This window comes from Sinomonas soli (assembly GCF_054782415.1).
In genome coordinates, this window is record NZ_BAAGSN010000026.1 from 1 (window position 1) to 52,214 (window position 52,214).

Consider the following 52,214-nt stretch of genomic DNA (forward strand, 5'->3'; position numbering starts at 1 on the left):
TTGGTCTGGTCGTTGGGCTTGAGCCGGTTCTCGATCGCCCCGGCCACGTCCCCGTAGTCCGCCTGCCCGCCCTCGGCCTGGACGATGCTGGCCACCGTGAGGACCTGGTACTGCTGGTTCGGGTCCGTGATCCCGTCCTGCTTCAGCTCGTCCACCGTGGTCGAGACCAGCTTGGCCAGGATGTCCTTGGCCGAGGTCCCCACCGGGAACCGGTACTCCCCCGGGGCCAGATAGCCCTCCAGGCTCTTGGCCTTGGCCGGCAGCCCGAAGTCCCCCGGCTTCGCATTGAGCGCATCGAGGTCCTTGCGGTCAACCGAGGCCGCCTTCGCGATCGCATCGAGCGAGTCCCCCACCCGCATCCCCGCACTCAGCGCGAAGTAGACCACCTTCGCGCTGTCCGTGCCGGCCAGGATCGCCGCAGCATCCGAGGCCTTCATCTCCTTCTTGAACGTGTAGTCCCCGGGATGGAGGTCGCCGCCTGCGGCGGCGAAGGCCTTGAGGAAGGTACCCGCGTCCGCGATCACGTCCTGCTGCTTCAGGGAGCTGGCCACGGCGGCCGGACCGGATCCGGGCTGGACGGTCACCATGACAGAGCCCGAGCCGGGGCCCGGATAGTCCGTAACCTGGTCGATGCCCAGGAGCGGCTTGAGGAACTGGACCCCGATCAGCGCCGCTCCGACGAAGAGCGCGAGCGCGAGGGTGAGCCCGATGAGGACGCGGAACCGGCGGGACCGCCGGGAGGGCCTGGGCGCGACGGGCTCGCCGAAGACCCCGTGGCCGGGATCGAGGGGAAGCGAGATGTCGAGCGGGTGGTCGTCCTCGGCGAGGGCATGGTGGCCGTGGTCGGCCGCCCCCAGGAAGTCGGCACCGTGGGAGTCGTCATGCAGTCCGAGGCCGGAATCGTCCCAGGGGGCGTCGCCGGCCGGTGCGTGGGCAGGGGCGGCCTCGGGCTCGAGGACGGCGGGACCGGCCGCGCCGCGGGTGAAGGCCTGCGCGGCAGCGGGGAACACGTTGCGGCGGATGGGCGCGTCCTCGGACGGCGCGGGGACCCGGTCCACGAGCCGGGTGGCGGGCTGGGCCTCGGGCACGGCGGGCAGGTAGGAGGTGGCCGCGGGGTCGGTCGTGCCCGTGGAGGGCGCCCTTCCGGCGGCGGTCGGCCGCCCCGGGGACGCGTCGGCCGCGGGGCGTGCAGCGGGCACGGGTGCGGGCAGGACTGAGGGTGCGCCTGATTCGGCGGAGGGGATGGCCGACGGCGGGGAGTACACGGGGGCCTGGGAGCCGGACGACGGCGGGTAGGCGCCCCAGCCCATCGTGGCGGAGGTCGGGGGGACGGCCGAGTCGGACGTCTCGAAGGAGCGGGCGCGGCGGCGCCCATGCGGGGTGCCGGCGCGGGAGGCCTCGGCGTCCGCGGTCGCGCCGTCCCGGGCTGGGGAGGCCGCGCTCGGTGTCGGGGCGCTGTTCTGCGGCGGGCGGACCTGGGATGGCACGGTGTCCCACCCCGTGCCATCCCCGGTCGTCGCGGCCGGCTCTGCCGCCTTCGCCGCTCCGCCGGACGCGGAGGCGGACCGTGGGAAGGCGGAGGGAGGAGGAGTGCCGGCACGCCGCTGGGGAGCGAGCAGCCGCTGCTGCTCCTCTTGACGGGCGCGCTCCCGCTCGCGGATCTCGCGGCGGGTCAAGGGCCGGTCAGGCACGGCCGGGGTCGTGTTGTCCTGGGGGTCCATTCTCGCTAGCCTCTCACATCCGAGTCGTCGCCGCGGGTCTCCCCATTCCGCGGATCCGGGACGCCCACAGGGTCGCCGGCCTCGCCGCGGCCACGGATCAGGTCCAGCGCGTGCTGGAGTATACCCACCGCCGCCATCTGGTCCACCACTCTACGTTGTTCGCGAGAGTCCATGCCCGCGGCCCGCAGGCTGCGCTGGGCCTCGACAGTGCTGAACCGCTCATCCACGAGCCGCACGCCGCATGGGGTGCCGGCCGCGTCGAGGACGACGGCGAGGCGTTCGGCGAACGCCCTCGCCAGTTCCGCCGAGTGGGTCTCCCGGCCGGCGAGCGTCCTCGGCAGGCCGACGAAGACCTCGACCGCGCCTCGGGAGGCTGCTTCCTTGGCCAGGACCGTGATGTCGCTGTTGCGCTTCGGGTCGCGGGCCAGGGTCTTCAGCGGCGTGGGGAGGATGCCGTCGGGGTCGCACACGGCGACGCCGACCCGCACGGTGCCCACGTCAGCGGCGAGCCTCACGCCGCGCGGGAAGGGCCGCTCTTCGTGATGGGGGGTAGTCATAGGCGGCGCCCGCTAGCGCTGGGCGACCGCTGCTGCGATCGCCCCCAGCGCGTCGACGATCTTCGACGGGTCGGTGCCGCCGCCCTGGGCCACATCGTCCTTGCCGCCGCCGCCGCCGCCGAGGATCCCGGCGGCCGTGCGCACGAGGGCACCGGCCCTGACGCCGGCGGAGCGGGCTTCCTCGTTGGTGGCGACGAGGACCGCGGGGCGGCCCTTGGCGATGCCGGCCACCGCGACCGCGGCCGCGCCCGAGCCGAGCCGGGCCCGGAGGTCCAGCGCGAGCGCCCGCAGCTCATCCGCGGAACCGAGCTCGCCGGCGTCGTGCGTGATGAGGCGGACCCCGGCGACGTCCTTGGCGGTGCCCACGAGGGCGGCCGCGGAGGCTGCCAGCTTCTCCTTGCGGAGCCGCTCGAGTTCCTTCTCGGCCGTCTTGAGCTTCTCGAGCGTCGCCGAGATGCGGTCGGTGAGCTGCGCCGAGGGCACCTTGAACATCTCGCTGAGCTCGGAGACGAGGGCCCGCTCGGCGGCCTGATGCCGGAACGCGTCCAGACCCACGTAGGCCTCGACACGGCGGTTGCCCGAACCGACGGACTGCTCGCCGAGCATGGTCAGGCTGCCGATGAGCGCGGTGGAGCCGACGTGCGTGCCGCCGCAGAGCTCCATCGACCACGGCCCGTTGATCTCCACGACGCGCACGCGCGAGCCGTAGTTCTCGCCGAACAGTGCCATGGCTCCGGCGGCCCGCGCCTCGGCCAAAGGCATCTCGGCGGTGTTGACCACGAAGTTGTCGCGGATCGCGAGGTTCGCGACCTCCTCGATCTCGCTCCTGGCCGCGCCGGAGAGCTGCTCGCCCCAGGCGAAGTCGAAGCGCAGGTAGCCGGCCTTGTTGAAGGAGCCGCGCTGGACGGCCTCCGGCCCGAGGATCTGGCGTAGAGCAGCGTGGACGAGGTGCGTGGCGGTGTGCGCCTGCTCGGCCCCGTGGCGCCGCTCGCGGTCGACGGCGGTGCGCACCAGGGCCTCGGCGCTCAGCTCGCCCTCGCGCACGATCCCCTTGTGGACGGAGAGGCCCTTGATCGGGCGCTGGACGTCGAGCACCTCGACGAGCACGCCGTCGGCGCTGATCAGCCCGCGGTCGGCGGCCTGTCCGCCGGCCTCGGCGTAGAACGGCGTCTCCTCGAGGACGATCTCCACCTCCTCGCCCGCGGAGGCGCGGTCGACGCGGGAGCCGGCGGAGACGAGGCCCCGGATCCGGGACTCGCCTGCGAGCTCGGTGTAGCCGGTGAAGACGGTGTCTCCGGCGGCGTGCAGCTCCTGGAAGAGGGTGAGGTCGGCATGGCCGGACTTCTTCTCCTTGGCATCCTTGCGGGCACGCTGGCGCTGGTCCTCCATGAGGGCCCGGAAGGCGGTCTCGTCGACGGAGACCCCGGCCTCCTCGGCCATCTCGAGGGTCAGGTCGATGGGGAAGCCGTAGGTGTCATGGAGCGTGAAGGCCTCCTCGCCGGACAGCGGCGAACCGGCCGCCTTCGAGGCCCGCACGGCGTCGTCGAGGCGCGCAGTGCCGGCGGCGATGGTGCGCAGGAAGGCCCTCTCCTCGCCGTAGGCGATGCGGCTGATCCGGTCGAAGTCCTTCTCGACCTGCGGGTAGACGCCCTTCATGGCGTCGCGCGAGGCCGGCAGCAGCTCGGGCAGCACGGGCTTGTCGACGCCGAGCAGCCGCATGGCCCGCACCGCGCGCCGGATGAGGCGCCGGAGCACGTAGCCGCGCCCCTCGTTGGAGGGGCTGACCCCGTCGGCGATGAGCATGAGGGCGCTGCGGACGTGGTCTGCGACGACGCGCATGCGGACGTCGTCGGTGTGGTGCGGGTCGTCGGCGGTCTCGGCGGAGGTGTACTCCTTGCCCGAGAGCTCGGCCGCCTTGTCGATCACGGGGCGGACCTGGTCGGTCTCGTACATGTTCTCGACGCCCTGGAGGATCATCGCGAGGCGCTCCATCCCGAGGCCGGTGTCGATATTCTTCTTGGGCAGCTCTCCGACGATGTCGAAGTCGACCTTCGAGCGCACGTTCTCGATCTGGTACTGCATGAACACGAGGTTCCAGATCTCGATGTAGCGGTTGTCGTCCGCCGCCGGACCGCCCTCGACGCCGTAGGCGGGGCCACGGTCGTAGTAGATCTCGGAGCAGGGGCCCGCGGGACCGGGCTGGCCGGTGGACCAGTAGTTGTCGCTCTTGCCCATGCGCTGGATGCGCTCGGCCGGGATGGAGGTGTGCGTGAGCCAGAGGCTGGCGGCCTCGTCGTCGTCCTCGTAGACGGTGACCCACAGCTTCTCGGCCGGCAGTCCGTAGCCCCCGTCGTCGACGCTCTTCGTCAGCAGGTCGAACGCGAAGCGGATCGCGTCCTCCTTGAAGTAGTCCCCGAAGGAGAAGTTGCCGCACATCTGGAAGAAGGTGCCGTGGCGGGCGGTCTTGCCGACCTCCTCGATGTCCCCCGTCCGGATGCACTTCTGCACACTCGTCGCGCGCGGGAAGGGGGGCTCCTCGCGGGCGGTGAGGTAGGGGATGAAGGGGACCATGCCGGCCACCGTGAACAGCAGGGAGGGGTCGCTCGAGACGAGCGACGCCGAGGGCACCGCCGTGTGCCCCTTGCTGACGAAGTAGTCGATCCAGCGTCGGGTGATCTCGTGCGACTTCATGGGCGTGTTCTTCAACCTTCTCTACGAGTGGACGCGGCGCGCCGCGGCGCCGGACGGCCAGCGACCCCGCGCACCGGTGGGCGCGGATGCCTTCATCAATTCTAGGCGCGGGAGCTAGTCCTGCAGGCCGAGGCCCTGGCGCAGCTCCCCTTCGCGCTCCGCCATCCCCGTGCGCACCTGGTCCGCGAAGTGCGCCACGCTGTCGGCGAGCGAGGCGACGGCCCGGTTGATGCCCCCGGGCGAGGCGAGCGAGCGGGCCGCGGCGATCTTCTGGTAGGCGACGGCGCCGAGCGCCACACCCACGGACAGCCACACGATGCGCTTCACGACGGTTTCCCTTCCTTGGTTGCTGCCGGGGGTGCCGGTCAGCGGCTGCGGCGGCCGGAGGCGCGGGGCGTCCTCTGCCGCTGGGCGAAGGCCGACCGGACGCCGTACGAGAACGCGGCAACCTTCACGAGCGGGGACCCGACCGTGGCCGCGACGAGCGAGGCCAGCGCCGAGACGTTCGCAGTGGTGTCCGAGACGTTGGAGGCGATCCCGTCGACCTTCTTGAGCTGCTCGTGGGTGGTGGTGACGGTCATGGTCACCTCGTCCATGAGGGGGGTGGCGCCGTCGGCGAGGGTGCGGATCGAGGCGCGGAGCTCGTCGAGCACGCGCCCGAGCTTCAGGATCGGCACGGCCAGCAGGGCCACGAGCACCGCGAAAACGCCTGCGGCGATGAGTCCTGCGATGTCCCCTCCGGACACGGTTCCTCCTCCCGGCGCACGGCTCGCCCGCGCACCCTCTGGCTACCTTACACACGCGAGGAGCCCGCGGCGCGCGCCGCGGGCTCCTCGAACTGGCCCGTCCGCCCGGGGGCGGGACAGATCAGCGGGCGTAGTACTCGACGACGAGCTGCTCTTCGCAGGTCACCGGGATCTCGGTCCGCTTGGGGCGGCGGACGAGGCGGGCCTGGAGGGACTCGAGCTTGACGTCGAGGTAGCCGGGGACGGCCGGCAGGACGTCGCGGTGGGCGCCGGCAGCGGCGACCTGGAACGGCGTCATGGTCTCGGAGCGCTGGTGCACGCCGATGAGCTGGCCCTCGGCGACGCGGAAGGACGGGCGGTCCACGCGGGCACCGTCGACGGTGATGTGGCGGTGCACGACCAGCTGGCGGGCCTGGGCGATGGTGCGGGCGAACCCGGCACGGAGCACGAGGGCGTCGAGGCGCATCTCGAGGAGCTCGATGAGGTTCTCACCGGTGAGGCCCTTGGTGCGCTTGGCCTCCTCGAAGGCGCGGGTCATCTGCGCCTCGCGGATGCCGTACTGTGCGCGGAGGCGCTGCTTCTCGCGGAGGCGGACCGCGTAGTCCGAGTCCTGCTTCTTGCGGGCGCGGCCGTGCTCACCGGGGCCGTACGGGCGGCGCTCCATGTACTTGGCGGCCTTGGGGGTGAGGGCGAGGCCGAGAGAGCGCGAGAGGCGCGTCTGACGGCGGGCACGAGTGCTAGACACGTGTGTCCTTTCATTGTGCCGCGGCGTGTGGATTCCTGGCCTCCCGAGATGGAGAGCATTGGCCCGCGACTGCCTTCTGCTACCGACGGGCGCACCCCACGCAGGGGGCAGCGGCCCGGACGTGCCAGACGGTCATCCAGCCTAGCACGGCTGCGGGGCGTCAGCTGCCGCGGACGATCCCGCGCAGGCGCTCGACCCGGGCCTGCAGCTCGCGCTCGGCGCCGTTGGCCGTGGGCACGTAGTAGTCCTTGCCCACCAGGTCGTCCGGCGGGTACTGCTGGCGGGCCACCGAGTGCGGGGCGTCGTGGGCGTACCGGTAGCCCTTGCCGTGCCCGATCCGCTCCGCTCCCGCGTAGTGCGCGTCGCGCAGGTGCGGCGGGATGCCGGTGCCGAGGCCGGCGCGGACGTCGGCGATGGCCGCGTTGATGCCCTGGTAGGCGGCGTTGGACTTCGGGGCGGTGGCGAGGTGGACCACGGCCTCCGCGAGCACGATCCGGCCCTCGGGCATGCCGATCAGCTGGACGGCCTGGGCCGCCGCGACCGCGGTCTGGAGTGCGGTGGGGTCCGCCATTCCGATGTCCTCCGCGGCCGAGATGACGATCCGGCGCGCGATGAAGCGCGGGTCCTCCCCCGCCTCGACCATCCGGGCCAGGTAGTGCAGGGCCGCGTCGACGTCGGAGCCGCGGATCGACTTGATGAACGCGCTCACCACGTCGTAGTGCATGTCCCCCGCGCGGTCGTACCGCACGGCGTGGGCGTCGACCGCCTTCTCGGTGTGGGCCACCTCGACGGTGACCGGTCCGGGCTCTGGCTCGTCGTCGCGCGCCTGGCCGAGCGCGACGGCGGCCGCCGCCTCGAGCGCGGTGAGCGCGCGCCGCGCATCGCCGCCCGCCAGGCGCACGAGGTGCTCCGCGGCGTCGTCCGAGAGCCTCACGGCGCCGCCGAGGCCGCGCGGATCCGTCGCCGCCCGCTCCACGAGGCCGCGGATGTCCTGGTCGGTGAGGGGCCGCAGCGTGAGCAGGAGGGAGCGGGAGAGCAGCGGCGAGATGACCGAGAACGAGGGGTTCTCCGTGGTCGCCGCGACGAGGACGACCCAGCGGTTCTCGACCCCGGGGAGGAGCGCGTCCTGCTGTGCCTTGGTGAAGCGGTGGATCTCGTCCAGGAACAGCACCGTGGTGGTGCGGTGCAGGTCGCGCGCGGTGAGGGCCTCGTCCATGACGCGGCGGACGTCCTTGACCCCGGCCGTGATCGCGGACAGCTCGACGAACTTCCGGCCCGGACCGCGGGCGATCACGTGGGCCAGCGTCGTCTTGCCGGTCCCAGGGGGGCCCCAGAGGATCACCGAGCTGGGTCCGGTCACGGACTGGGTGCCGCCCCCGGACGCGGCCCCCGCCGCCAGCTGGCGCAGCGGGGAGGCCGCGCCCAGCAGGTGCTGCTGGCCGACGACCTCGTCGAGCGTGCGCGGACGCATGCGGACAGCGAGCGGGCTTCGCTGGGCGTCGCGGGCCGCCTTCGCGGCGCGTCCGCCCGCGACGGACGACGGCGCGTCCTCGCCGCCGCTGTCGCCGTCACCGGAACCGAACAGATCTTCCATTGCCACTACGCTACCTCCGCGCGCCGACACTCAAGGACGGGCGCCCACGGCGAAGGCGCGGGTCCCAGTGGGAGCCGCGCCTTCGCCGTCGTGCGCTGCCGATCAGGCGGGGAGGCTGGCCTCGGAGCCCTTCTTCGGCTCCGGCTTGGCGTCCACCCCGGCCTCCTTGCGCTGCTCCGGGGTGATCGGGGCGGGCGCGGACGTGAGGGGGTCGAAGCCGCCACCGGTCTTCGGGAAGGCGATGACCTCCCGGATCGAGTCGACGCCTGCGAGGAGCGCGACGACCCGGTCCCAGCCGAACGCGATGCCGCCGTGCGGCGGGGCGCCGTACTTGAAGCCCTCGAGGAGGAAGCCGAACTTCTCCTGGGCCTCGTCGGCGCCGATGCCCATGACCTTGAACACGCGCTCCTGGATGTCGCGCCGGTGGATGCGGATGGAGCCGCCGCCGATCTCGTTGCCGTTGCACACGATGTCGTAGGCGTAGGCCAGCGCCTCGCCCGGGTCGGTGTCGAACGTGTCGAGGAACTCGGGCTTGGGCGAGGTGAAGGCGTGGTGCACGGCCGTCCAGGCGGAGTAGCCGAGCGCGACGTCGCCGGAGGCCTTGGCGTCGGCCGATGCCTCGAACAGCGGAGCGTCGACCACCCACACGAAGGCCCAGTCGGACGGGTCGATGAGCCCCGTGCGGTGCCCGATCTCCACCCGCGCGGCGCCCAGCAGCGCCCGCGAGGGGCCCTGCTCGCCGGCGGCGAAGAAGATGCAGTCCCCCGGCTCGGCGCCGACGGCGGCAGCGAGGCCCTCGCGCTCGGCGTCGGTGAGGTTCTTCGCCACGGGGCCCGCGAGCTCCCCGTCCTCCTTGTAGAGGACGTAGGCGAGGCCCTTCGCGCCCCGCTGCTTGGCCCACTCCTGCCAGGCGTCGAGGGTACGCCGGGGCTGGGAGGCGCCGCCGGGCATGACCACCGCGCCCACATACGGGGCCTTGAAGACGCCGAAGGTCGTGTCCTTGAAGTACTCGGTCAGGTCGGTCAGCTCGAGCCCGAACCGCAGGTCCGGCTTGTCCGAGCCGTACTTGGCCATGGCCTCCGCGTAGGTCATCCGGCGGATCGGGGACGGCACCTCGACGTCGATGAGCTGCCACAGGGCCGCGACGATCCGCTCGCCGAGGGCGATGATGTCGTCCTGCTCGACGAAGCTGGCCTCGATGTCCAGCTGGGTGAACTCGGGCTGGCGGTCCGCGCGGAAGTCCTCGTCGCGGTAGCAGCGGGCGATCTGGAAGTACTTCTCGATCCCGCCGACCTGGAGGAGCTGCTTGAACAGCTGCGGGGACTGCGGGAGGGCGTACCACGAGCCCGGCGCGAGGCGGGCGGGCACGAGGAAGTCGCGGGCGCCCTCGGGGGTCGAGCGGGTCAGGGTCGGGGTCTCGACCTCGACGAAGTCCTCGCCGTGGAGCAGCTCGCGGGCCACGCGGTTCGCCTCCGACCGCAGCCGCATGGCGCGGGCGGGGCCGGGGCGCCGCAGGTCGAGGTAGCGGTGGCGCAGGCGCGCCTCCTCGCCGACCTCGACGTGCTCGTCGACCTGGAACGGCAGCGGATCGGCCGTGTTGAGGACCACCACCTTCTCGGCGATGACCTCGATCTCGCCCGTGGCGAGCTGCGGGTTCTCGTTGCCGGCCGGGCGGCGTTCCACGGTGCCGACCACCTGGAGGACGAACTCGTTGCGCAGGCCGTGGAAGACCTCTTCCTCCCGGACCACGACCTGGGCGACGCCCGTCGAGTCCCGCAGGTCGACGAAGGCCACCCCGCCGTGGTCTCGGCGGCGGGCCACCCAGCCCGCGAGGGTGACGGTCTGTCCGATGTGCTCGGGACGCAGCGTTCCGAGGCCGTGTGTGCGCAGCACAGCTCTTCTTTCAGTAGGGACGAGTGGTTCGGATCGAGTTTACCCGCAGCCCTCAGGCCGACGGCGCGGCCGCGATGCGCGGCACGAGGTCCTCGGCCGGCGGCATCCAGGAGTCGGGGTCGGCCGCGACCTGCTCGCCGGAGCGGATGTCCTTGACCTCGTGGGTGCCGTCGCCGTGGGTGAACCACACGAACGGGATCCCGCGGCGGTCCGCGTACTTGATCTGCTTGCCGAACTTCTCCGCCTTCGCCGCGACCTCGACCGCGATCCCCCGGCCGCGCAGCCTGGCGGCGATGCCCTGGGCGGCAGCCCATGCCTCGTCGTCGGCGAGCGTCACGAGCACGGCCGTGGGCACGGAGCGGCTCGCGGTCGCCAGGCCCTGGCTGAGGATGCGCGAGACGAGGCGGGTGACACCGATGGACAGCCCGACGCCGGGGAACTTGCGGGAGCCCTTCGTGGCCAGCGCGTCGTAGCGGCCGCCGGAGCAGATCGAGCCCAGCTGCTCGTGGCCCACGAGGACGGTCTCGTAGACCGTGCCGGTGTAGTAGTCGAGTCCGCGGGCGATGCTCAGGTCGGCGACGACTTTGCCGGGGGCCGCGGCGGAGGCCGCGGCGATGACCTCCTCGAGCTCCGCGAGCCCCTCGGCGAGGAGCTCGTCCTCCACCCCGAGCGCACGCACCTGGTCGGCGAAGGAGGTGTCCTCGGTCCGGATGGAGGCCAGTTCGAGCGCGGCCTTGGCCTGGTCCGGCGTGGCGCCGAGCTCCTCCTGCAGCAGCTCGGCGACCCGCTCCGGGCCGACCTTCTCGAGCTTGTCGATGCTGCGCAGCACCCCGGCGGTGTCCGTCAGCCCGATGCCGCGGTAGAACCCCTCGGCCAGCTTTCGGTTGTTGATCCGCAGCCGGAACGGCGGGATCGGCAGCGCGGAGAGCGCCTCGGCGATCACCAGCGCCAGCTCCACGTCGTAGCGGAAGGGCAGCTCGCCGTCGCCCACCACGTCGATGTCCGCCTGGGTGAACTCCCGCGCCCGGCCCTCCTGCGGACGCTCCCCGCGCCAGACCTTCTGGATCTGGTACCGGCGGAACGGGAAGGCGAGGTAGCCGGCGTTCTCCACGACATAGCGGGCGAACGGCACGGTCAGGTCGAAGTGGAGGGCGAGGGCGTTCGCGTCGTCCCGGCTCGCCGAGTCCTCATCGTCCTGCAGCCGCGACAGGCCGTAGACCTCCTTGTCGATCTCGCCCTTGCGCAGCAGCTGGCCGACGGTCTCCACCGCGCGGGTCTCGATCGACGCGAAGCCGTGCAGCTCGAAGATGCGCCGGAGCGTGTCGAGCACATGGAGTTCCACGAGCCTCTCCTGCGGAAGCCACTCGGGGAATCCGGACAGCGAGGCGGTACGTGCCATGGGGGACAAACTCCTTGTGCGTAGACTGATTGCTGCACAAGTTTATGCGCCTGTTCAGGCACCCCGAGATGAGCGTGCGGATGGAGGACTGCCCGGTGGCCAAGCGGAACGTGCGTGAGGACCGCCGTCGCATCCAGCTCATGGACGCGAAGGCCGAGCTGCGCAGGAGCAAGGAGAAGCGGCGCCGGCGCGACAACACCGTCGCTGCCACGGCCGCCGCAGCGGCCGTCGTGCTCGCGGCCGTGCTGCAGGCAACGGTCTTCGCCTCCAACCCCACCGCTTCCGAGTACGCCGCCGCCCAGGCCGGGCTCGAGGCGCCGACCCCGAGCGCTGCCCCGAGCGCAGCCCAGACCAACGGGCCGCAGATCCCCAAGCCGGACACTGCCGCCGGCAAGACCTTCAGCGGCAGCCTCGTGCTCAACGGCAAGGACGTGGGCGTCGAGCTCGACGGCACGAAGGCGCCCCAGGCCGCCGCCGTCTTCTCCTCGCTGGGCCAGTCCGGTGCGCTCAACGGCCGGCAGTGCGGCAGGCTCACGACCGGCGCGGCCTTCGCCCTCCTGCAGTGCGGGCAGAAGGCCGACGGGTCCTCCGACCCCGCCTACACCTGGGGACCGCTGGAGAACACTCCCGCTGACGGCAAGTACCCGGCGGGCACGATCGCGGTCGCCCGGACGGCAGGCAACGCCTACGGGAACGGCCAGGAGTTCTTCATCGTGTACAAGGACACGACCATTCCTGCGGACAGCGCCGGCGGCTACACGATCGTGGGCCGCGTGACCTCCGGCCTCGACGTGGTCCAGGCGATCGCCGCCAAGGGCGTCAAGACGGGCAATGACGGGGCTCCCGTGACGCCAGTCACGATAGACTCGTTCACGGTGAAGTGACGTGGGCTGCCGGTACCCCGGCAGCCCCATCCGAAGGACAAACCACAATCGAAAGAGTTCTAGCGGTGACCGAAAGTCAGAAATCCGACGACACCGCGGCCGCAACGGCCGCATCCGTTCCGTCCCCCGCCGCGCTCGCGGCCAAGCTCAAGCCGGCTGCGCCGGCCGCGCCCTCCCCTGCCCCCGCCGTCGCCACCGTTACGGCTGCGGCGCCGGTCTCGCTCGCCGAGGCGTCCAAGTGGGGCCGCGTCGAGGGCGACGGGCACGTCTTCCTCACGATCGACGGCGAGGAGCACCCCGTCGGGCAGTACCCGGGAGTCTCCGCAGACGAGGCGCTGGCCTACTTCGCCCGCAAGTACGAGGACGTCCTCGCCCAGATCGTGCTCCTCGAGCAGCGCGTGGCCTCCCACGCCGCCGTGGCCGACGTCCGCAAGGCCGCGTCCCATCTTCGCGCCCAGCTCGCCGAGCGGTCGATGGTCGGCGACGTGCGGGCAGCCGAGGGCCGCCTCGACGCCCTCGAGCAGTCGCTCGTCCAGGCGGAGGCCGCCGAGAAGGCCCAGCATGAGGCAGCGCGGGCCGAGGAGCTCGCACGGCGCGAGGCCATCGTGTCCGAGGCCGAGCAGATCAGCGGCCAGGACCCCGAGCGGACGCAGTGGAAGTCGAGCGGGGCCCGGATGAACGAGCTCTTCGAGGAGTGGAAGGCGTCCCAGAAGTCCGGGCTTCGGCTCGGGCGCGCCGCCGAGGACGCGCTGTGGAAGCGCTTCCGGGCAGCCCGGACCCAGTTCGACCGGCACCGCCGCGCGTACTTCTCCCAGCTGGACAGCATCAATGCCCAGGCGAAGTCCGTGAAGGAGCGGCTCATCGCCGAGGCCGAGACGCTCCAGACCTCCACCGACTGGGGCTGGGCGGCCGGCGAGTACCGCCGCCTCATGGAGGAGTGGAAGGGTGCTCCGCGCGCGAGCCGCAAGGAGGATGACGCCCTCTGGGTCCGCTTCCGCGCCGCCCAGAACGTGTTCTTCGAGGCGCGCCAGGCCGCCAACGACGCCGTGGACAGGGAGTACTCGTCCAACCTGAAGGTCAAGGAGGCGCTCCTCGCGGAGGCCCAGCAGATCCTTCCGGTGCAGGACCTGAACGCGGCCAAGAAGGCGCTCCAGTCCGTCCGCGACCGGTGGGAAGAGGCTGGCCGCGTGCCGCGGGCCGACATGGGCCGCATGGAATCGGGGCTCCGCCGGATCGAGGATGCTGTGGCGCAGGCCGAGCACGAGAACTGGCGCCGGACCGATCCCGAGACGAAGGCCCGCACCGACTCCGCCCTGAGCCAGCTCGAGGCGTCGATCACGACCCTCGAGGAGGAGCTGGCCGCGGCCCAGTCGAAGGGGGACGCCCGCGCCACCGCGAAGGCCCAGGAGGCGCTCGACGCACGGCGCCTCTGGCTCACGACCCTGCAGAAGTCCGCCGGCGAGCTCGGCTGAGCCCGCTCCGCTCCCTGTCGAGGGCCCGGGCCGCCACGCGGTTCCGGGCCCTCGGCGCATCCGCGGGACGGCCGGTTGTCCACAGGTCTCGGCCGGGGCGCGCGCCCACGGGACTCCGGCGGGCATGATGGCCGTATGCCTGATTCCCTCCTCCCCCGCGGCACGGGCCTCGGCGGTCCGCCCGTGCTCACGGCCGGCCGGCCGTTCAGCGCGGTCGAGCTGCAGGCGATGGAATCCGACGGGGTGGTCCGCCGGATCCTCGCCCAGGTGTATGTGCCCGCGGCGGTGCGGACGACGTCCCAGCTCAGGGCGCGGGCCCTGGCACAGACGCTGACGCCGCGGGTCCGCGAACGGACCGTCGCGGGGCGGATGACGGCGGCGTGGATCCTCGGGTGCGCGCCGGCCCCGGAGCGGCCGGTCATGCTCGTCGAGAGCACCCGGCGGCTCGCCCGGCTGGGCACCGGGGACCGGCTCCTGGTGCACGAGGTGCGTTTCGGGGAACTCGACGTCGTCGACATCGCCGGGCTGAAGGTGACGAGCGGGCTCCGCACCGCGATCGACCTCGCCCTCCACTGCGAGGAGCGCGCGGCACTGCCCGTCCTGCGGCGCCTGCTCGGCCATCCTGGGCTGGGGCTCACGGCAGCCCTCGTGTCCGCGGGACTGGAAGAGATGCCCCGGCAGCCGCACAAGGACAGGGCGCGCGGCGTGCTCGGCCGGCTCGGCTAGGTGCGGCGCCGGTTGCCGGTGGTGCGGTAGACGTCGAAGACGCCGTCGATGCGGCGCACGGCCCCCAGCACGTGGCTGAGGTACTTGGGATCGCCCATCTCGAACGCGAAGCGCGAGACGGCCAGCCGGTCGGTGGAGGTGTGCACGTGCGCGGAGAGGATGTTCACGTGGTTCTCGGAGAGCACGCGGGTGACGTCCGAGAGCAGGCTCTTGCGGTCGAGCGCCTCGACCTGGATCTCGACGAGGAACACGCTGGACTGCGTGGGTGCCCATTCGACGTCCACCATCCGGTCCGGCTCGGCGCGCAGGGTGGCGATGTTCGTGCAGTCGGTCCGGTGCACCGAGACCCCGGAACCGCGCGTGACGAACCCGATGATCGGGTCCGGCGGCACCGGCGTGCAGCAGCGGGCCAGCTTGACCCAGACGTCGCCGACGCCCTTCACGATCACGCCCGAGTTCGAGTACTTGGGCGGGATGCTGCCCTTGGTGGGCGCGATGGTCTCGGCGATGTCCTCGGCCGCGCCCGCCGCACCCCCGAGGCTGTCCACCAGCTTCTCCACGACCGACTGTGCCGACGCGTGGCCGTCGCCGATCCCGGCGTAGAGCCCGGCGATGTCCTGGTAGCGGAACTCCTGGGCCACGGCGAGCAGCGCGTCGTGGCTGAGCAGCCGCTGGAGCGGCAGGTTCTGCTTGCGCATCGCGCGGGTGAGCAGCTCCTTGCCCTTGTCGATGGCCTCCTCGCGGCGCTCCTTCGAGAACCACTGCCTGATCTTGTTGCGGGCACGGGCGCTCTTGACGAAGTGCTGCCAGTCCTGGCTGGGGCCGGCGCCCTCGGCCTTGGACGTGAAGATCTCGACCCAGTCGCCGTGGTTGAGCTCGCTGTTGAGCGGGACGAGCTTGCCGTTGACCCTGGCGCCGATGGTCCTGTGGCCCACCTCGGTGTGCACCGCGTAGGCGAAGTCGACCGGCGTCGACCCTGCGGGCAGGGCCATGACCTCGCCCTTGGGCGTGAAGACGAAGACTTCCTTCGCGTTGATCTCGAACCGCAGCGAGTCGAGGAACTCCCCCGGGTCGGAGGTCTCCTGCTGCCAGTCCACGAGCGAGCGGAGCCAGCCCATCTCGGAGGCCTTGCCGTCGGGCGTGTGGCTCTGGGCGCGCGGCTGGTCCTTGTACTTCCAGTGCGCAGCGACGCCGTACTCGGCGCGCCGGTGCATCTCGTGCGTGCGGATCTGGATCTCGACCGGCTTCCCGCTGGGCCCGATCACGGTCGTGTGGAGCGACTGGTACATGTTGAACTTCGGCATCGCGATGTAGTCCTTGAACCGGCCCGGGAGCGGGTTCCACCGCGCATGCAGGGTGCCCAGCACCGCATAGCAGTCGCGCACCGAGTCGACCAGAACGCGCACGCCCATGAGGTCGTTGATGTCGTCGAATTCCTTCTGGCGGACGATCATCTTCTGGTAGATCGAGTAGTAGTGCTTGGGACGTCCGGTGATCTCGGCCTTGATCTTGGCAGCGCGCAGGTCGTCGGCGATCTGGGCGCGGATCACCGAGAGCTGCTTCTCACGCTCGGGTGTGCGCGCCCCCACCATGCGCACGATCTCCTCGTACACCTTGGGGTAGAGCGCGGCGAAGGAGAGGTCCTCGAGTTCCCACTTGATGGTGTTCATGCCGAGCCGGTGCGCGAGCGGCGCGAAGATCTCGAGCGTCTCGCGGGCCTTGCGGGCCGAGGACTCGGGCGAGACGAAGCGCCACGTGCGGGCGTTGTGCAGCCGGTCCGCGAGCTTGATGACGAGCACGCGGATGTCCTTGGCCATCGCCACGACCATCTTCCGCACGGTCTCGGACTGGGCGGCCTCGCCGAACTGGACCTTGTCGAGCTTCGTGACCCCGTCCACGAGCATCGCGACCTCGGGCCCGAAGTCCTTCTTCAGCTGCTCGAGCGTGTACGAGGTGTCCTCGACCGTGTCGTGCAGGAGTGCCGCCGCGAGCGTCGTCCCGGTCATGCCGAGCTCGGCGAGGATGGTGGCGACCGCGACGGGATGGGTGATGTAGGGGTCGCCGCTCTTGCGCTTCTGGCCCTGGTGGCTGCGTTCGGCCACCTCGTACGCGCGCTGGATGAGGTCGAAGTCCTCCCGCGGATTGTTGGCACGCACGGTGCGCAGCAGCGGCTCGAGGATCGGCGAGTGGGCGCTCGGCCCGCGTCCGGTCAGCCGCGCCAGGCGGGCGAAGGACCAGTCCCGGCGTCCGAGTGTGGGGCGCTCGAGCAGGCTGTTCCCGCCGACGCCGGCGGGCGCAGGGGCGGCCTGCGGTGCGGGGGACGCCGTGCGCGCGGGCGACGACGGGCCCCCGGTGCCGCTTCCCGCGGCACCGGGCGCCCCTGCCGGGGCCTGGGACGACGTCGGACGCTCCACCACCGAGGGGACCTCCATTCGTTGACGGGATTCCCTCAGTGTATGCCCCGCGCGGCTGCTCAGACGGCCGCGTTCGCCGAGGACCGACGCGCCTCGACGCGCTCCGCCTGCTTGCGGAGGCCGGGCTCCCGCTCGCGTAGCCCGGCGTACATCGGGGCGGCGATGAAGATCGTCGCCGCGGTGCCGATGAGGATGCCGACGAACAGCGCGAGCGAGAGGTCCCGCAGCGTGCCGGCGCCGAGCAGGCCGGCGCCGATGAAGAGGATCGCGGCGACGGGCAGCACGGCCACCATCATCGTGTTGATCGAGCGCACGAGGGTCTGGTTGACGGCGAGGTTGACCTCCTCGGCGAAGGTCCGGCGGGTCGAGGCCGTGATGTCGGCGGTGTTCTCGCGGATCTTGTCGAAGACCACCACGGTGTCGTAGAGCGAGTAGCTCAGGATCGTCAGGAACCCGATGATGGCCGAGGGCGTGACCTCGAACCCGCTGGCCGCGTAGACCCCGGCGGTGATGATCATCGTGACGAACATGCCGGTGAGCGCGGACAGCGACATCTTCCACGTGCGGAAGTACAGCGCCATGAGCACGGCGGCGAGGACCACGAAGATCACGAAGCCGAGCAGGGCCTGCTTGGACACGTCCGCTCCCCACGTCGGCCCGACGAACGAGGAGGTGACATGGTCGGCGGCGACCCCGTACGAGGCCGCGAGCTTGCCCTTCACCTCGAGGGTCTGGGTGTCGCTGAGCCGCTCCGTCTGGACCCGCATCGTCCCGGGCGCGATGTTGCTCACCCGGGGCTGGTTGCCGGGGGCCACGGAGTCCACGGCCTGCTCGCCGCGGTGGACATCGGTGGAGGCCGTGTCGGAGATCCGGAACTCGCTGCCGCCCCGGAACTCGATGCCGAGGTTGAACCCGCCGGTGAATACCGGGATGAGGATCGAGATCAGCACGAGCACCGCGGCCGTGCCGAGCCAGACCTTCTTGCGCTCCACGAAGGGGTAGGAGCGCTTGCCGGTGTAGAGCTCGTTGCCGAAGCGTGCGAAGAAGTTGGACATCAGTTCTCCTCCCCCGCGCCCTTGGACGCGCGGCCGCTCCGCCCGGAGGCCGCGGTCATCTCGGACTGCTTCTGAGCCTCAGCGGCGCGGCGCTCGGCGATGGTCATGCGCCGGCCGGCCTCGCGCGCGGCGGCGGCGTTCTTGGGCTTGAGGTTGGCCCTTGCGGCCTCGGAGGCCTCACGGAGCCGGCCGGCCCCGCGGTAGAGGGGCACGGCGCCGAGCCGTTCGGGGTCCAGGCCGGAGAAGCGGTGGCCCTCCCCGAAGAACCGGGTGCGGGCGAGCACCTGCAGCATCGGGTGGGTGAACATGAAGACGACGATGAGGTCGGCGATCGCGGTGAGGCCCAGGGTGAACGCGAAGCCGCGCACGTTTCCGACCGCGACGAAGTACAGCACGACCGCGGCGAGCAGGTTCACGGCCTTGGAGGCCAGGACCGTCCGCTTGGCGCGCTTCCACCCGTTCTCGACAGCGGAGACCAGGCCGCGGCCCTCGCGGAGCTCGTCGCGGATGCGCTCGAAGTAGACGATGAACGAGTCCGCCGTCTGGCCGATCGCGACGATGAGGCCCGCGACGCCTGCGAGGGACAGGCGATAGTTCTCGGTCCAGCCGAGGATGGCGATCGCGAGGTAGGTCAGCGCACCGGCGACCACGAGCGAGGCGATCGTGACGAAGCCGAGCGCGCGGTACTGGAACAGCGAGTAGATGACCACGAGGAGCAGGCCGATCGCGCCGGCGAGGAGGCCCATCTCGAGTTGCTGGGTGCCCAGCGTCGCCGAGATCTGGTCCTCGCTCTGGATCTCGAAGCTGATCGGCAGCGCGCCGTAGCGCAGCTGGTCCGAGAGCGCCTGGGCGCTCTGCTGGGTGAAGTTGCCGGTGATCTGCGGGCGGCCGTCGGTGATCACGGCCTGGGTCCGCGGCGCCGAGAGGACCCTGTCGTCCAGCACGATCGCGAACTGGGCCTTGGGGTCGTTCTGGTTGGCGACGTAGTAGCCGTTGAGCCGCTCGGTCACGGCCTTGAACTTCTGCGTGCCGGCGTCGTTGAACTGGATGTTCACGGCCCACTCGTTGGTGACGGCACCCTGCCGGCCCTGCTGGAGCTGGAAGGAGGAGCCGGCGATGTCCGTCCCGACGACCTCGACCGGGCCGAGGATGTACTTCGCGGCGGGCCGCGACCCGTCGGCGGGCTCGCAGGTCACGAGCGGCTTGTTCGGGTCCGAGCGCTGGGTGCTCTCGGGCTGCGGCTTGGTGCAGTCGAGCGCCTCGTACTGCTTGTAGACGTCCGCGGTGATCCAGTTGGTGTCGCTGGCGTTCTGGGGGGCCGCCGTCGGCTTCGGGAGCTTGTCGGGGGTGAGCCGCTGGTCCGCTGGGACCGCTGCTGGATCGCCGGTCGTGAGCACGGGCCTGAAGTTCATGTCCGCCGAGGCCTGGATGAGCTGGCGCGTCTCGGCGGACGGCGTGCCGGGGAGGCTCACCACCACGTTCCGTCCGGACTGCGTGCTGATCTCGGCCTCGGACACGCCCGAGCCGTCCACGCGCTGGCGGATGATCTCGACGGCCTGGTTGAGCTGGTCCTGGTTGATCTGCGAGCCGCCCGAGACCTTCGGGGCGAGGATCATCTCCGTGCCGCCCTCGAGGTCGAGGGCGAGCTTCGGCGCCCAGGACGCCTGCCCGGCCAGCTTTCCGCCGCCGAGGATGCCGACGAGGGCGAGCAGGATGACGCCGAGTGAGATGAGGGTCTTCAGTCCCGGCCGCGTGCGGGATCGTGCCATGGTGGTCCTTCGATGGGGGACGGCGCCGTGTCGGCGCGGGGCCGCCCGGCGATGGCCGGGCGGCGCGTTCGGCTACTTGCTGGTGTTGCCTTCGTCGTTGAGGCGCCGAAGGGTCTCCTCGGGCGTCTCATCGAGCCGGTCCTGCGGGCGGGGGGCCGCTTCCTCGTTCTTGCCGAGGGTGATCCCGGACGACGGCGCCGAGCCGGCCTCGTGGGTGCCCTCGCCGGCGTCGGCGATCGGCGCGGCGGACTCGCCGGCGGCCGGGACGGTGGGCTCGACGACCTTGGTGACCGCCTGGCGGTGGACGGTCGCCTCGTTGCCGGGGCTCAGCTCGAGGACCACCTTGTTCTCGGCGTCGTTCACCGCGACGATCCGGCCGTAGAGGCCGAAGCTCGTCATGACCTCCACGCCGGGATGGAACTTGGACTGCATCTCAGCCTGCTGCTGCTGCGTCTTCTTGTTCCGCCGGAACATCGTGAAAATGAAGAAGGCGAAGACAGCCAGCAGGAGGATGGTCATCAGGTCCATACGAGGTCCAATCTTTGTGGGGCTCGGGTAGCGTTCGGGCGGGTCCCGGGCGCAGCATAGGGGCCCTCGGCCACGCGAGGGTGTGATCCCAGTCTAAGGGCACGCCGGTGGGCCGCTCCGATCAGTCCAACGATCCACCGGGCTCGTCCGAGCCCGGACCGAAGAGGGTTGCGCTCTCGGCGAACGGCGCGGTGGCCGGAACCGGGAGGCCGAGATGCTCGTAGGCCAGCGGCGTCGCGATCCGGCCCCGTGGGGTGCGCCCCATGAGGCCCTCGCGGACCAGGTACGGCTCGGCCACGGTCTCCACCGTCTCCGGCTCCTCGCCCACGGCGATCGCCAGGGTGGACAGTCCCACGGGGCCGCCGCCGAACTTGGTGACGAGCGCGGTCAGGACCCCGCGGTCGAGCCGGTCGAGGCCCCGCGCGTCGACCTCGTACATGTCCAGGGCGGCTCCCGCCGCCCTCGCGTCGATCTGCTCGATGCCGTGCACGAGCGCCCAGTCCCGCACCCGGCGCAGGAGCCGGTTGGCGATGCGCGGCGTGCCGCGCGACCGCCCGGCGACTTCGCTGAACCCGGCGGAGGTCACCTTCAGGTCCAGGAGCCCCGCGGAGCGGCGCAGCACGAGCTCGAGCTCCTGCACGGTGTAGAACTCGAGGTGCCCGGTGAATCCGAAGCGGTCCCGCAGCGGCCCGGGCAGGAGGCCCGCCCGGGTGGTGGCCCCGACGAGCGTGAACGGGGGCAGGTCGAGCGGGATCGCCGTGGCGCCCGCGCCCTTGCCCACCACGATGTCGACCCGGAAGTCCTCCATTGCCATGTAGAGCATCTCCTCGGCGGGACGCGACATGCGGTGGATCTCGTCGAGGAAGAGCACCTCTCCCTCCGAGAGCGAGGACAGGATCGCCGCGAGGTCGCCGGCGTGCTGGATCGCGGGGCCGGAGGAGATGCGCAGCGGCGCGTTCATCTCCCCCGCGATGATCATGGCCAGCGTGGTCTTCCCCAACCCCGGGGGACCGGAGAGCAGGACGTGGTCCGCGGTGCGGCCGCGCATCCGGCTCGCCTCGAGCACGAGCGAGAGCTGGCGGCGCACCCGCCCCTGCCCCACGAACTCGTCGAGGAACTTGGGGCGCAGCGCCGCCTCGAGGGCCCGCTCCTCGGGCTCCTCCTGGCTCGCCACGAGGGACGGCTCAGCCACGGGCCCCGGCCTTCAGCGCCCGCGCGCCCTGCCCAAGCCAGCGCAGGGTGGCCCTGAGGATCTCGGGGACGCTGCCCGACGCGGCGACCTCGGGCGCGTCGGCCATCGCCTTCTCGATGCTCGCGGCGGCGTCCTTCTCGCTCCAGCCGAGCGACGCCATCGCCTCGATGACCTGCGCCTTCCACGGCGCATCGTTCCCCGGCGCAACGGAGGCAGGCTCCTCCCCCGTCCCGAGCGGGACGAGCTTGCCCTTGAGCTCGAGCACGAGCCGGGCGCCCACCTTGGGCCCGATGCCGGGCACCTTCGTGAAGGCCTTCGCGTCCTCCGAGTGCGCCGCGACCCGGACAGCCTCCGGGCTGTGGACCGCCAGGACCGCCAGCGCAAGCCGCGGCCCCACCCCCGAGACGCCCAGCAGCACCTCGAAGACCTCACGCTCCTCGCCGTCGGCGAACCCGAAGAGGGTCAGGGAGTCCTCCCGCACCACGAGCGAGGTGTGCACCGTGGCCTCCTCGCCGACCCGCAGGCCCGCGAGGGTCTGGGGCGTCGCCCAGAAGGCCAGGCCCGCGCCGTTGACGTCGATCACTCCCGAGGAGAGCCCCACGTGGGCGACCGGACCGCGGAGGAAGCTGATCACCGATACCCCTTGCCTTGCCCGTTGGATCCGAACATATCTACGAGAACTCTAGCGGCCGACAGCGTCGATCCGGCTCACCGGCCGCGGCGCGCCTTCGCCTCCGCCTCCTGCCACAGCCGCTGCGCCGCCGTGAGCGCCGTGGCCGGCATCGCCGTCGTGCGTCCCACCGCGGAGGGCGAGCCGGGGGCGCTCCCCCGCCACGCGTGGGCGAGGGCGAGCGCGAGGGCGTCGGCGGCGTCCGCCGGACGGGGGGCGGTCTCGAGCCTGAGAATCTTGGTGACCATGCGCGTGACGGCGTCCTTGTCCGCCCGGCCGCTGCCGGTCACGGCGGCCTTGACCTCGCTGGGGGTATGCAGCGCGACCGGGATGCCGCGGCGCGCCGCCGCGGCGATCACCACGCCCGAGGCCTGCGCGACCCCCATGACGGTACTCACGTTCAGCTGGGAGAAGACGCGCTCGACGGCGACGACCTCCGGCTCGTGGCGGTCGAGCCATTCGTCGATCGCCTGGGCGATGGCCAGCAGGCGGGCGTCCAGCGGTTCGTCGGCCTTCGTCCCGACTACCCCGACGGCGACGAGGGTCGCCCGGCGGTCCGGCGCGACGTCGACCACGCCGATGCCGCAGCGGGTGAGGCCCGGGTCGACGCCCAGCACCCGCAGGCCTGCGCCCGGCCCCGCAGCCCGCGCGCCGGGCGCCTCAGGGGTGCTCACGCCTCAGTCGTTCTCAAGCTCCGCCATGACGTCGTCGCTCATGCCCGCGTTCGTGTACACGTTCTGCACGTCGTCGAGGTCTTCGAGGGCATCGACGAGCCGCACGAACTTGCGGGCGCCGTCGGCGTCGAGGTCGACCTCCATCGACGGCACGAACTCGGCCTCGTCGGTGTCGTACTCGATGCCGGCCTCGTTCAGGGCGTCGCGGATGGCCTGGAGGTCGGCGGGCTCGGAGTACACGATCCAGTTCTCGCCGCCGTCCTTGACCTCCTCGGCACCGGCGTCGAGCACCGCCATGAGCAGATCGTCCTCGGAGAGGCCGTTCTTCGGCAGGACCACGACGCCCTTGCGGGTGAACAGGTAGTTGACCGAGCCCTGGTCCGCCATGGAGCCGCCGTTGCGGGTGACCGCCAGGCGCACGTCCGCCGCGGCGCGGTTGCGGTTCTCGGTGAGGCACTCGATGAGGAGCGCCGAACCCTGCGGGCCGCGGGCCTCGTACGTGATCTCGGTGTACTCGATCGCCTCGCCGGTCAGGCCGGCGCCGCGCTTGATCGCACGGTCGATGTTGTCATTGGGGACCGAGTTCTTCTTCGCCTTGCTGACGGCGAGATCGAGCGCGGGGTTGCCGGAGAGGTCGGGGCCGCCCATGCGTGCGGCAACCTCGATGGTCTTGATGTACTTGGCGAACGCCTTGGCACGCTTGGCGTCGATGACGGCCTTCTTGTGCTTGGTGGTCGCCCATTTGGAGTGGCCGGACATGCCTACGCTTCTCCTCTGATCATGCGGATGAAAAGTTCATGGATCCGTGTCTCGCCTGTCACCTCGGGGTGGAACGATGTGGCGAGCAGCCGTCCAGAACGCACTGCGACAATTCTAGACCTGCCCCCGAGCGTCGCCGTGTGCGACGCGTGGGCCGGATCGACCTCGGCGAGGACCTCGACGTCCGGGCCGACCCGCTCGACCCACGGTCCGCGGATGAAGACGGCGTGGACGGGGCCGCGGCTCTGGTCGACTTCCTTGAAGTCCAGGTCCGTCTCGAAGGACTCCCGCTGGCGGCCGAACGCGTTGCGCCGCACCGTGATGTCGAGGCCGCCGAACGACTCCTGCGGGCGGCCCGCGAGGTCCGGCGTTCGGTCCGCGATCTCGTCCGCGAGCAGGATCATGCCGGCGCACGATCCGTACACGGGGAACCCGGCGCGGATCTTGTCCCGCAGCGGCTCGGCGATGCCGAAGGCACGCGCCAGCTTGTCGATGGTGGTTGACTCCCCGCCCGGGACCACGAGGCCATCGACCGTATCGAGCTCCTCGGGCCGGCGCACCTTGATGGCACGGGCCCCGGCCTGCTCGAGCGCCGCGAGGTGTTCGCGCACATCGCCCTGCAGGGCGAGCACGCCGACCACGGGCGTTCCCTGGCCTTGGGGCGAGCGGGGATCCGGTGCGGGCTGCGGGGAAGCCGGGGCGTTCGAAGTCACCGTGACAGTGTAGTCGCCGCCCCGCGGGGCGGGTCGGCGGGGGCCCCGCCGGTAGCATGGAGCGCAGACCCGCAGGACAACAGATGAGGACAGCACTATGTGCGGAATCGCCGGCTACTTCGGCGCTGGGCTCGATGAATCGCTCCTGGAGGCGATGAATACCTGCATCGTGCACCGGGGGCCCGACGGCGAGGGCTACTTCACGGACGGCAGCGTGGGCCTCGCGCACCGGCGGCTCGCGATCGTCGACGTCGCCCATGGCCAGGAGCCGATGGTCAGTGCCGACGGCCGGACGGTCCTCGTCTACAACGGGGAGGTCTACAACTACCGCGAGCTCCGGGCCGAGCTCGAGGGCGCCGGCCGCACCTTCCGCACCGCCTCCGACACCGAGGTGGTGCTGCAGGCATACGAGGAGTGGGGCACCGAGGCGTTCGACCGCTTCAACGGCATGTTCGGCCTGGCGATCCTCGACCAGCACCGCGGGCAGCTCGTCCTGGCCCGCGACCACTTCGGGATCAAGCCGCTCTACTGGGCCAACGCCGGAACCGAGCAGGAGCCCCGCCTGCTGTTCGCGTCCGAGATCAAGCCCATCCTCGCCACGGGCCTGATCGAGGCCCGGCCCAACGAGCGGATCCTCTACCGGTACCTCCAGTACCGCATCCACGACGACACCGAGGAGACCTTCTTCGACGGCGTCCGCAAGCTCCTCCCGGGCGAGATGATGACGGTCGACCTCGCGACGAGCCGCTTCCGCATCTCCTCGTACACCCGCCTGCGGGAGGAGCTCGCCGAGCTCTCCAAGGTCAACACCCCCTACACCCAGGACGTCGTCGACGAGTACCGCCGGCGGTTCACCGAGGCCATCCGGATCCGCCTCAACTCCGAGGTCCCGGTGGGCAGCGCCCTCTCGGGCGGGCTGGACTCCTCCGCCGTGGTCGTGACGATCAACCGGCTCATGCAGGAGAAGGCGGAGGGCCTCGAGGCCGTCGGCGCGAAGCAGAACACCTTCAGCGCCGTCTTCCCCAACGCCATCAATGACGAGGAGGCGTACGCCGACGCCGCCATCGCCGCGTGCAGCGGGAACATCGAGGCGCACAAGATCAAGCCCACCCCTGAGGGCTTCGACGCGGACCTGGCCGACTTCGTGCGGACCATGGAGGAGCCCATCATCTCCTCCGGCCCCTACGCGCAGTACTGCGTCATGAAGGAGGCCTCCCAGCACGTCACGGTGCTCCTGGACGGCCAGGGCGCGGACGAGATGATGGCCGGCTACATCCCCTACTACTTCGCATACCTGCGCCAGCTCAAGGCCGCCGGCGACTACGCCACGCTGGCCAAGGAGTCGGGCTCGAGCCTGGACATCTTCTACCGGCTCGGCCGGTTCCGCCTCAAGGGCATGGCCAGCGGCAGGAAGACCGTCTCGATGGGCACCCTGCTGAAGAAGTCGTGGACCGGGAAGTTCTCGAACGAGTCGTTCGGCAACATCCCGGCCAACCTCAAGGCCCGGCTCATCGACGACCTGTTCGCCAAGTCGCTCCCGTCGCTGCTGCGGTACGAGGACAAGAACACGATGCGCTTCTCCCTCGAGGGCCGCGTGCCGTTCCTCGACAAGGAAGTGGTCAAGTACCTCTTCAGCCTCTCCGACGAGGCGATCATCAAGGAGGGCTGGAACAAGCGGGTGCTCCGCGACGCCACGCGCGGCCTCCTGCCGGAGATGATCAGCAACCGGCGCAACAAGATCGGCTTCACCACGCCCGAGGCCGAGTGGTTCACGCTCATGAAGGAGCGGATCTACAAGGTCTTCATGTCCAACTCGTTCTACTCGCGTCCCTACTGGGACCGCGAGCAGGTCCTCACCGCATTCGAGGAGTACCTCAACGGCAAGAACGACGCCGACACGATGATCTTCTGGCGCCTGCTGAACGTGGAGCTGTGGCTGCGGGAGTTCATCGACAAGGACGAGGCCCCCGCCGACGTCAAGGCGGACAAGAGCGACTACGAGGCCAACCCGGGCAAGGAGCTCGACATCGCCTCGGGCTCGGGCGTCTACCGGCGCTACCCGCTGCAGACGGACGTCTTCGCCAAGGACACCGAGCTGGCCCCCGCCGTGGCCTCCTACGTGGAGCGGTTCTTCGGCGGCCTGCCGGGTGCCCCCGCGGAGGCGCGTGCCGCCGTCGACGGCAAGGCGTGGTACATGCTCGTGAGCGAGAAGATCGTCGCGATCACCCAGGGGCGCTCCTTCCCGGTCTGGGAGATCGAGGTGACCCCGGCGGCGCGCATCCTGTCGAAGTTCGTCACCCGGACGCCCGCGGGCATCGGCCTCGGGAGCCCGTGGTCGATGCAGATCGCGATCAATGAGGTGGGCCTGCCGCTCATCGCCAAGGCCGCGGCGGCGTCCGTGGTGGGCAAGGTGCAGGGCAAGAGCGGCGTGTTCTACGACGTCGTCGGCCACAACATCAATGCGATCGACGGCGCCACGCCGTACAGCCTCGGCGCGGCGAGCAATTCGGTGAAGCTCGCGCCCAAGGACCCCGAGGGCGTGGCCCGCGCCCTGAGCGCGGCCGTGCGTGCGGCCCTCCCGGCCGGCGCCGCGGAGCTGTTCGGCGGCACGGCGATCATGGACGCCAACGATCTGGGCGTGGTGGTGATGGGGCACGACACGGACCTGCCGACGGAGACCATCGCCGGCATGTTCAAGGACAACCCCCAGGGGCAGGGCGCCCAGGCCACCCCGATGTCCCTCGTGTTCACGCAGGGCTGACCCACCCGGCCCTTCCGGGCCCTTCCGGGCCCCTCCGGCGTACGACGGCGGCCGCGCACCTCGCGCGGCCGCCGCCGCGCGTGCGGGGCCCCGACACACCGGCGGGAAGCCCTTGTCCGCGTGCCGCGGCACATGAAAGCCTCGCTTCATGACGAACCCGCTCCTCGCCTCCAGCCCGCTGCCCTACGGACTCCCGCCGTTCGCCGACCTGTGCGATGCCGACTACGCGGAGGCCGTCCGGGCCGGACTGGCTGAGCACCTCGCCGAGATCGAGGCGATCACGGGCAGCGCCGACGAGCCCGACTTCGAGAACACCGCCGTGGCCATGGAGCGCTCGGGCGGCCTCCTGAACCGTGCCGTCTCGGCCTTCATGACCCTCGTCTCCTCGCACGGCACCGACGGCATCCGGGCCCTCGAGAGCGAGCTCATGCCCGAGCTCTCCGCCCACGAGGACGCCGTGTACCTCAACCGGGCCCTCTACGAGCGCTTCGCGGCGATCCCCGTGGAGGGCCTCGACTCGGAGTCCGCGCGCCTCGTGTCGGAGTGGCTCGCCGCCTTCCGGCGCGCCGGGATCGCACTGGACGAAGCCGGGCAGGAGCGCCTGCGGGAGGTCAACGCCGAGCTCACCCGCCTCGGGACGGAGTACGGCCAGCGCGTCGCCAAGGGCATCAACGAGGCCGCGGTCCTCGTCACCGACCCGGCCGAGCTCGCCGGGATGCCGGAGGACGACAGGGCCTCGGCCGCCGAGGCGGCCCGCGCCGCCGGGCACGAGTCCGGCTGGCTGCTCACGTTCATCCAGCCCACGGCCCAGCCGCACCTCGCCGTGCTCGAGGACCGCGGGCTGCGGCGGCGCATCTTCGAGGCCTCGGTCTCCCGCGGCAGCTCAGGCGGCGAGACCGATGTCCTCGACCTCGTCACGGCGATGGCACGGCTGCGCGCCGAGAAGGCCGAGCTCCTCGGCTTCGCCGACTTCGCCGAGCTCGCGGTCGACGACCAGACGGCGCCGTCGATCTCCGCGGTCGAGGACATGCTCGGCCGGCTGGCCCCGGCAGCGGTGCGCAACGCAGCCGGCGAGGCGGCTGCGCTCGCCGAGGCCGCCGGCCACGAGCTCGAGCCGTGGGACTGGGCGTTCTACTCGGCCAAGGTCCGCCGGGAGCGCTACTCCCTCGACGAGCAGGCCCTGCGGCCCTACTTCGAGCTGGACCGGGTGCTCGAGGACGGCGTCTTCTTCGCTGCCCGGAAGCTGTTCGGGCTCACGTTCCGGGAGCGTGCGGACCTCACGGGCTACCACGAGGACGTGCGCGTGTGGGAGGTGCTCGACGCCGACGGCACCGGCCTGGGGCTCTTCCTCGGCGACTACTTCGCCCGGCCCACCAAACGGGGCGGCGCCTGGATGAACTCGCTCGTGGAGCAGTCGCGGCTGCTGGGCCACTCCCCCGTGGTCATCAACAATCTCAACGTGCCCAAGCCCCCGGCCGGCGAGCCGGCGCTCCTGACGCTGGACGAGCTGCGCACGGTGTTCCACGAGTTCGGGCACGCCCTGCACGGCATGCTCTCCGACGTGCAGTATCCCCGCTTCTCGGGCACCAACGTTCCCCGGGACTTCGTCGAGTACCCGTCCCAGGTCAACGAGATGTGGATCTTCGATCCGGACGTGGTGGCGAACTACGCGCGCCACCACGCCACGGGCGAGCCGCTCCCGGAGGAGACCCTCGCCCGGCTCGATGCCGCGCGGCTGTGGGGAGAGGGCTTCGCCACGACCGAATACCTCGGCGCGTCCCTCCTCGACCTTGCCTGGCACCGGCTGCGCCGCGGAGAGGAGCCCCAGGACGCGCTCGCGTTCGAGGCGAAGGCGCTCGCCGACGCCGGGGTGTCCGTGCCCCTCGTCCCGCCGCGCTACCGCACCGGCTACTTCCAGCACATCTTCGCCGGCGGCTGGTACGCCGCGGGCTACTGGTCCTACATCTGGAGCGAGGTGCTCGACGCGGACACAGTCGAGTGGTTCAAGGAGAACGGCGGCCTCTCCCGGGCCAACGGGGACACCTTCCGGCGCGAGCTCCTCTCCCGCGGCAACTCCCGGGACCCGCTGGCCTCGTTCAGGGCGTTCCGCGGCCGGGAGGCCGACGTCGCGCCGCTCCTGGCCCGCCGCGGCCTCGACTGATCCCCCGCGGGGCCATCGCCGCGCGGACCCGCTTTATGGACGTTGTGCCCTGCCGCCGCATGCCCCGCGGAGGGACAGTGGAGGGACGCGAGGAGGTCGCCATGCACGTCTTCAAGGACAGGTCCCAGGCGGGCCGGGAGCTCGCCAGGGCCCTCACGCGATACCGCCAGCAGGACGCGGTGGTCCTCGGACTCCCGCGCGGCGGCGTCCCCGTCGCCTTCGAGGTGGCGGTGGCCCTCGATGCGCCCCTCGACGTGATCGTCGTGCGGAAGCTCGGAGTGCCCTTCCAGCCCGAGCTGGCCATGGGCGCCGTCGGCGAGGGCGGCGTCCGCGTGCTGGACGACCATGTCCTCGCGGTCTCGGGCGTCACGGAACGCGAGCTTGCCCTGGTGGAGGCCCGCGAGCGCGAGGTGCTGCGCGAGCGCACGGCGCGCATCCGGGCGGTCCGCCCGCAGCAGGACCTCCGGGGCCGGACGGCGATCCTGGTGGACGACGGGATCGCCACGGGCTCGACCGCCCGCGCTGCGTGCCGGGTGGCCCGTGCCCTCGGCGCCGCCCGGGTGGTCCTCGCGGTCCCGGTCGGACCCGCGGACACGGTCGGCGAGATCGCCGAGGCAGACGAGGTGGTGTGCCTGACCACTCCGTCCCCGTTCCGTGCCGTCGGACGGTTCTACCGCGACTTCTCGGCGACGACGGACGACGACGTGCTGCAGCTCCTCGACGCCGCGGCCCGGCGCGCGGTGCACCCGGGGCCGGTGGACTCCCCCGCCCCGATCGACGAGGACGTCGCCATCCCGGTGGACGACACGACCGTCCGCGGCTCGCTCCACCTCCCCGCGACCGGAGCCGTCATCGTCTTCGCGCACGGCAGCGGCAGCAGCCGGCACAGCCCGCGGAACCGTGCGGTGGCCCGGGTGCTCAGGGACGCAGGCTTCGGCACCCTGCTCATGGACCTCCTCTCGCCCGAGGAGGAGCTGCTGCGCCATGCCGTGTTCGACGTCGAACTCCTCGCTGCCCGGCTGACCGCAGTGACCGCGTGGCTGCGCACCGTGAGCGCCGGAACGCCGCGGCCCGTGGGCTACTTCGGAGCGAGCACGGGCGCAGCGGCCGCGCTCTGGGCCGCCGCGGAGCCGGGCGCGGACATCGGCGCTATCGTCTCGCGCGGCGGCCGGCCGGATCTCGCGGGTCCTCGGCTCTCCGCGGTGCGCGCGCCGACGCTGCTGATCGTCGGCGGCGCGGACCGGCAGGTCCTCGAACTGAACCGGGAGGCGGCGGCGCAGCTCACCTGCCGCCACCGCCTGGAGATCGTCCCCGGGGCGACGCACCTGTTCGAGGAGACCGGCGCCCTCGACGCCGTCGCGCGGCTCGCGCGCGACTGGTTCGCCGAGCACCTCGTCGGCGAGCCGGAATCGCAGCCGCGGGCGGCGGGCACGGCCTGAGCCAGGACGGCGCCAGCGGCCGCGCCGTCAGCCCTCGGGCGGCCGGTGCGCGGCCAGGTAGCCGATCAGGCCGCCCACGGTGGCGACCGCCGGGTAGTCGCGCTCGGGGATGTCGATCCCCGTCGCCGCGGCGATCTGCTCGATGAGCCGCAGGAAGTCGAGCGAGTCGAGGTCGAGGTCCTGCCGGAGCCTGTCGGAGTCCTCGAGCGCCTGCGGTTCGATCTCGGGGGCGATCTGGCGCAGGGCGGCGACGACGGCGGAGCGGGCGTCCACGGGTGTCATAGGTCCTCCGGGGTGAGCAGGAGCTCCTGGAGCCGGTTGAGGTAGCGGCTGCCGCCGAGCCCGTCGCTCACGCGGTGGTCGGCGGAGAGGGTCGCGGTCGCGGCCATCCGGACTCCGAGCATTCCGTTCTCGGCCCAGGGCCGCTCGGCGACCCGTCCGAGCCCGACCATGGCGACCTGCGGGGGGACGATCACCCCGAACACCGCCTCGACGCCGAGGTCGCCCAGGCTCGTCACCGTGATCGTGGCACTGGCCATCTCGGTGCGCGCCAGCCGCCCCGCCCGCGCGCGGGCCACGAGGTCGCGCAGCCGCTGCATGAGCCCGTCCACGCTCAGCGCGTCGGCGTCGAGCAGGGCCGGGGCCACGAGGCCGCCTCCGCGCAGGGCGACCGCCACGCCCAGGTGCACGTGCTCGCTGGATGCGAACGCGCCGTCGGTCCAGTACCCGTTCATGCCCGGCACCTCCCTGGCCGCGACGGCCGCGGCCTTGAGCAGGAAGGCCGCGGGGACGAGGCGGTCGGAGACGGGCCGGGCGAGGTTGCGCTCCTGCAGGAGGGCGCCCATCCGGGCGAGGTCGAGGGTAGTACTGACGTAGTAGTGCGGGATCGTGTCCTTGGACTTGGCCATGAGGGCGCCGAGGGACGCCCGCAGGGTCGCCGCGCGCCCCTGCGCCGGCGGGGCGGCGGCAGGAGCGGGGACGGCCGGAGCGGGCGCGGGGGCGGCCGGCTCCTCCCCCGCGCCGGCAGTGGGTGGCTGCTGTGGCGCCCCAGCCGCGGCCCGGCGCACGTCCGCCTCGGAGATGCTCCCCTGCTGGCCTGTGCCGGCCACGGTCTCGAGATCGATGCCGAGCTGGGCCGCGAGGCGGCGCGCGAGGGGCGAGGACCGCACGCGCCGCCGGGCCGGCGTCGGACCCGGCGCTGCCAGCGGCGGACCAGCAGCCTCCGTGGGCGGCGCGGGGATCGGTGGCGAGGGAGTGGGCTCCGGCGGGGCGGGCGCTGCTTCCGGTGCGGCCTGTGGAGACGCGCCTCCGTCCCCGGTACGTACCTCGTCGCCCGGCTCGGCCAGGCTCAGGATGGGCGTGCCGACGGGCACGGTCTCGGCGAGGTCGACGAGGTAGCCGCGCACGACCCCGTCCTCGAACGACTCGACGTCCATGAGGGTCTTGTCGGTGTCCACGACGGCGATGAGGTCGCCCTGGTGGACGGTGTCGCCCGGGTGCACGAGCCACTCGACCACCTTGCCGTGCTCCATGTCCGCTCCGAGCGAGGGCATGCGCAGCTCATGCACGGGCGGACACCGCCTCGAGGGCCGCGGCGACCACCCGTGCGGCGGACGGCAGCGCGGCCTCCTCGAGGTGCTTGGGGTAGGGCATCGGGACCTCGGCCCCGCAGACGCGGGCGACGGGGGCGTCGAGCTCGTAGAAGGCCTTCTCCGCGATCCTCGCGGCGATCTCGGCCGAGAGGCTCCCGCTGCGCCACGCCTCGTCCACGATCACCGCGCGGTGGGTCCGGGCCACGCTGGCCAGGATCGTCTCCTCGTCGAGCGGGCGCAGGGTGCGCAGGTCGATGACCTCTGCGGCCACGCCCCGCTCGGCGAGCTGCGCGGCGGCGTCGAGCGTGAGCGGGAGGGTGCCCCCGTAGGTGACGAGTGTGACGTCGGTGCCGGGGCGGCGGATCTCGGCGCGGTCGATGCCGACGGGGCCGGCGTCGTCGGCGAGCTCGCCCTCGGCCGCGTAGAGCGAGCCGTGCTCGAAGATGAGTACCGGGTCGGGGTCTCCGAGGGCTGTCCAGAGCATGCCGCGGGCGTCCTCGAGGGTTGCGGGGGCGAGGAGGCGCAGTCCCGGGATGTGGGCGTACCAGCCCTCGAGGCTGTGGGAGTGCTGGGCGCCGAGCTGCCGGCCCGCTCCGGTGGTCATGCGGATCACGAGAGGGACGTTGAACTGGCCGCCGGACATGTGCAGCAGGGACGCGGCGCTGTTGACGATCTGGTCCAGGGCCAGGAGGCTGAAGTTCACGGTCATGATCTCGACGATGGGCCGCATGCCGTTCAGGGCCGCCCCGATGCCTGCGCCCACGAACCCGGATTCCGAGAGCGGGGTGTCGCGGACGCGCTCGGGCCCGAACTCGTCGAGCAGGCCCAGGCTCACCGCGTAGCACCCGCCGTAGGCGCCCACGTCCTCGCCCATGAGGAACACGCGCTCGTCCCGCCGGAAGGCGTCGCGCAGCGCGGCGCGCAGGGCTTCCCGGTACGTCGTCTTCACGGTGTGGGCCCCTCGCTGTACACAAAGCGCTCCAGGGTCTCGATGGGCTCGAGGGTGCCCGCCTCGGCGAGCGCGATGGCGTCCTGGACCTCGTCCTCGACCTCGCGCTCGAGCGCCGCCCACGCGGCGTCGTCCAGCTCCCCGCCTTCGGCGAGGGAGGAGCGCAGGTGCGGGATGGGGTCGCGCTCCATCCAGGCGGCGACCTCTGCCCTGTCCCGGTAGCGCTCCGGGTCGAACATCGAGTGGGCGCGGAAGCGGTAGGTGCGCAGCTCGAGGAAGTGCGGGCCGCCGCCGGCCCGCACCGACTCGACGGCCTTCGCCGCGGCGTCGGCGACCGCGAGGGCGTCCATGCCGTCCACCTCCCACGAGGGCACGCCGTAGGCTGCTGCCTTGAGGGCGAGGTCGGTCTGCGACTCGGAGCGGGCGAGGGCGGTGCCCATGGCGTAGAGGTTGTTCTCGCAGCAGAACAGCACGGGCAGGCGCCACAGCGCGGCGAGGTTGATGCTCTCGTGGAACTCCCCCTCGGCCATCGCGCCCTCGCCGAAGAAGCACACCGTCACGCGCTCGCGGCCCTGCATAGCGTCGCCGAGGGCGAGTCCGACGGCAAGGGGCAGGCCGCCGGCCACGATCGCGTTGCCGCCGAAGAAGCGCGCGTCCGCGTCGAACAGGTGCATGGAGCCGCCGCGGCCATGGCTGCAGCCCTCGGCGCGGCCGTACATCTCGGCCATGAGCTTCCTCGCCGGGATGCCGGCCAGGAGGGCGTGCCCGTGCTCCCGGTAGGTGGCCACGATCGAGTCTCCCGGCTCGACGGCGCTCGTGACGCCCGCGACGACCGCCTCCTCGCCGATGGACACGTGGAGGAAGCCACGGATCTTCTGCTCGGTGTAGAGCCGGACGCAGGCCTCCTCGAGGCGCCGCACCCGCAGCATCGCCTTCAGGAGGGCGAGCGGATTCCGGTGGCCGGGCTCGCCAGCGCCAGCGGGGGACGTCATGGCCGGGCCTCGAGGGTCGAGACGTCGCCCTCCGGGAGGCCGAGCTCGCGGGACCGAAGGAGGCGGCGGAGCACCTTGCCGCTGCGGGTGTGCGGCAGGGCCGCCACGAACTCGATCTCGCGGGGGGCCACGGCGGCCCCGAGGCGGCGGCGGGCGAACCCGAGGATGTCGAGCCGCAGGGCCTCGTCGCCCTCGTGGCCCGCACGCAGCTCCACGAAGGCCTTGACGAGTTCACCCGCCACCGGATCGGGCACGCCGATGACCCCGGCTTCGGCAACGGCGGGATGCTCCATGAGGGCGCTCTCGACCTCGAAGGGGCCTATGAGGTGGCCGGAGGACTTGATGACGTCGTCGCCGCGGCCCACGAACCAGTAGTACCCGTCGGCGTCCCGCGTGGCGAGGTCGCCGGTGAGGTACCAGCCGCCAGCGAAGCACTTGCGGTAGCGCTCGTCCTCGTTGAGGTAGCCGCGGAACATGGACGGCCATCCTGGCCGCAGCGCCAGCTCGCCCACGTCGCCGGGGCGGGCCACGGGCACGGCCTCGCCGTGATCGAGCACGGGCCGCTCGTCCGGGCCGCGCTGCAGCACGGTCGCCTCGACGCCGGGCAGCGGTCGGCCCATCGAGCCCGGACGGATGTCCATCGCGGCGTAGTTGGAGATCATGATGCCGCCGGTCTCGGTCTGCCACCAGTTGTCGTGGACGGGCAGGCCCAGGGCGTCCTGACCCCACAGCACGACCTCGGGATTGAGCGGCTCGCCGACGCTCGCGACGAAGCGAAGCGCGGACAGGTCGTGGCCCGCGGCCCGCTCGGCGCCGGCCTTCATGAGCATCCGCAGCGCGGTAGGGGCGGTGTACCAGACGCCCACCCGCTGCTCGGCGAGGATGCGGTACCAGCGGTCGACGTCGAGCTCCTCTTCATCGACCACCGCGGTCACGCCGTGGACGAGCGGGGCGATGATCCCATAGGAGGTGCCCGTGACCCATCCCGGGTCCGCGGTGCACCAGTAGACGTCCTCCGGGTGGAGGTCGAGCGCGTACCGTCCCGTGGCCCAATGGGCCACGACCGCCTCGTGGACGTGCAGGGCACCCTTGGGCGTTCCCGTCGTCCCGCTCGTGAAGTGCAGGAGGGCGTGGTCCCCCGGCCGGGTCGGCGCAGTCTCGGCGAGCGGCTCGGCCGCCTGCAGGAGCGAGGCGAGGTCGAGGGTGTCCGGCTCCGGCGCGCCGTCGGCATCGACGAGGAGCACGTGGCGTAGGTCCGGGCAGTCCGGCCGCAGGGCCGCGACCTTCTTCCGGTAGAGCGCCCGCGTGGTGACGAGCACCTGGGCGCCGCCGAGGCGGAGGCGCTGCCGCACCGGGTCGGGGCCGAATGCGGAGAACAGGGGGCAGAACACGCCGCCGGCCTTGAGGGTCCCCAGCACGGCGGCGTACAGCTCGGGGCGCCTGCCCAGGAGGGAGAAGACGCGGGCGCCCGGGCGGACCCCGAGGGCACGGAGGAGGCCGGCGAACCGTGCCGTGCGCTCGGAGAGGGCCGCGTAGGAGAGGGACTCGACGGAGCCGTCCGCGTGGACGAAGCGCAGCGCCTCGTGCTGTGCGCGCGGCCCTGCGGCGTGCCGGTCCACGGCCTCGTGGGCGATGTTGAGGCCCCCTCCAGGGAGCCCGTTGAGGTTCTGGCGGGCCGCCTGCCAGGTGAAGGACGAGCACTCGCGCTCGTAGTCCGCGAGGTTCGGGGACACGGTGAGCGCGGACGGATCCTTGTGGATCGTGGGCCACACGGTGCCCGTGGGTGTCTCGGCGCTCACCCCACCATGACACGCCCGCGCATCCGACAGGGCCCAGTGCCGAAAGTCCCCGCGGCGGGGCCGGCGGCGGCGTCGCGGCAGGGCGCCACGCTACTTCATCGTCGCCGCTCGCCGTCACCGCGGAAAAGCCGCAATCGATATGCCTCTTTAGGTAGTGTTGCTACCGGTGGCGCCTCCGCCACCCTTCACCACCCGATCGGGAGCACTATGGACCTCAGACGTCGCCGCGAGCTCGCGGCGCAGGCCGACCGCCCGGCAGGTGCAGTGACGCCCCCGGTCTCCTCGTCGCTGCTCATGGGGGAGGTGATTGCCCTGCCGCGCCCCGAGCCCGCCCGTCCGCTGCACAGGACCATGCTCGAGATGCTGCACGAGGCGCGGCGGCGCGGCATGTCCCACGAGCGGGACTCACTCCCGGCCTGCGAGCTCATGCTGGGGATCCATGCCCCGGCGGGCGAGCTGATGGGGATGCCCTGCGCAGCCTGCCACGGGCCGTGGCCCTGCACGACGGTACTGGGCATCCTCGGAGGCCTGGAGCCCACTGCCTAAGCCCGGACCACGTCCAGCGGTGCTGCTGAGCAGGCGGCCCCAGAATGGCGCAGCCAGACGAACCCGTCAGCCGCTGCCGCAGGCCTCTAACTGCCCATCCCGGATTCGTCGCCAGCTGCGGCCTCGTCGCGGAGTCGCTCGAGCGCGGCCTTGCGCGCCCCCCGGATATGAGCCCTGACGGCCCGTCTGGCCCCGGCGGGGTCTCCGGCGAGTATCGCGTCCAGGATGCGCCGATGCTCCACCCGCGACTTCTCCAGGCGGCCGGGCATGCGCAGGGTGGTCTCGATGCCGCGGGAGAGGATCTCCTGGAGCACGCCCTGGGTCTGGGCGAGGAAGCGGTTGCCTGCGGCTTCGACAATGCGCAGGTGGAAGGCTGCGTCGAGCTCCTGCAGCCGCTGCCAGTCGACCTCGACCTCGGAGCTTGCAGCGGCGAGGCTCTCGTGGGCAGTGGTGACGGCCTCGAGCTTGGCAGGGTCGCGGTAACTGGCCGCCCAGGCCGCTGCCGGCACTTCCAGCACCTCCCGCATGTCGTAGAGCTCCTCGATGGCGATGTCCTCGCCGTACAGGGCGGCGCGCAGCTTGCGGGTGGGCTCCGGGTCGGCGACGAAGACTCCGCTCCCATGCCGGACGTCCACCCGCCCCTGGGCCTTCAGTGCGCCGAGCGCCTCCCTCAGTGACGGGCGCCCGACACCGAGCTTCGCTGCGAGTTCGCGCTCGGGAGGGAGCCTGTCGCCAGGATGCAGGTGCTCGCTCGCGATGACGTCGAGGATCCGCCGCATGACCAACTCGGACACGCTGCCCTGCCGGACCGGCGCCCACGCCTCCTGAGCCTGCATTCTTCCCCTCCTGTCTTGCTCGAGTTCGTACCACCTCGAGGTAAGACCACCTTACCTGTTCTTGTCGAAATATCTCCCCGATGGGTTGTGTCGCCCATCACTGCGTGGCAGACTGCTGGAACAAGAGGTAAGACCTCTTTCCACTAAGGAGGACGCATGACAGACGCATCAGGGGAGCCCGGCTTCCTGGCGCACTACGACGGTGACGTCGTAGCAGTGGCGGTACGGGACCTGGAGCCCGGCCCCGTCGAGGGTGGCTACCTGCGGGGGCCGGCCTCGGTGACCGTCGAGCTCCACGACCCCGTCCCGCTGGGACACAAGCTCGCGCTGGCCGACATCAAGGCTGGCGAGGACGTCATCGAGTACGGGCTGCGGATCGGTGTGGCCACCGAGGACATCAGCCTCGGCTCGTACGTTCACATCCACAACGTAAGGAGCGCCCGGTGGCAGAACAGCGTGGCCTGAGCGGATACCGTCGCGAGGACGGATCGGTCGGCATCCGGAACTACACAGTCATCCTGCCCGTGGATGACCTCTCCAATGCGGCGGCGGAAGCTGTGGCCAAGGTGGTCCCGGGCACGCTGGCGCTGCCGCATGCCTATGGGCGGCTCCAGTTCGGACCGGACTTGGACCTGACCTTCCGGACACTGATCGGAACTGGTTCGAACGCCAACGTAGCCTCCGTGGTTGTGATCGGCATCGAGCCGAACTGGACCCAGCTCATCGTCGAGGGGATCGCGAAGACCGGGAAGAAGGTCCAGGGCTTCTCCATTGAGCGCAATGGGGACCTGAAGACGATCGAGAAGGCTTCTCGGGCGGCAGCGGCGTTCCTCCAGGAGGACTCCGAGAAGTACCGCGAGCCCGTGGAGCGTCGCGAGATCATGATGTCGATCAAGTGCGGCGAGTCCGACACGACCAGCGGGCTGGGGTCGTGCCCCACGACGGCGGAGGCTGTCGACCGGTGGGTCGATGCCGGCGGGACCGTGCTCTTCGGGGAGACGACCGAGCTGACCGGCGGCGAGCATCTGATCGCAGAGCGGTGCGTGAACGACGCCGTGCGCCAGCGGTTCCAGGCCATCTACGACAACTACATCGACGTGGTCGAGCGCACGGGGGCGAACCTGCTCGGGTCCCAGCCCACCCAGGGCAACATCCGAGGCGGCCTGTCCACGATCGAGGAGAAGGCGATGGGCAACATCGCGAAGACCGGAACCAAGCCGGTCGTCGGCGTGCTCGAATCGGCCGAGGCCCCAGGCGCCGGCCCCGGGCTCTACTTCATGGACACCTCGTCCGCGGCAGCCGAGTGCATCACGCTCATGGCCGCTGCCGGTGCCGTCGTGCACCTGTTCCCCACAGGGCAGGGCAACGTGATCGGCAACCCGATCGAACCGGTCGTCAAGATCACGGCGAACCCGCTCACGGCCGAGACCATGAGCGAGCACATGGACGTGGACTGCTCGGGACTGCTGCGGCGTGAATACGACCTCAGCTCGGCCGGCGACCAGCTGATGGAGGTCATCGACCGCACCGTGAACGGACGCCTGACGTGCAACGAGGTCCTCGGCCACCGGGAGTTCGTCATGACCCGGCTGTACCCGAGCGCCTGATTCCCGCGCCGGGGAGGGGCGGCCGCCCTTCCCCGGCGCACCCTGCAGAACACCCAGGAATGGAAAGACATGTCGCAAGAACTGACCAATCTGATCGATGGCGTCTGGCAGGACACGACTGAGCACGTCGACGTGTTCAACCCGGTGGACGGCTCCGTCGTCGGCCGGATCGGGTACGGCGGCGTCGAGCATGCCCAGGCCGCGGCCGACGCCGCCGCCGCCGCACTTCCTGCATGGGGCGCCACCCCCGCCAGGGCCCGCGCCGACCTGCTCCACCGGGCCGCGGAGCTGATCTCGGCCAGGGCCGAGGAGATCGGCCTGCTGCTGGCCAGAGAGGCAGGGAAGCGGCTGCCCGAGGCGGTTGGGGAGGTCCGCTTCTCCGCGGAGTACTTCCGGTGGTTCGCAGAGGAGGTGCGCCGGCCCCACGGCGCGGTGCACCCCCAGGAGGCCCAGGAGCGCCGCCACCTCACCTTCCGCCGGCCCGCCGGGGTGGTCGCCAGCCTCACCCCCTGGAACTTCCCCTGCTCGATCCAGGCCCGCAAGCTCGCCCCCGCCCTGGCAGCCGGCTGCACCGTCGTCGCCCGCGTCTCCGAGCAGGCACCGTTGGCGGCCACCGAGCTCGTCCGATGCCTCACCGACGCGGGCATGCCGCCGGGGACCGTCAACCTGGTGCACGGCGCGCCCGCGGAGATCACCGGTGCGTTCCTGGACCACCCCGCGGTCCGCGTCGTGTCCTTCACCGGGTCCACGCCGGTCGGGCGGCAGATCATGTCCCAGGCGAGCAGCCGGGTCGTCCGGCCGCTCCTGGAGCTCGGGGGGAACGCGGCGTTCATCGTGTTCGACGACGCCGACCTCGATGCCGCGGTGACCGGCGCCATGCTGGCCAAGTTCCGGAACACCGGCCAGTCCTGCATCGGCGCCAACCGGTTCTTCGTCCATGCCTCGGTCTACAACGACTTCGTCGCTAGGTTCTCGGCTGCGGTGGATGGCATGAGCATCGGGGATGGGCTGGCCTCCCCGGTGCCTGAGCTGGCCGCATGCATCGACCGCCGGAGAGTCCGGGCGGTCAACGGGCTGGTCGAAGAGGCCCTCGACGCCGGCGCGAAGAAGGTGACCCGCGACTTCAGCCTGCCGGAGGGCGCGTTCTGCGCACCCTCGATCCTGGTCGACGTCCCGGACCATGTCAGGCTGGCCACCGAGGAAGTCTTCGGCCCGGCGGCGGGGATCTTCCGGTTCGAGGACGAAGAGGAAGTCCTGCAGCGGGCCAACGCCACCGAGATGGGCCTCGCCGGCTACTTCTACACCCGCGACCAGGCAAGGATCTGGCGCGTCGGGGAACAGCTCGACGTGGGAATCACCGGCATCAACAACGCCCTGCCCACTGTGGCGTTCGCCCCCATGGGCGGAACCAAGCAGTCGGGCCTCGGACGTGAGGGAGGGAGCCTGGGCCTCGAGGAATTCGAAGAGACCCGCTACCTCTCCATAGGGATCTGACTCCCCCACCCCGTGCCCCGCGCGGGACCCACAACCATCCTCACCCGCAAAGGAGCGGAGAGTCATGGCAGGACAACCATTGATCATCAGGAGCGCGCGCGACGTCGTCGACGCGGTCAACTCAGGCGCCGTGCGCGGAGGCAACGAGGTGGCGATCGTCATCATCGCCCTCGGCGGCATCTTCATCGACGCCTACGACTTCACCTCCGTGGCCTTCGGGCTCAAGGACATCACCGCGACCTTCCACATCGACGCCTGGACCGAAGGCATCGTCGCATCCTCGATCATGATCGGCGCCCTCCTGGGAGCCGTCTCCGGCGGCTACCTGGTAGACCGGATCGGCCGGTACAAGATGTTCATGGCCGACATGCTCTTCTTCGTCGGCGCCGCCCTGGGCTGCGCCCTGGCCTGGAACGCGGTATCCCTGATCGTCTTCAGGTTCGCCATGGGCCTGGGCATCGGGCTCGACTTCCCCGTGGCCCTGGCCTTCGTCGCCGAACACACCGCCCGCAAGGGCAAGGGCGGCCGGGTGACGCTGTGGCAGCCCATGTGGTACGTCGCGACCGGCACGAGCTTCGCAGTCCTCGTGCCGCTCTTCTTCCTGATCCCGCAGTCCGCGCAGAGCGAGCTCCTGTGGCGCTGCGCCGTGGGCTTCGGCGCCGTGCCAGCACTGATCGTGCTCCTGGTCCGGCGGCGTTACATGGAGGAATCCGCCTCCTGGGCAGCGAACCAGGGCAATCTGGCAGGAGCGGTCGAGATCCTGAAGAAGTCATACCGGGCCGACGTCCAGCTGGCCCCCGAATCCGAGCTGCAGTACCCGCCCAAGCTCGCCAAGTCGCCCCTGTCCGGCATCAAGGCCCTCTGGAGCCCCAAGTACAGGCGACGGACCATCCTCGTCGGCATCGTCGGAGCCTGCCAGTCGATGCAGTACTACGCCGTCGGCTTCTTCCTGCCCTTCATCATCGGCACCTTCATGTCCATGAACCTCCTGGCCACGATCACCATGCCGCTGCTGTTCAACTTCCTCTTCGGAGTCACCGGCGGCTTCGCCGGAGTCATCCTCATCCGCAGGTTCGGCTCCTGGATGCTGACCTTCATCGGGTTCCTCGTCTGCTTCGGCGTGCTCATAGCGCTCGGCCTGCTCGGACGGCCCACGTCTCTCGGCGCAGGGATCCTCATCGGCCTGCTCCTCGGAGTCTTCGTCTACTTCCACTCCGCCGGCCCCGGCGCCCAGGGAATGACGATGGCCACCCTGAGCTACCCCACCTCCCTGCGCGGCACAGGCGCCGGCTTCGGACAGGCGGTCCTGCGGGTGGGCTCGACCATCTCGCTGCTGTTCTTCCCCGTCCTGGTGCACCAGCTGGGAACCCGGGTCTTCCTCGTCGTCGCCCTCGCCCCCCTCATCGGCCTCATCGCCCTGCTCAGCATCCGCTGGGAACCCACCCGGGCCGACGTCGACGCAGAGGACTACGACACCGCCGCCGAACAGAAGTCCGCCCCAGCTCCCGGAAACACGAAAGAGGCCACGCTATGAAGATCAGCTGCATCGGCGCCGGAAACATGGGCGGCGCCGTCGCCCGCCGGATCGCGGCCAACTCCGACTTCGCCGTCACCGTCTACGATCCGTCCCCCGCGGCAGTCAAGAAGTGCGTGGAGGCCGGCGCCACCGGCGCCGACTCGCTCGAGGCAGCGGTGACGGGCGCCGACGTCGTCCTCACCAGCCTGCCGACCGTCCCGCTGGTACTCGACACCATCCGCCAGATCCTGCCCCGGACTGGCGAGGACACCATCATCGTGGACATCTCCACCATCGACCCGCAGTCCGCCCGCACGGTCCTGGACCTGTGCACGCAGTCCCGGAGACCCTTCGTCGCCTGCCCCTTGGGGAAGACGCCGGCCCATGCCGAGACCGGCCAGATCCCGCTCTTCGTGGGGGGCGAGCCCGGCGTGGTGGCCACGATCGGACAACTGCTGGACTGGATGGGAGAGAAGACCTACAACTTCGGCACGGTCGAGGCCGCGACCGCCTTCAAGCTCGTCTCCAACTTCATCGGGATGGCCAACGTCGCCATCCTCGCCGAGGGGCTCGCGGTCGCGCTCAAGGCCGGAATCTCCCCGGAGGCCTTCGCCGAAGCCCTGGCCGACACCGGAGCCCGCTCGTTCCAATCCGACCTGCGGCTTCCGTGGATGCTCGAGCAAGACTGGGCGCCCCGGTTCGGGGTCGACCTCGCTGTCAAGGACGTCGGCCTCGCGGTGGCCTCCGCCCTGTCCTGGCGCATCCCCGTCCCCGTGGGCTCCGCCGCCCTCGCACAGCTGATCTCCGCCTCTGCCCGCGGCTACGGACGCGAGGACGTGGTCTCCATGCTCAAGCTCATCCAGCCCGACACCGAAGAGGCACGATGAGCACCGTCGTCGTCACCGAAGACGTCACCGGCCCTGCCTACGACAGGCTCGCCGCAGCCCGGGGCCTCCGTCGGGACGCGGAAGCGTGGAGGTCTCCCGACCGGCTCCGGGAGCTCCTCGCCCACGCCGAAGCCGTGATTGTCCGGAACCGCACCCAGGTCGACCGGGCGTTCCTGGAGGCGGCACCCTCCCTGAAGGTCGTGGCCCGGGCCGGGGTGGGAATGGACAACATCGACCTGGAAGCCGCCGACCGGGCAGGAGTGGTCGTCGTCGCCCCCCTCGGGGCCAACGCCGCCAGCGTCGCAGAACACGCCCTGTCGATGGCCCTGGCCCTGTCCAAGTCCCTCATCCCCTCCAGCACCTCCACCAAAGCCGGGGGCTGGGACCGGACTCCCACTCAGGAGCTCAGAGGACGCACCTGGGGCCTGCTCTCAGCCGGAGCCACGGCCCGCGCGACAGCCCGGCTTGCCCGGTCACTCGGGATGGACATCGTTGCCTATGACCCCTATATCGGCCCGGACCACCCCGAAGTCCTCGAGATCGGGCTCGAGCTCGCCCCCCTCGACGAAGTCCTCTCCCGCGCCCAGGTGCTCAGCGTCCACCTGCCCCACAGCCCGGCCACCGAGCGGCTCCTGGACGCTCACCGGCTCGCCCTCCTCCCCCGCGGCGCCCTCCTCATCAGCGTCGGGCGAGGCGAAGTAGTCGACGAGTCCGCGCTGCTCGAAGCCCTCACCACGGGCCGGCTGGGCGGAGCCGGACTCGACGTTCGGGCACAGGAGCCGCCGACCGCAGGCGCCCTCGAAACGCTGCCGAACGTGATCCTGACCCCCCACGTGGCAGGGATCACCGTGCAGGCACAGCACCGGATCGGCGAGATTCTCTGCGACCAGATCACCACCGTGCTCGACGGCGGACGAGCGACCTGTGCCGTGGGAAGCCACGCGGCCCCGGCCCGGGAGACGGTGGCATGAAGATCAGGTACGGCGACGCCGTCGGACTCGCCACCGACCTGCTCTTGGCGGTCGGCTACGACCGGCCCAAGGCGGCCGCAGTCGCCCGGGCGCTCGGGCTCGCCGAGGCATGGGGCCTTAGTTCGCACGGCCTGCTCAGACTCCCGATCTACCTCGACCGCACCCTCGCCGGGGGTTATGACCCCCACGCCGGGCTGACGACGGTGACTGACCTCGGTGCCCTCCTGGTCCTGGACGGCGGGACCAGTCTGGGCCACTGGCAGATGAGCCGCGCGGTAGAGCTGGGGACGCCGCGCGCGAAGGAGTTCGGCATCGCCGCCATCGCCATCGGCAACTCGGGCCATTGTGGCGCCCTCGGTGTCTACGCCGCCGACGCCGCCGAAGCAGGCCTCGTCTCCCTCGCCTTCTCCTGTGGCCCGGCAGTGCTACCCCCGTGGGGGGGCAACCAGCGCCTCCTCTCCACCTCGCCCATCGCCGCGGGCTTCCCGCTCACCCCACAACCAGCCATCGTCGACCTCGCCCTGAGCACCGTTGCCCGGGGCAAGATCGCCGCCTACGCCAACCGCAAAGAACCCCTCCCCGAAGGATGGGCCCTCGATGCCATCGGACGGCCCACGACCGACCCCGAGGAAGCACTCCTCGGAATGCTCTCCCCACTCGGAGGCGCAAAGGGCTTCGCACTCGCCTTCCTCGTCGAAGCCCTCACCGCCGGTCTCGTCGGCCCCAGCCTCTCCAAGGACATGCCGGACTTCTTCGACCAGGACAGTCTGGACCGCCCCCAGGGCATATCCCACCTGCTCCTCCTGATCGACCCGGCCACAACGGACGCCGGCGGAGACCCCGAGGCCGCGCTGGAACGCTTCACAGCCCTCGCCACCGCAACCGGCGCGGCTGGAGGACGTGTCCCAGGGGCGCGCAGACTAGCCCCCAGCCGAATAGGCCCGGGCCTGGTCGTCGACGTCCACGACACACTGCTCGAAAGCCTCCGAGAACGCCAAAGGGCCACCTCACCGACAGTCGAGGGCCCCGCCACCACACACTGAGCGGCGTGGGCACAGACGGACGGACCCAGAACCAGACCGTCCCTCGATACAGCGCCTCCGCCGATTGACGTAGGGCCAGCACCGACAACGCCGGCGCGACAGCGAGGCATGACCTGTTCAGTGATCCTCAGACGACGAAGCCCCGATGCCCAAAGAGCTCGGGGCTTCGTCACGACCTCATTGTCACCACGCAAGGGTGCCGGTGCGATGGTCGGGAGCTCCGTTCCCGTGATCCTCGCGGAATCCGGGGCGCCCCGCGTTGGGACGAAGCGTAGGGTGAACCACGTGAGTCGGCAGCGAAGGCCCCAGCGGATCGGCTGGATCGCTCTGGCAGTCGTGAGCCTCGGCATCATGGGCTTCGGCGTCGTGATCGCCATCGCGCCGATGGGCGCTGATGAGTTGCTCTACCGCGCTGACGGACTCGCCTCGATCGGACTGGGCCTCCTCGGCGGTCTCCTCGCCCTGATCCCGTACCGCCGAGGCGAGCGCTGGGCATGGGTCGCGCTCTGGTTCTACCCCGTCTTCTGGACCATCCATCTGGTCGCCGGACTGCCGCCGGGCAAAGACCACATCCACCAGGTCGTCTTCATCGCCCTCTCCCTGCTCGGGCTGCTCCTGCCCGTGCGGGCCTTCTTCCCACGAAGCCGAACGGCTGTCCGCTGAAGGATTCCTCGGCCAGCCGGCGGGAGGTGCCAGAGCCTAGGCGTTACTCACCGGTTACTTCTCATTGACGGGGGAAAACCGGCGGCTCTACCTTCTGGCATGAAGAAAGCGACATTTCGTGCAGTAACGGCCATCGTTGGGCTGTTCGTCATCGCAACGGGATTTGCTGGGTCGGCTCAAGCCGCTCCGCTGCCCGCAACGGTGCAGGCCGCATCCACCCGTACCGACTACCGGGACTTCAATGGCGACGGCAACGCGGACGTCCTCGCGCGCGACAGCTTCGGCACCCTGTGGCTCTACCCCGGCAACGGCGATGGCGGCTTCCTGGCACGGAAGAGGATCAGTGGCGGGTGGAGCCACATGACCGCCATCATCACCGGGTACTTCACCCGGAGCGGCCACAACGACATCGTCGCCCGGGGCTATGACGGCAACCTCTGGCTCTACGCGGGCAACGGCGACGGAACGTTCAAGCCCAGGGTCAAGATCGGCTCCGGCTGGAACGCCTTCACCACGATCCAGAGCTACGGCAGCACGACGCACGGCACCGGCATCCTGGTCCGCGACAGGTCTGGCGTCCTCTGGGACTACCGGTTCAACACCGCCACCCGCCACTTCAGCCCCAAGAAGCTGGCCGGAGGCTTCGGCCAATACACCAAGGTGCTCTGGGTGGGCGACTGGAGCAATGACGGCAACTATGGGGACGTCGTCGCCATCGACAAGTCCGGCAAGTTCTGGCTCTACGCCGAGGACCCCTACGGCACGTTCTACCCGCGCCGCCAGATCAGCCCCACCGGGCCCTCGTACACTGCGGTCATCTGTCCTGGGGCCTGGGACGGACGTGACGGCGAGCCTGACCTGATGGGCCGTGACAGCAGGGGCGTCCTCTACGTGTTCAGCCCGACAACGACCCCACACAGGGTGAGCCACGGCTGGAACGGCTTCACACTCTTCTGAGCAACTGCCCGGTCCACCGGCGGGAGATGCCGTCGGCGGACCCAGCGCCCAACGAGCGAGGCCCACGCCGCCGGAGAATGGCGGCGTGGGCCCTCATCACTTCGCGAGATGCGGCTTACCAGCCGCGCTCGGCGAGGCGGTGGGGCTGCGGGATGTCGTCGACGTTGATCCCGACCATGGCCTCGCCCAGGCCGCGGGAGACCTTGGCGATCATGTCCGGGTCGTCGAAGAAGGTGGTGGCCTTCACGACGGCGGCGGCGCGCTCGGCCGGGTTGCCGGACTTGAAGATGCCGGAGCCGACGAACACGCCGTCCGCGCCGAGCTGCATCATCATCGCCGCATCGGCCGGGGTCGCGATGCCGCCGGCGGTGAAGAGCACGACGGGGAGCTTGCCGGTCTCGGCGATCTCCTTGACGAGCTCGAACGGGGCCTGCAGCTCCTTGGCCGCGACGTAGAGCTCGTCCTCGGGCAGGGAGGCGAGGCGCTTGATCTCGGCGCGGATCTTGCGCATGTGCGTGGTCGCGTTGGAGACGTCGCCGGTGCCGGCCTCACCCTTGGAGCGGATCATGGCCGCGCCCTCGTTGATGCGGCGCAGCGCCTCGCCGAGGTTGGTCGCACCGCACACGAACGGGACGGTGAACTTCCACTTGTCGATGTGGTTCTCGTAGTCGGCCGGGGTCAGGACCTCGGACTCGTCGATGTAGTCCACGCCGAGGGACTGCAGGACCTGCGCCTCGACGAAGTGGCCGATGCGCGCCTTGGCCATGACCGGGATGGAGACGGCCTCGATGATCGAGTCGATCATGTCCGGGTCCGACATGCGGGACACGCCGCCCTGGGCACGGATGTCAGCAGGGACGCGCTCGAGCGCCATGACGGCCACGGCGCCGGCATCCTCGGCGATCTTCGCCTGCTCGACGTTGACGACGTCCATGATGACGCCGCCCTTGAGCATCTCGGCCATGCCACGCTTGACCCGGTTGCTGCCGGTCGTGGGAGCCGAGGCGTTTGCTTCAGTAGACACGTGCTCGTCTTTCTTGTCGCGCGGAAAGCTTGGAAACGTCTGTGGGGACACCTCAGTCTATCCCCGGCCAGCCGCCTGCCGGTGCACCGCGAGCACCCGCTGGACCACTGTGACGGCGCTGGCTGCCGCAAGGAGCCCGAGCGTCCACGTCAGGAACACCGCCGGCAGGCCAAGGCCCACCAGGCCTGCGACGACGAGGGTCGAGACGAGCCGCTCGGCGCGCTCCGCGATGCCCACGTTCGCCGCGTATCCGAGCGACTCGGCCTTCGCCCGGGCGTAGGAGACGATGTTGCCCAGCGCGAGGCACGCCACCGCGAGGGACCCGGTCAGGAAGCTCGCGCCGCCGCCGAAGAACCAGAGGGCGAGGCCACCGAACACCGCCGCGTCCTGGACGCGGTCGAGCGTCGAGTCGAGGAAGCCGCCCCAGGTGCCGGCGCGCTGCGACAGGCGGGCCATGAGGCCGTCGATGACATCCGAGAACACGAACGCGGTGATGACCACGACGCCCCAGAAGAGCTGGCCCAGAGGGAAGAGGATGACCGCGCCGAGTGACACGCCGAGCGTTCCGGCGAGCGTGACTGCGTCCGGGGATACGTGCAGGCGCAGCAGGAACCGCGCGAGCGGGGTGAAGACGCGGCTGAAGGTCTCGCGCGCGTGCCTATTGAGCACCCGCGGCCGTCCCCTCGCCCGGCCAGGCCTCCGCGAGCAGCCGGCGCGTCTCGTCGAGGGTCTGGGTGATCTGCTTGGTCTGGGCGATGATCGGCAGGAAGTTCGCGTCCCCTCCCCACCGCGGGACCACGTGCTGGTGCAGGTGGGCGGCGATCCCGGCCCCGCCCGCGTCGCCCTGGTTGATCCCCAGGTTGAAGCCGTGCGGGTTGGACACGGCCCGGATCACCCGCATCGCCGTCTGCGTGATCTGCGCCATCTCCGCCGTCTCCTCGGCGGTGATGTCGGTGTAGTCGGCCACGTGGCGGTAGGGGCAGACGAGGAGGTGGCCCGGGTTGTAGGGGAACAGGTTCAGGATCGCGTAGCAGGTCCGGCCACGGTGCACGATCAGGGACTGCTCGTCGCTCCGGCCCGGCGCCGCGCAGAAGGGACAGTCCTTGTCCTTGTACTGGCCCTGGCCGCCCTTGACGTAGGCCATCCGGTGCGGGGTCCACAGGCGCCCGAAAGCGTCCGGCGTCCCGGGCAGCTCGAACGGGTCGGTCACAGCGGCGTCCGACGCGGTCGCGTCGACGGCCGGGTCCGCGTGCTGGCCCTGGGCGCCCCCGGACCCCGCCACGTCAGAGGGCCCTCGAACGGACGGCCTGGACGATCCGCGCCACGGCCTCGTCGACCGGAACGCCGTTGTCCTGGCTGCCGTCGCGGAACCGGAACGAGACCGCGCCCGCGTCGGCGTCGTCTCCGCCGGCGATGAGCACGAACGGCACCTTCTCCTTGCTCGCCGTGCGGATCTTCTTCGGGAAGCGGTCGCTCGAGGCGTCCACCTCTGCGCGGATCCCCTCCTTCCTGAGGCGGTCCACGACGTCGTACAGGTAGTCGTTGAACGCCTCGGCGACCGGGATGGCGACGACCTGGACCGGGGCGAGCCACGCAGGGAAGGCGCCCGCGTAGTGCTCCGTGAGGACACCCAGGAACCGCTCGATCGAGCCGAACTTCGCGGCGTGGATCATGACCGGCTCCTGGCGGGTGCCGTCCGCGGCCTGATACTCGAGCCCGAAGCGGGCCGGCTGGTTGAAGTCGTACTGGACGGTGGACATCTGCCACGTCCGGCCGATCGCATCGCGGGCCTGGACCGAGATCTTCGGGCCATAGTAGGCGGCGCCGCCCGGGTCCGGGACGAGCTCGAGCCCGGTCTCGAGGGCCACCCGCTCGAGGACGGCCGTGGCCTCCTCCCACTGCTCGTCGGTGCCGATGAACTTGTCCGACTCCGGGTCCCGGGTGGAGAGCTCGAGGTAGAAGTCGTCGAGGCCGAAGTCGCGCAGGAGCGAGAGGATGAACGTCAGCAGGTGCTTGACCTCGCCCGGGGCCTGCTCCTTGGTCACGTACGAGTGCGAGTCGTCCTGGGCGAAGCCGCGCACGCGGGTGAGGCCGTGCACCACGCCGGACTTCTCGTACCGGTAGACGTGGCCGAACTCGAACAGCCGCATCGGCAGCTCGCGGTAGGACCGGCCGCGGGAGCGGTAGATCAGGTTGTGCATGGGGCAGTTCATGGCCTTGAGGCGGTAGTCCTGGCCCGGCTTGGTGATGTTGCCGTCCTCGTCGCGCTCCTCATCGACGTGGAGCGGCGGGAACATCGTGTCCGCGTAGTACGGCAGGTGACCCGAGGTATGGAACAGTCCGTCCTTCGAGATGTGCGGCGTCCCGACGTACTGGAAGCCCTCCTCGATGTGCCGGCGGCGGACGTAGTCCTCCATCTCCCGCTTGATGATGCCGCCCTTGGGGTGGAACACGGGCAGGCCGGAACCGAGCTCGTCGGGGAAGGAGAACAGGTCCAGCTCGGCGCCGAGCTTGCGGTGGTCGCGCCGCTCGGCCTCGGCGATGCGGTCCTGGTAGGCCTTGAGGGCCTCCTTGGTGGGCCACGCGGTGCCGTAGATGCGCTGGAGCTGGACGTTCTTCTCGTTGCCGAGCCAATACGCGGCCGCGGAGCGGGTGAGGGCGAACGCGTTGGAGATGAGCTTGGTGTTGGGCAGGTGCGGGCCGCGGCACAGGTCGCACCACACGACGTCGCCGCTCTTGCGGTCGATGTTGTCGTAGATCGTGATCTCGCCGGCGCCGACCTCGACGTTCGCGCCTTCCTTCGCGGCGGCGTCGTGCGCCTTCGAATCCTGGTCCTTGACCCCGAGGAGGACGAGCTTGTAGGGCTCGTCGGCCATGGCGGCGCCGGCCTCGACCTCGGTGACGACGCGGCGCCGGAAGACCTGGTTCTGGTTCACGATCTTGAGCATCATCTTCTCGAGGGTGCGCAGGTCCTCGGGGGTGAAGGGCTCGGCGACGTCGAAGTCGAAGTAGAAGCCGTCCTTGATGTACGGGCCGATGCCGAGCTTGGCACCCGGGCGCAGCTGCTGCACGGCCTGGGCCATGACGTGCGCCGTCGAGTGCCGCAGGACGTTGAGCCCGTCCTCGCTGGCGATGTCCACGCCCTCGACCTCGGCGCCGGCCGGGACGGGCTGGTCGAGGTCCTTCAGGACGCCGTCCACCCGCATCACGACGATCTCGCGGTGTCCCTCGAACAGCTCGGTTCCCGTGGTGCCCTCCGTCACGGTTCGCGGTTCGCCGTCAACGGTGATCGTCATCTGCTGGGCCTCTGGCACGGGTCTCTCCTCGTCATGTTCCGGCTTCATAGCTTGTGGCGTACGGAGACCACAGCCAGCCAGCGTCAAGCCTATCGGATCGCGTCCCCCACCCACGGCGGCGACGGGCGGTCGCCGCGTGGCCCGATGGCCCGGGCCGCGGCCATAATGGGCGCATGTGCGGCAGATACGTCATGGCCCGGCCGGTCGGCGACCTCGTGGCGGAGTTCGACGTCGATGAGACCTACGTCGATGCCCTCGAGCCCTCCTACAACATTGCGCCCACGGACCCCGTCCCGATCATCCTCGACCGCCGCGAGAAGGACACCGGAGAGATCTCTCGCAAGCTCGTCACGGCGCGCTGGGGGCTCGTGCCCCCGTGGGCGAAGGACGCCAAAGGCGCGGCGCGGCTCATCAATGCCCGCCGGGAGACGGTCACGGAGAAGCCCTCCTTCCGCAAGGCCGCCGCGTCCAAGCGGGCGCTCGTCCCGGCGGACGGCTACTACGAGTGGGAGAAGCGTGAGAGCGCCGCCAAGCCCGGCACGCTCGAGAAGGTCCCCACCTACCTGCACGCGGACGACGACGGGCTGCTCGCCTTCGCCGCTCTGTTCGAGAACTGGCCGGACCCGACCCTCCCGGCGGACAGCCCACACCGGTGGCTGCGCACGTGCACGATCCTGACGGGCCCGGCCTCGGACGCCCTGGGCTACATCCACGACCGCACGCCGGTGATCGTGCCCCGCGAGATGTGGTCGGACTGGCTGGACCCGGAGACCACCGGCGAGGCGGACGTGCGGGCGCTCATCGACTCGATGCCGGAGCCGCATCTCGCCCCCCGTGTGGTGGGCAGCCTCGTGAACAGCGTCCGCAACGACGGCCCGGAGCTCATCGAAGCAGCCGGGTGAGCCGCACCGCCGGGAATACCCGGCGCCCGCAGCGCGTTGGAAAGCCCGGATCCCCTACCCCTAGGAGTACACGCATGGACACCTTCACCCCTGCAGCCGGCAGCATCACGATGTTCTCGACGACCTGGTGCGGCTACTGCAACCGGCTCAAGAAGCAGCTGGACGCCCAGGGCATCGGCTACACCGAGGTGAACATCGAGGAGGTCGAGGGCACCGCCGAGCTCGTCGAGCAGCTCAACGGCGGCAACCGCACCGTCCCCACCGTCGTGTTCCCGGACGGCACTGCCGCGACCAACCCCTCTGCGGCACAGGTGAAGGCCAAGCTCGGCCTCTGACGCCTCGGGGCATCCGGCGGTCTGCACCGCGGACCCGGTTTGCCCGGCCTCCCCCGGCCCCTCCTACGATGGCCCCACACCGTAGGACGAGTCAGGGGAGGTTTTTTCATGGCCAGCGCAGCTCAGCAGCCCAGGATGCACGAGGTGAGGGGGGTCGTGGTGCGCTCGAAGGGTGCGCCGGCGGTGGTGGAGACGATCCTGGTCCCGGATCCGGGGCCGGGCGAGGCGCTCGTGGACGTGCT

46 protein-coding genes are annotated in these 52,214 nt (G+C 71.0%); 18 read left to right on the forward strand and 28 right to left on the reverse strand.

Annotation, left to right across the window (positions count from 1 at the left end):
* The 9 genes from ACYVKZ_RS20035 to hisS all read right to left on the reverse strand — a co-directional run.
* The coding region (locus ACYVKZ_RS20035; protein ID WP_460994123.1) for an endolytic transglycosylase MltG at nt 1-1,721 on the reverse strand (1,721 nt) is incomplete at its 3' end.
* 5 nt (nt 1,722-1,726) lie between these two features.
* Nucleotides 1,727-2,278 carry a Holliday junction resolvase RuvX gene (gene ruvX, locus ACYVKZ_RS20040; RefSeq protein ID WP_460994125.1) on the reverse strand — a complete coding sequence of 184 codons (552 nt, stop codon included), beginning with the start codon at nt 2,276-2,278 and terminating at the stop codon, nt 1,727-1,729.
* A 12-nt stretch (nt 2,279-2,290) separates the two neighbouring features.
* Nucleotides 2,291-4,969, reverse strand: a complete 2,679-nt coding sequence (gene alaS / locus ACYVKZ_RS20045) for an alanine--tRNA ligase (RefSeq protein WP_460994127.1) — start codon at nt 4,967-4,969, stop codon at nt 2,291-2,293.
* A 114-nt stretch (nt 4,970-5,083) separates the two neighbouring features.
* On the reverse strand, nt 5,084-5,296 hold the full coding sequence (locus ACYVKZ_RS20050) for a hypothetical protein (protein WP_460994129.1): 213 nt from the start codon (nt 5,294-5,296) through the stop codon (nt 5,084-5,086).
* 38 nt (nt 5,297-5,334) lie between these two features.
* Nucleotides 5,335-5,715 (reverse strand): DUF948 domain-containing protein, encoded by a 381-nt coding sequence (locus ACYVKZ_RS20055; protein WP_460994131.1) that lies wholly within the window; start codon nt 5,713-5,715, stop codon nt 5,335-5,337.
* 121 nt (nt 5,716-5,836) lie between these two features.
* Complete coding sequence (gene rpsD / locus ACYVKZ_RS20060) at nt 5,837-6,460, reverse strand: 30S ribosomal protein S4 (RefSeq protein ID WP_307008082.1); 624 nt, start codon at nt 6,458-6,460, stop codon at nt 5,837-5,839.
* Nucleotides 6,461-6,620: 160 nt separating this feature from the next.
* Entirely contained in the window at nt 6,621-8,054 is a 1,434-nt protein-coding gene (locus ACYVKZ_RS20065; protein ID WP_460994134.1) for a replication-associated recombination protein A, read from the reverse strand.
* A gap of 102 nt (nt 8,055-8,156) precedes the next feature.
* Nucleotides 8,157-9,947 carry an aspartate--tRNA ligase gene (gene aspS, locus ACYVKZ_RS20070; RefSeq protein ID WP_460994136.1) on the reverse strand — a complete coding sequence of 597 codons (1,791 nt, stop codon included), beginning with the start codon at nt 9,945-9,947 and terminating at the stop codon, nt 8,157-8,159.
* Nucleotides 9,948-9,999: 52 nt separating this feature from the next.
* Entirely contained in the window at nt 10,000-11,346 is a 1,347-nt protein-coding gene (gene hisS / locus ACYVKZ_RS20075; protein ID WP_460994138.1) for a histidine--tRNA ligase, read from the reverse strand.
* 68 nt (nt 11,347-11,414) lie between these two features.
* Between hisS and ACYVKZ_RS20080 the strand changes: the two genes are divergently transcribed.
* The 3 genes from ACYVKZ_RS20080 to ACYVKZ_RS20090 all read left to right on the forward strand — a co-directional run bounded on the left by ACYVKZ_RS20080 (nt 11,415) and on the right by ACYVKZ_RS20090 (nt 14,428).
* Nucleotides 11,415-12,230, forward strand: coding sequence for a peptidylprolyl isomerase (locus ACYVKZ_RS20080; protein ID WP_460994140.1), 816 nt, complete (start codon nt 11,415-11,417; stop codon nt 12,228-12,230).
* Complete coding sequence (locus ACYVKZ_RS20085; protein WP_460994142.1) at nt 12,227-13,702, forward strand: DUF349 domain-containing protein; 1,476 nt, start codon at nt 12,227-12,229, stop codon at nt 13,700-13,702. The genes ACYVKZ_RS20080 and ACYVKZ_RS20085 overlap by 4 nt, the downstream gene beginning before the upstream one ends.
* 135 nt (nt 13,703-13,837) lie before the next feature.
* Nucleotides 13,838-14,428, forward strand: a complete 591-nt coding sequence (locus ACYVKZ_RS20090; protein WP_460994144.1) for a hypothetical protein — start codon at nt 13,838-13,840, stop codon at nt 14,426-14,428.
* Here the strand turns inward: ACYVKZ_RS20090 and ACYVKZ_RS20095 are convergent.
* From ACYVKZ_RS20095 to pdxT, 9 genes are all read right to left on the reverse strand, one after another.
* Nucleotides 14,425-16,860, reverse strand: coding sequence for a RelA/SpoT family protein (locus tag ACYVKZ_RS20095; RefSeq protein WP_460994146.1), 2,436 nt, complete (start codon nt 16,858-16,860; stop codon nt 14,425-14,427). The genes ACYVKZ_RS20090 and ACYVKZ_RS20095 overlap by 4 nt on opposite strands.
* Nucleotides 16,861-16,901: 41 nt before the next feature.
* Nucleotides 16,902-17,897, reverse strand: coding sequence for a protein translocase subunit SecF (gene secF / locus ACYVKZ_RS20100; protein WP_460994148.1), 996 nt, complete (start codon nt 17,895-17,897; stop codon nt 16,902-16,904).
* Nucleotides 17,897-19,666, reverse strand: a complete 1,770-nt coding sequence (gene secD, locus ACYVKZ_RS20105) for a protein translocase subunit SecD (protein WP_460994150.1) — start codon at nt 19,664-19,666, stop codon at nt 17,897-17,899. The genes secF and secD overlap by 1 nt, the downstream gene beginning before the upstream one ends.
* A gap of 72 nt (nt 19,667-19,738) precedes the next feature.
* On the reverse strand, nt 19,739-20,185 hold the full coding sequence (gene yajC / locus ACYVKZ_RS20110; protein ID WP_460994205.1) for a preprotein translocase subunit YajC: 447 nt from the start codon (nt 20,183-20,185) through the stop codon (nt 19,739-19,741).
* Between the two features lie 130 nt (nt 20,186-20,315).
* Complete coding sequence (gene ruvB / locus ACYVKZ_RS20115; protein ID WP_460994152.1) at nt 20,316-21,386, reverse strand: Holliday junction branch migration DNA helicase RuvB; 1,071 nt, start codon at nt 21,384-21,386, stop codon at nt 20,316-20,318.
* A complete protein-coding gene (ruvA, locus tag ACYVKZ_RS20120; RefSeq protein ID WP_460994154.1) occupies nt 21,379-22,020 on the reverse strand; it encodes a Holliday junction branch migration protein RuvA in 642 nt (213 codons plus the stop codon). Before ruvA ends, ruvB begins: the two co-directional genes overlap by 8 nt.
* 74 nt (nt 22,021-22,094) lie before the next feature.
* Nucleotides 22,095-22,679 carry a crossover junction endodeoxyribonuclease RuvC gene (gene ruvC / locus ACYVKZ_RS20125; RefSeq protein ID WP_460994207.1) on the reverse strand — a complete coding sequence of 195 codons (585 nt, stop codon included), beginning with the start codon at nt 22,677-22,679 and terminating at the stop codon, nt 22,095-22,097.
* Nucleotides 22,680-22,733: 54 nt separating this feature from the next.
* Nucleotides 22,734-23,489, reverse strand: coding sequence for a YebC/PmpR family DNA-binding transcriptional regulator (locus tag ACYVKZ_RS20130; protein WP_460994156.1), 756 nt, complete (start codon nt 23,487-23,489; stop codon nt 22,734-22,736).
* 2 nt (nt 23,490-23,491) lie between these two features.
* Entirely contained in the window at nt 23,492-24,130 is a 639-nt protein-coding gene (gene pdxT / locus ACYVKZ_RS20135) for a pyridoxal 5'-phosphate synthase glutaminase subunit PdxT (RefSeq protein WP_460994209.1), read from the reverse strand.
* A 169-nt stretch (nt 24,131-24,299) separates the two neighbouring features.
* Between pdxT and asnB the strand changes: the two genes are divergently transcribed.
* The 3 genes from asnB to ACYVKZ_RS20150 all read left to right on the forward strand — a co-directional run bounded on the left by asnB (nt 24,300) and on the right by ACYVKZ_RS20150 (nt 30,563).
* Nucleotides 24,300-26,963: an asparagine synthase (glutamine-hydrolyzing) gene (gene asnB, locus ACYVKZ_RS20140; protein ID WP_460994159.1), complete on the forward strand. Its 2,664-nt coding sequence runs from the start codon at nt 24,300-24,302 to the stop codon at nt 26,961-26,963.
* Between the two features lie 148 nt (nt 26,964-27,111).
* The gene (locus ACYVKZ_RS20145) at nt 27,112-29,124 is read left to right on the forward strand and encodes a M3 family metallopeptidase (RefSeq protein WP_460994161.1); all 2,013 of its coding nucleotides are present in this window, start codon (nt 27,112-27,114) and stop codon (nt 29,122-29,124) included.
* Nucleotides 29,125-29,225: 101 nt separating this feature from the next.
* Nucleotides 29,226-30,563, forward strand: coding sequence for a phosphoribosyltransferase family protein (locus ACYVKZ_RS20150; protein ID WP_460994163.1), 1,338 nt, complete (start codon nt 29,226-29,228; stop codon nt 30,561-30,563).
* A gap of 27 nt (nt 30,564-30,590) precedes the next feature.
* Here the strand turns inward: ACYVKZ_RS20150 and ACYVKZ_RS20155 are convergent, their stop codons facing one another.
* From ACYVKZ_RS20155 to acsA, 5 genes are read right to left on the reverse strand one after another with little or no spacing between them, the layout of a single operon-like run.
* Entirely contained in the window at nt 30,591-30,845 is a 255-nt protein-coding gene (locus ACYVKZ_RS20155; protein ID WP_460994165.1) for a phosphopantetheine-binding protein, read from the reverse strand.
* On the reverse strand, nt 30,842-32,116 hold the full coding sequence (locus tag ACYVKZ_RS20160) for a dihydrolipoamide acetyltransferase family protein (protein WP_460994167.1): 1,275 nt from the start codon (nt 32,114-32,116) through the stop codon (nt 30,842-30,844). Before ACYVKZ_RS20160 ends, ACYVKZ_RS20155 begins: the two co-directional genes overlap by 4 nt.
* A gap of 7 nt (nt 32,117-32,123) precedes the next feature.
* The gene (locus ACYVKZ_RS20165) at nt 32,124-33,104 is read right to left on the reverse strand and encodes an alpha-ketoacid dehydrogenase subunit beta (RefSeq protein ID WP_460994169.1); all 981 of its coding nucleotides are present in this window, start codon (nt 33,102-33,104) and stop codon (nt 32,124-32,126) included.
* On the reverse strand, nt 33,101-34,096 hold the full coding sequence (gene pdhA / locus ACYVKZ_RS20170; protein ID WP_460994171.1) for a pyruvate dehydrogenase (acetyl-transferring) E1 component subunit alpha: 996 nt from the start codon (nt 34,094-34,096) through the stop codon (nt 33,101-33,103). Before pdhA ends, ACYVKZ_RS20165 begins: the two co-directional genes overlap by 4 nt.
* Nucleotides 34,093-35,895 (reverse strand): acetate--CoA ligase, encoded by a 1,803-nt coding sequence (gene acsA, locus ACYVKZ_RS20175; RefSeq protein WP_460994173.1) that lies wholly within the window; start codon nt 35,893-35,895, stop codon nt 34,093-34,095. Before acsA ends, pdhA begins: the two co-directional genes overlap by 4 nt.
* A gap of 207 nt (nt 35,896-36,102) precedes the next feature.
* On the opposite strand from acsA, the gene ACYVKZ_RS20180 reads away from it, so the two are divergent.
* Nucleotides 36,103-36,441, forward strand: a complete 339-nt coding sequence (locus tag ACYVKZ_RS20180; RefSeq protein WP_460994175.1) for a hypothetical protein — start codon at nt 36,103-36,105, stop codon at nt 36,439-36,441.
* A gap of 86 nt (nt 36,442-36,527) precedes the next feature.
* Here the strand turns inward: ACYVKZ_RS20180 and ACYVKZ_RS20185 are convergent, their stop codons facing one another.
* Nucleotides 36,528-37,277, reverse strand: a complete 750-nt coding sequence (locus ACYVKZ_RS20185; RefSeq protein ID WP_460994177.1) for a FadR/GntR family transcriptional regulator — start codon at nt 37,275-37,277, stop codon at nt 36,528-36,530.
* A gap of 156 nt (nt 37,278-37,433) precedes the next feature.
* Here ACYVKZ_RS20185 and ACYVKZ_RS20190 point away from each other — a divergent pair, with 156 nt between their 5' ends.
* The 9 genes from ACYVKZ_RS20190 to ACYVKZ_RS20230 all read left to right on the forward strand — a co-directional run bounded on the left by ACYVKZ_RS20190 (nt 37,434) and on the right by ACYVKZ_RS20230 (nt 46,415).
* Nucleotides 37,434-37,742, forward strand: coding sequence for a UxaA family hydrolase (locus ACYVKZ_RS20190; RefSeq protein ID WP_460994179.1), 309 nt, complete (start codon nt 37,434-37,436; stop codon nt 37,740-37,742).
* Nucleotides 37,721-38,884, forward strand: a complete 1,164-nt coding sequence (locus ACYVKZ_RS20195) for a UxaA family hydrolase (RefSeq protein ID WP_460994181.1) — start codon at nt 37,721-37,723, stop codon at nt 38,882-38,884. The genes ACYVKZ_RS20190 and ACYVKZ_RS20195 overlap by 22 nt, the downstream gene beginning before the upstream one ends.
* A gap of 69 nt (nt 38,885-38,953) precedes the next feature.
* Nucleotides 38,954-40,378, forward strand: a complete 1,425-nt coding sequence (locus ACYVKZ_RS20200) for an NAD-dependent succinate-semialdehyde dehydrogenase (RefSeq protein ID WP_460994183.1) — start codon at nt 38,954-38,956, stop codon at nt 40,376-40,378.
* Nucleotides 40,379-40,442: 64 nt separating this feature from the next.
* The gene (locus ACYVKZ_RS20205; protein WP_460994185.1) at nt 40,443-41,912 is read left to right on the forward strand and encodes an MFS transporter; all 1,470 of its coding nucleotides are present in this window, start codon (nt 40,443-40,445) and stop codon (nt 41,910-41,912) included.
* A complete protein-coding gene (locus tag ACYVKZ_RS20210; protein ID WP_460994187.1) occupies nt 41,909-42,781 on the forward strand; it encodes an NAD(P)-dependent oxidoreductase in 873 nt (290 codons plus the stop codon). The genes ACYVKZ_RS20205 and ACYVKZ_RS20210 overlap by 4 nt, the downstream gene beginning before the upstream one ends.
* Nucleotides 42,778-43,752, forward strand: coding sequence for an NAD(P)-dependent oxidoreductase (locus ACYVKZ_RS20215; protein WP_460994189.1), 975 nt, complete (start codon nt 42,778-42,780; stop codon nt 43,750-43,752). Before ACYVKZ_RS20210 ends, ACYVKZ_RS20215 begins: the two co-directional genes overlap by 4 nt.
* Nucleotides 43,749-44,795, forward strand: coding sequence for an Ldh family oxidoreductase (locus ACYVKZ_RS20220; protein ID WP_460994191.1), 1,047 nt, complete (start codon nt 43,749-43,751; stop codon nt 44,793-44,795). Before ACYVKZ_RS20215 ends, ACYVKZ_RS20220 begins: the two co-directional genes overlap by 4 nt.
* 285 nt (nt 44,796-45,080) lie before the next feature.
* Nucleotides 45,081-45,458 (forward strand): hypothetical protein, encoded by a 378-nt coding sequence (locus ACYVKZ_RS20225; protein WP_460994193.1) that lies wholly within the window; start codon nt 45,081-45,083, stop codon nt 45,456-45,458.
* Between the two features lie 201 nt (nt 45,459-45,659).
* Nucleotides 45,660-46,415, forward strand: a complete 756-nt coding sequence (locus ACYVKZ_RS20230) for an FG-GAP repeat domain-containing protein (protein WP_460994195.1) — start codon at nt 45,660-45,662, stop codon at nt 46,413-46,415.
* A gap of 115 nt (nt 46,416-46,530) precedes the next feature.
* Here the strand turns inward: ACYVKZ_RS20230 and pdxS are convergent, their stop codons facing one another.
* The 4 genes from pdxS to thrS form a co-directional block, all read right to left on the reverse strand.
* A complete protein-coding gene (gene pdxS / locus ACYVKZ_RS20235; protein WP_460994197.1) occupies nt 46,531-47,439 on the reverse strand; it encodes a pyridoxal 5'-phosphate synthase lyase subunit PdxS in 909 nt (302 codons plus the stop codon).
* Nucleotides 47,440-47,496: 57 nt separating this feature from the next.
* Nucleotides 47,497-48,108 (reverse strand): phosphatidylinositol phosphate synthase, encoded by a 612-nt coding sequence (gene pgsA / locus ACYVKZ_RS20240; protein WP_460994199.1) that lies wholly within the window; start codon nt 48,106-48,108, stop codon nt 47,497-47,499.
* A complete protein-coding gene (locus tag ACYVKZ_RS20245; RefSeq protein ID WP_307008091.1) occupies nt 48,098-48,649 on the reverse strand; it encodes an HIT family protein in 552 nt (183 codons plus the stop codon). The genes pgsA and ACYVKZ_RS20245 overlap by 11 nt, the downstream gene beginning before the upstream one ends.
* 73 nt (nt 48,650-48,722) lie before the next feature.
* Entirely contained in the window at nt 48,723-50,735 is a 2,013-nt protein-coding gene (gene thrS, locus ACYVKZ_RS20250) for a threonine--tRNA ligase (protein WP_460994212.1), read from the reverse strand.
* A gap of 173 nt (nt 50,736-50,908) precedes the next feature.
* Here thrS and ACYVKZ_RS20255 point away from each other — a divergent pair, with 173 nt between their 5' ends.
* Together ACYVKZ_RS20255 and ACYVKZ_RS20260 are read left to right on the forward strand one after the other, a co-directional pair.
* Nucleotides 50,909-51,637, forward strand: coding sequence for an SOS response-associated peptidase (locus ACYVKZ_RS20255; protein ID WP_460994201.1), 729 nt, complete (start codon nt 50,909-50,911; stop codon nt 51,635-51,637).
* Between the two features lie 74 nt (nt 51,638-51,711).
* Entirely contained in the window at nt 51,712-51,972 is a 261-nt protein-coding gene (locus ACYVKZ_RS20260) for a mycoredoxin (RefSeq protein ID WP_460994203.1), read from the forward strand.
* Nucleotides 51,973-52,214 lie beyond the last annotated feature (242 nt).

Coding starts and splice junctions, on each gene's coding strand:
- ACYVKZ_RS20065 (WP_460994134.1), bottom strand. CDS start 8,054: ATGGAAGATCTGTTCGGTTCCGGTGACGGCGACAGCGGCGGCGAGGAC.
- yajC (WP_460994205.1), bottom strand. CDS start 20,185: ATGACCATCCTCCTGCTGGCTGTCTTCGCCTTCTTCATTTTCACGATG.
- secD (WP_460994150.1), bottom strand. CDS start 19,666: ATGGCACGATCCCGCACGCGGCCGGGACTGAAGACCCTCATCTCACTC.
- ACYVKZ_RS20130 (WP_460994156.1), bottom strand. CDS start 23,489: ATGTCCGGCCACTCCAAATGGGCGACCACCAAGCACAAGAAGGCCGTC.
- ACYVKZ_RS20155 (WP_460994165.1), bottom strand. CDS start 30,845: ATGACACCCGTGGACGCCCGCTCCGCCGTCGTCGCCGCCCTGCGCCAG.
- ruvX (WP_460994125.1), bottom strand. CDS start 2,278: ATGACTACCCCCCATCACGAAGAGCGGCCCTTCCCGCGCGGCGTGAGG.
- secF (WP_460994148.1), bottom strand. CDS start 17,897: ATGTCCAACTTCTTCGCACGCTTCGGCAACGAGCTCTACACCGGCAAG.
- ACYVKZ_RS20080 (WP_460994140.1), top strand. CDS start 11,415: ATGAGCGTGCGGATGGAGGACTGCCCGGTGGCCAAGCGGAACGTGCGT.
- hisS (WP_460994138.1), bottom strand. CDS start 11,346: ATGGCACGTACCGCCTCGCTGTCCGGATTCCCCGAGTGGCTTCCGCAG.
- ACYVKZ_RS20180 (WP_460994175.1), top strand. CDS start 36,103: ATGGACCTCAGACGTCGCCGCGAGCTCGCGGCGCAGGCCGACCGCCCG.
- ACYVKZ_RS20190 (WP_460994179.1), top strand. CDS start 37,434: ATGACAGACGCATCAGGGGAGCCCGGCTTCCTGGCGCACTACGACGGT.
- ACYVKZ_RS20215 (WP_460994189.1), top strand. CDS start 42,778: ATGAGCACCGTCGTCGTCACCGAAGACGTCACCGGCCCTGCCTACGAC.
- alaS (WP_460994127.1), bottom strand. CDS start 4,969: ATGAAGTCGCACGAGATCACCCGACGCTGGATCGACTACTTCGTCAGC.
- ACYVKZ_RS20200 (WP_460994183.1), top strand. CDS start 38,954: ATGTCGCAAGAACTGACCAATCTGATCGATGGCGTCTGGCAGGACACG.
- ACYVKZ_RS20185 (WP_460994177.1), bottom strand. CDS start 37,277: ATGCAGGCTCAGGAGGCGTGGGCGCCGGTCCGGCAGGGCAGCGTGTCC.
- asnB (WP_460994159.1), top strand. CDS start 24,300: ATGTGCGGAATCGCCGGCTACTTCGGCGCTGGGCTCGATGAATCGCTC.
- ACYVKZ_RS20090 (WP_460994144.1), top strand. CDS start 13,838: ATGCCTGATTCCCTCCTCCCCCGCGGCACGGGCCTCGGCGGTCCGCCC.
- ACYVKZ_RS20145 (WP_460994161.1), top strand. CDS start 27,112: ATGACGAACCCGCTCCTCGCCTCCAGCCCGCTGCCCTACGGACTCCCG.
- ACYVKZ_RS20210 (WP_460994187.1), top strand. CDS start 41,909: ATGAAGATCAGCTGCATCGGCGCCGGAAACATGGGCGGCGCCGTCGCC.
- ACYVKZ_RS20160 (WP_460994167.1), bottom strand. CDS start 32,116: ATGCCCTCGCTCGGAGCGGACATGGAGCACGGCAAGGTGGTCGAGTGG.
- ACYVKZ_RS20220 (WP_460994191.1), top strand. CDS start 43,749: ATGAAGATCAGGTACGGCGACGCCGTCGGACTCGCCACCGACCTGCTC.
- ACYVKZ_RS20205 (WP_460994185.1), top strand. CDS start 40,443: ATGGCAGGACAACCATTGATCATCAGGAGCGCGCGCGACGTCGTCGAC.
- ACYVKZ_RS20095 (WP_460994146.1), bottom strand. CDS start 16,860: ATGGAGGTCCCCTCGGTGGTGGAGCGTCCGACGTCGTCCCAGGCCCCG.
- thrS (WP_460994212.1), bottom strand. CDS start 50,735: ATGACGATCACCGTTGACGGCGAACCGCGAACCGTGACGGAGGGCACC.
- ACYVKZ_RS20260 (WP_460994203.1), top strand. CDS start 51,712: ATGGACACCTTCACCCCTGCAGCCGGCAGCATCACGATGTTCTCGACG.
- ACYVKZ_RS20150 (WP_460994163.1), top strand. CDS start 29,226: ATGCACGTCTTCAAGGACAGGTCCCAGGCGGGCCGGGAGCTCGCCAGG.
- ACYVKZ_RS20255 (WP_460994201.1), top strand. CDS start 50,909: ATGTGCGGCAGATACGTCATGGCCCGGCCGGTCGGCGACCTCGTGGCG.
- pdhA (WP_460994171.1), bottom strand. CDS start 34,096: ATGACGTCCCCCGCTGGCGCTGGCGAGCCCGGCCACCGGAATCCGCTC.